This is a genomic window from Geodermatophilus sp. SYSU D00815, assembly GCF_054050035.1.
In genome coordinates this window covers 1-54,194 of record NZ_JBJGYO010000028.1, presented here as the reverse complement: position 1 = coordinate 54,194, position 54,194 = coordinate 1, and the positions used below count along the sequence as shown (strand labels likewise).

General features: G+C 76.0%; 55 protein-coding genes, 3 pseudogenes and 1 riboswitch. Of the genes and pseudogenes, 32 read left to right on the top strand and 26 right to left on the bottom strand.

The window, feature by feature from the left end; genetic code table 11:
- A pseudogene (locus ACI78S_RS21820) lies at positions 1 to 124 on the top strand (IS481 family transposase); the annotation flags it as partial.
- Here the strand turns inward: ACI78S_RS21820 and ACI78S_RS21815 are convergent.
- Positions 121 to 1,281 (bottom strand): diguanylate cyclase, encoded by a 1,161-nt coding sequence (locus ACI78S_RS21815; RefSeq protein ID WP_456977071.1) that lies wholly within the window; start codon positions 1,279 to 1,281, stop codon positions 121 to 123. The pseudogene ACI78S_RS21820 and the gene ACI78S_RS21815 overlap by 4 nt on opposite strands.
- A 94-nt stretch (positions 1,282 to 1,375) precedes the next feature.
- On the opposite strand from ACI78S_RS21815, the gene ACI78S_RS21810 reads away from it, so the two are divergent.
- The 4 genes from ACI78S_RS21810 to ACI78S_RS21795 all read left to right on the top strand — a co-directional run bounded on the left by ACI78S_RS21810 (position 1,376) and on the right by ACI78S_RS21795 (position 3,370).
- Complete coding sequence (locus ACI78S_RS21810) at positions 1,376 to 1,849, top strand: cupin domain-containing protein (RefSeq protein ID WP_456977070.1); 474 nt, start codon at positions 1,376 to 1,378, stop codon at positions 1,847 to 1,849.
- A 69-nt stretch (positions 1,850 to 1,918) separates the two neighbouring features.
- Positions 1,919 to 2,101: a hypothetical protein gene (locus ACI78S_RS21805; RefSeq protein WP_456977069.1), complete on the top strand. Its 183-nt coding sequence runs from the start codon at positions 1,919 to 1,921 to the stop codon at positions 2,099 to 2,101.
- Positions 2,102 to 2,122: 21 nt separating this feature from the next.
- The gene (gene npdG, locus ACI78S_RS21800) at positions 2,123 to 2,821 is read left to right on the top strand and encodes an NADPH-dependent F420 reductase (RefSeq protein ID WP_456977068.1); all 699 of its coding nucleotides are present in this window, start codon (positions 2,123 to 2,125) and stop codon (positions 2,819 to 2,821) included.
- Between the two features lie 9 nt (positions 2,822 to 2,830).
- Positions 2,831 to 3,370 (top strand): gluconokinase, encoded by a 540-nt coding sequence (locus ACI78S_RS21795; protein ID WP_456977067.1) that lies wholly within the window; start codon positions 2,831 to 2,833, stop codon positions 3,368 to 3,370.
- Here ACI78S_RS21795 and ACI78S_RS21790 read toward each other — a convergent pair.
- The 5 genes from ACI78S_RS21790 to ACI78S_RS21770 all read right to left on the bottom strand — a co-directional run bounded on the left by ACI78S_RS21790 (position 3,367) and on the right by ACI78S_RS21770 (position 9,070).
- Positions 3,367 to 5,970 carry an ATP-binding protein gene (locus tag ACI78S_RS21790; RefSeq protein WP_456977066.1) on the bottom strand — a complete coding sequence of 868 codons (2,604 nt, stop codon included), beginning with the start codon at positions 5,968 to 5,970 and terminating at the stop codon, positions 3,367 to 3,369. The genes ACI78S_RS21795 and ACI78S_RS21790 overlap by 4 nt on opposite strands.
- A gap of 91 nt (positions 5,971 to 6,061) precedes the next feature.
- On the bottom strand, positions 6,062 to 6,493 hold the full coding sequence (locus tag ACI78S_RS21785) for a hypothetical protein (protein WP_456977065.1): 432 nt from the start codon (positions 6,491 to 6,493) through the stop codon (positions 6,062 to 6,064).
- A gap of 38 nt (positions 6,494 to 6,531) precedes the next feature.
- Entirely contained in the window at positions 6,532 to 6,846 is a 315-nt protein-coding gene (locus ACI78S_RS21780; RefSeq protein ID WP_456977064.1) for a DMT family transporter, read from the bottom strand.
- Between the two features lie 12 nt (positions 6,847 to 6,858).
- A riboswitch (guanidine-III (ykkC-III) riboswitch) is annotated at positions 6,859 to 6,923 on the bottom strand.
- A 147-nt stretch (positions 6,924 to 7,070) separates the two neighbouring features.
- Positions 7,071 to 8,243 (bottom strand): 4-hydroxybenzoate 3-monooxygenase, encoded by a 1,173-nt coding sequence (locus tag ACI78S_RS21775; RefSeq protein WP_456977063.1) that lies wholly within the window; start codon positions 8,241 to 8,243, stop codon positions 7,071 to 7,073.
- Positions 8,244 to 8,293: 50 nt separating this feature from the next.
- On the bottom strand, positions 8,294 to 9,070 hold the full coding sequence (locus ACI78S_RS21770; protein WP_456977062.1) for an IclR family transcriptional regulator: 777 nt from the start codon (positions 9,068 to 9,070) through the stop codon (positions 8,294 to 8,296).
- A 72-nt stretch (positions 9,071 to 9,142) separates the two neighbouring features.
- Here ACI78S_RS21770 and pcaH point away from each other — a divergent pair, with 72 nt between their 5' ends.
- The 11 genes and pseudogenes from pcaH (at position 9,143) to ACI78S_RS21715 (ending at position 18,792) form a co-directional block, all read left to right on the top strand.
- On the top strand, positions 9,143 to 9,889 hold the full coding sequence (gene pcaH, locus ACI78S_RS21765) for a protocatechuate 3,4-dioxygenase subunit beta (protein WP_456977061.1): 747 nt from the start codon (positions 9,143 to 9,145) through the stop codon (positions 9,887 to 9,889).
- A complete protein-coding gene (gene pcaG, locus ACI78S_RS21760; protein WP_456977060.1) occupies positions 9,889 to 10,539 on the top strand; it encodes a protocatechuate 3,4-dioxygenase subunit alpha in 651 nt (216 codons plus the stop codon). The genes pcaH and pcaG overlap by 1 nt, the downstream gene beginning before the upstream one ends.
- A 22-nt stretch (positions 10,540 to 10,561) precedes the next feature.
- Complete coding sequence (gene pcaB / locus ACI78S_RS21755) at positions 10,562 to 11,890, top strand: 3-carboxy-cis,cis-muconate cycloisomerase (RefSeq protein ID WP_456977059.1); 1,329 nt, start codon at positions 10,562 to 10,564, stop codon at positions 11,888 to 11,890.
- The gene (gene pcaD / locus ACI78S_RS21750; RefSeq protein WP_456977058.1) at positions 11,887 to 12,660 is read left to right on the top strand and encodes a 3-oxoadipate enol-lactonase; all 774 of its coding nucleotides are present in this window, start codon (positions 11,887 to 11,889) and stop codon (positions 12,658 to 12,660) included. The genes pcaB and pcaD overlap by 4 nt, the downstream gene beginning before the upstream one ends.
- Positions 12,657 to 13,043 (top strand): 4-carboxymuconolactone decarboxylase, encoded by a 387-nt coding sequence (gene pcaC, locus ACI78S_RS21745; protein ID WP_456977057.1) that lies wholly within the window; start codon positions 12,657 to 12,659, stop codon positions 13,041 to 13,043. The genes pcaD and pcaC overlap by 4 nt, the downstream gene beginning before the upstream one ends.
- On the top strand, positions 13,040 to 14,245 hold the full coding sequence (locus ACI78S_RS21740) for an MFS transporter (protein WP_456977056.1): 1,206 nt from the start codon (positions 13,040 to 13,042) through the stop codon (positions 14,243 to 14,245). The genes pcaC and ACI78S_RS21740 overlap by 4 nt, the downstream gene beginning before the upstream one ends.
- A gap of 49 nt (positions 14,246 to 14,294) precedes the next feature.
- Positions 14,295 to 15,350 carry a Rieske 2Fe-2S domain-containing protein gene (locus tag ACI78S_RS21735; RefSeq protein ID WP_456977055.1) on the top strand — a complete coding sequence of 352 codons (1,056 nt, stop codon included), beginning with the start codon at positions 14,295 to 14,297 and terminating at the stop codon, positions 15,348 to 15,350.
- Entirely contained in the window at positions 15,347 to 15,583 is a 237-nt protein-coding gene (locus tag ACI78S_RS21730) for a hypothetical protein (RefSeq protein WP_456977054.1), read from the top strand. The genes ACI78S_RS21735 and ACI78S_RS21730 overlap by 4 nt, the downstream gene beginning before the upstream one ends.
- Before the next feature lie 67 nt (positions 15,584 to 15,650).
- Positions 15,651 to 16,553 (top strand): annotated as a pseudogene (locus ACI78S_RS21725) (PDR/VanB family oxidoreductase); the annotation flags it as partial.
- A complete protein-coding gene (locus ACI78S_RS21720) occupies positions 16,508 to 17,317 on the top strand; it encodes an IclR family transcriptional regulator (protein ID WP_456977053.1) in 810 nt (269 codons plus the stop codon). The pseudogene ACI78S_RS21725 and the gene ACI78S_RS21720, both read left to right, overlap by 46 nt.
- A gap of 14 nt (positions 17,318 to 17,331) precedes the next feature.
- Positions 17,332 to 18,792 carry a benzaldehyde dehydrogenase gene (locus ACI78S_RS21715; RefSeq protein ID WP_456977052.1) on the top strand — a complete coding sequence of 487 codons (1,461 nt, stop codon included), beginning with the start codon at positions 17,332 to 17,334 and terminating at the stop codon, positions 18,790 to 18,792.
- A gap of 19 nt (positions 18,793 to 18,811) precedes the next feature.
- On the opposite strand, the gene ACI78S_RS21710 is transcribed toward ACI78S_RS21715, so the two are convergent.
- Complete coding sequence (locus ACI78S_RS21710; protein WP_456977051.1) at positions 18,812 to 19,684, bottom strand: alpha/beta fold hydrolase; 873 nt, start codon at positions 19,682 to 19,684, stop codon at positions 18,812 to 18,814.
- 73 nt (positions 19,685 to 19,757) lie between these two features.
- On the opposite strand from ACI78S_RS21710, the gene ACI78S_RS21705 reads away from it, so the two are divergent.
- Entirely contained in the window at positions 19,758 to 20,258 is a 501-nt protein-coding gene (locus tag ACI78S_RS21705) for a DUF4334 domain-containing protein (protein WP_456977050.1), read from the top strand.
- Positions 20,259 to 20,277: 19 nt separating this feature from the next.
- Here the strand turns inward: ACI78S_RS21705 and ACI78S_RS21700 are convergent, their stop codons facing one another.
- The 3 genes from ACI78S_RS21700 to ACI78S_RS21690 form a co-directional block, all read right to left on the bottom strand.
- Positions 20,278 to 20,646: an ATP-binding protein gene (locus ACI78S_RS21700; protein WP_456977049.1), complete on the bottom strand. Its 369-nt coding sequence runs from the start codon at positions 20,644 to 20,646 to the stop codon at positions 20,278 to 20,280.
- Positions 20,647 to 20,818: 172 nt separating this feature from the next.
- Complete coding sequence (locus ACI78S_RS21695) at positions 20,819 to 21,682, bottom strand: MEDS domain-containing protein (RefSeq protein ID WP_456977048.1); 864 nt, start codon at positions 21,680 to 21,682, stop codon at positions 20,819 to 20,821.
- A 51-nt stretch (positions 21,683 to 21,733) separates the two neighbouring features.
- Complete coding sequence (locus tag ACI78S_RS21690) at positions 21,734 to 22,312, bottom strand: TetR/AcrR family transcriptional regulator (RefSeq protein ID WP_456977047.1); 579 nt, start codon at positions 22,310 to 22,312, stop codon at positions 21,734 to 21,736.
- 135 nt (positions 22,313 to 22,447) lie between these two features.
- Here ACI78S_RS21690 and ACI78S_RS21685 point away from each other — a divergent pair, with 135 nt between their 5' ends.
- Entirely contained in the window at positions 22,448 to 23,392 is a 945-nt protein-coding gene (locus ACI78S_RS21685; RefSeq protein ID WP_456977046.1) for an SDR family NAD(P)-dependent oxidoreductase, read from the top strand.
- A gap of 1 nt (position 23,393) precedes the next feature.
- Here the strand turns inward: ACI78S_RS21685 and ACI78S_RS21680 are convergent, their stop codons facing one another.
- The 4 genes and pseudogenes from ACI78S_RS21680 to folE form a co-directional block, all read right to left on the bottom strand.
- Positions 23,394 to 23,981, bottom strand: coding sequence for a GNAT family N-acetyltransferase (locus ACI78S_RS21680; protein ID WP_456977045.1), 588 nt, complete (start codon positions 23,979 to 23,981; stop codon positions 23,394 to 23,396).
- Complete coding sequence (locus ACI78S_RS21675; RefSeq protein WP_456977044.1) at positions 23,978 to 24,643, bottom strand: NAD(P)/FAD-dependent oxidoreductase; 666 nt, start codon at positions 24,641 to 24,643, stop codon at positions 23,978 to 23,980. Before ACI78S_RS21675 ends, ACI78S_RS21680 begins: the two co-directional genes overlap by 4 nt.
- Positions 24,644 to 24,660: 17 nt before the next feature.
- Positions 24,661 to 25,179 (bottom strand): annotated as a pseudogene (locus ACI78S_RS21670) (FAD-dependent oxidoreductase); the annotation flags it as partial.
- On the bottom strand, positions 25,176 to 25,763 hold the full coding sequence (folE, locus tag ACI78S_RS21665) for a GTP cyclohydrolase I FolE (RefSeq protein WP_456977043.1): 588 nt from the start codon (positions 25,761 to 25,763) through the stop codon (positions 25,176 to 25,178). The gene folE and the pseudogene ACI78S_RS21670, both read right to left, overlap by 4 nt.
- A gap of 92 nt (positions 25,764 to 25,855) precedes the next feature.
- Between folE and ACI78S_RS21660 the strand changes: the two genes are divergently transcribed.
- Entirely contained in the window at positions 25,856 to 26,503 is a 648-nt protein-coding gene (locus ACI78S_RS21660) for a helix-turn-helix transcriptional regulator (RefSeq protein WP_456977042.1), read from the top strand.
- Positions 26,504 to 26,583: 80 nt separating this feature from the next.
- Here ACI78S_RS21660 and pntB read toward each other — a convergent pair whose 3' ends face one another.
- Both pntB and ACI78S_RS21650 read right to left on the bottom strand, forming a co-directional pair.
- Positions 26,584 to 27,981, bottom strand: coding sequence for a Re/Si-specific NAD(P)(+) transhydrogenase subunit beta (gene pntB, locus ACI78S_RS21655; protein WP_456977041.1), 1,398 nt, complete (start codon positions 27,979 to 27,981; stop codon positions 26,584 to 26,586).
- Between the two features lie 2 nt (positions 27,982 to 27,983).
- Positions 27,984 to 29,519 carry a Re/Si-specific NAD(P)(+) transhydrogenase subunit alpha gene (locus ACI78S_RS21650; RefSeq protein WP_456977040.1) on the bottom strand — a complete coding sequence of 512 codons (1,536 nt, stop codon included), beginning with the start codon at positions 29,517 to 29,519 and terminating at the stop codon, positions 27,984 to 27,986.
- Between the two features lie 157 nt (positions 29,520 to 29,676).
- Here ACI78S_RS21650 and ACI78S_RS21645 point away from each other — a divergent pair, with 157 nt between their 5' ends.
- The 3 genes from ACI78S_RS21645 to ACI78S_RS21635 are packed head-to-tail and all read left to right on the top strand — an operon-like array spanning position 29,677 to position 33,835.
- On the top strand, positions 29,677 to 31,752 hold the full coding sequence (locus ACI78S_RS21645) for a putative bifunctional diguanylate cyclase/phosphodiesterase (RefSeq protein WP_456977039.1): 2,076 nt from the start codon (positions 29,677 to 29,679) through the stop codon (positions 31,750 to 31,752).
- Positions 31,749 to 32,567 carry an HDOD domain-containing protein gene (locus tag ACI78S_RS21640; protein ID WP_456977038.1) on the top strand — a complete coding sequence of 273 codons (819 nt, stop codon included), beginning with the start codon at positions 31,749 to 31,751 and terminating at the stop codon, positions 32,565 to 32,567. Before ACI78S_RS21645 ends, ACI78S_RS21640 begins: the two co-directional genes overlap by 4 nt.
- Before the next feature lie 38 nt (positions 32,568 to 32,605).
- On the top strand, positions 32,606 to 33,835 hold the full coding sequence (locus ACI78S_RS21635; RefSeq protein ID WP_456977037.1) for an acyltransferase family protein: 1,230 nt from the start codon (positions 32,606 to 32,608) through the stop codon (positions 33,833 to 33,835).
- Positions 33,836 to 33,893: 58 nt separating this feature from the next.
- Here ACI78S_RS21635 and ACI78S_RS21630 read toward each other — a convergent pair whose 3' ends face one another.
- From ACI78S_RS21630 to ACI78S_RS21615, 4 genes are all read right to left on the bottom strand, one after another.
- Positions 33,894 to 34,289 carry a hypothetical protein gene (locus ACI78S_RS21630; protein WP_456977036.1) on the bottom strand — a complete coding sequence of 132 codons (396 nt, stop codon included), beginning with the start codon at positions 34,287 to 34,289 and terminating at the stop codon, positions 33,894 to 33,896.
- On the bottom strand, positions 34,286 to 35,437 hold the full coding sequence (locus ACI78S_RS21625; RefSeq protein ID WP_456977035.1) for an acyl-CoA dehydrogenase family protein: 1,152 nt from the start codon (positions 35,435 to 35,437) through the stop codon (positions 34,286 to 34,288). The genes ACI78S_RS21630 and ACI78S_RS21625 overlap by 4 nt, the downstream gene beginning before the upstream one ends.
- A gap of 7 nt (positions 35,438 to 35,444) precedes the next feature.
- A complete protein-coding gene (locus ACI78S_RS21620) occupies positions 35,445 to 36,620 on the bottom strand; it encodes an acyl-CoA dehydrogenase family protein (RefSeq protein ID WP_456977034.1) in 1,176 nt (391 codons plus the stop codon).
- 69 nt (positions 36,621 to 36,689) lie between these two features.
- Positions 36,690 to 38,105, bottom strand: coding sequence for an MFS transporter (locus ACI78S_RS21615; RefSeq protein WP_456977033.1), 1,416 nt, complete (start codon positions 38,103 to 38,105; stop codon positions 36,690 to 36,692).
- 20 nt (positions 38,106 to 38,125) lie between these two features.
- Between ACI78S_RS21615 and ACI78S_RS21610 the strand changes: the two genes are divergently transcribed.
- The 4 genes from ACI78S_RS21610 (at position 38,126) to ACI78S_RS21595 (ending at position 41,999) form a co-directional block, all read left to right on the top strand.
- Positions 38,126 to 38,803 carry an SDR family NAD(P)-dependent oxidoreductase gene (locus tag ACI78S_RS21610; RefSeq protein ID WP_456977032.1) on the top strand — a complete coding sequence of 226 codons (678 nt, stop codon included), beginning with the start codon at positions 38,126 to 38,128 and terminating at the stop codon, positions 38,801 to 38,803.
- A 32-nt stretch (positions 38,804 to 38,835) separates the two neighbouring features.
- Positions 38,836 to 40,008 (top strand): CaiB/BaiF CoA transferase family protein, encoded by a 1,173-nt coding sequence (locus ACI78S_RS21605; protein WP_456977031.1) that lies wholly within the window; start codon positions 38,836 to 38,838, stop codon positions 40,006 to 40,008.
- Positions 40,005 to 40,769, top strand: coding sequence for a crotonase/enoyl-CoA hydratase family protein (locus tag ACI78S_RS21600; protein ID WP_456977030.1), 765 nt, complete (start codon positions 40,005 to 40,007; stop codon positions 40,767 to 40,769). Before ACI78S_RS21605 ends, ACI78S_RS21600 begins: the two co-directional genes overlap by 4 nt.
- Before the next feature lie 87 nt (positions 40,770 to 40,856).
- Positions 40,857 to 41,999, top strand: coding sequence for a thiolase family protein (locus tag ACI78S_RS21595; protein ID WP_456977029.1), 1,143 nt, complete (start codon positions 40,857 to 40,859; stop codon positions 41,997 to 41,999).
- A gap of 60 nt (positions 42,000 to 42,059) precedes the next feature.
- Here the strand turns inward: ACI78S_RS21595 and ACI78S_RS21590 are convergent, their stop codons facing one another.
- The 3 genes from ACI78S_RS21590 to ACI78S_RS21580 form a co-directional block, all read right to left on the bottom strand.
- A complete protein-coding gene (locus ACI78S_RS21590) occupies positions 42,060 to 42,677 on the bottom strand; it encodes a dihydrofolate reductase family protein (RefSeq protein ID WP_456977028.1) in 618 nt (205 codons plus the stop codon).
- Between the two features lie 45 nt (positions 42,678 to 42,722).
- On the bottom strand, positions 42,723 to 43,187 hold the full coding sequence (locus ACI78S_RS21585) for a VOC family protein (RefSeq protein ID WP_456977027.1): 465 nt from the start codon (positions 43,185 to 43,187) through the stop codon (positions 42,723 to 42,725).
- Positions 43,188 to 43,307: 120 nt separating this feature from the next.
- Complete coding sequence (locus ACI78S_RS21580) at positions 43,308 to 43,445, bottom strand: hypothetical protein (protein ID WP_456977026.1); 138 nt, start codon at positions 43,443 to 43,445, stop codon at positions 43,308 to 43,310.
- A 194-nt stretch (positions 43,446 to 43,639) separates the two neighbouring features.
- On the opposite strand from ACI78S_RS21580, the gene ACI78S_RS21575 reads away from it, so the two are divergent.
- From ACI78S_RS21575 to ACI78S_RS21550, 6 genes are read left to right on the top strand one after another with little or no spacing between them, the layout of a single operon-like run.
- Positions 43,640 to 45,331 (top strand): SpoIIE family protein phosphatase, encoded by a 1,692-nt coding sequence (locus tag ACI78S_RS21575; protein WP_456977025.1) that lies wholly within the window; start codon positions 43,640 to 43,642, stop codon positions 45,329 to 45,331.
- 36 nt (positions 45,332 to 45,367) lie between these two features.
- Positions 45,368 to 45,841, top strand: a complete 474-nt coding sequence (locus ACI78S_RS21570) for a DUF1707 SHOCT-like domain-containing protein (protein ID WP_456977024.1) — start codon at positions 45,368 to 45,370, stop codon at positions 45,839 to 45,841.
- 32 nt (positions 45,842 to 45,873) lie between these two features.
- Positions 45,874 to 47,505: an acyl-CoA carboxylase subunit beta gene (locus tag ACI78S_RS21565; RefSeq protein WP_456977023.1), complete on the top strand. Its 1,632-nt coding sequence runs from the start codon at positions 45,874 to 45,876 to the stop codon at positions 47,503 to 47,505.
- 58 nt (positions 47,506 to 47,563) lie between these two features.
- Entirely contained in the window at positions 47,564 to 49,546 is a 1,983-nt protein-coding gene (locus tag ACI78S_RS21560) for an ATP-binding protein (protein ID WP_456977022.1), read from the top strand.
- Positions 49,543 to 50,319, top strand: a complete 777-nt coding sequence (locus ACI78S_RS21555) for a TIGR03084 family metal-binding protein (protein ID WP_456977021.1) — start codon at positions 49,543 to 49,545, stop codon at positions 50,317 to 50,319. Before ACI78S_RS21560 ends, ACI78S_RS21555 begins: the two co-directional genes overlap by 4 nt.
- Positions 50,316 to 52,073 carry an acyclic terpene utilization AtuA family protein gene (locus ACI78S_RS21550; RefSeq protein WP_456977020.1) on the top strand — a complete coding sequence of 586 codons (1,758 nt, stop codon included), beginning with the start codon at positions 50,316 to 50,318 and terminating at the stop codon, positions 52,071 to 52,073. The genes ACI78S_RS21555 and ACI78S_RS21550 overlap by 4 nt, the downstream gene beginning before the upstream one ends.
- Positions 52,074 to 52,138: 65 nt before the next feature.
- On the opposite strand, the gene trxA is transcribed toward ACI78S_RS21550, so the two are convergent.
- From trxA to ACI78S_RS21535, 3 genes are read right to left on the bottom strand one after another with little or no spacing between them, the layout of a single operon-like run.
- On the bottom strand, positions 52,139 to 52,513 hold the full coding sequence (trxA, locus tag ACI78S_RS21545; protein WP_456977019.1) for a thioredoxin: 375 nt from the start codon (positions 52,511 to 52,513) through the stop codon (positions 52,139 to 52,141).
- Between the two features lie 54 nt (positions 52,514 to 52,567).
- Complete coding sequence (locus tag ACI78S_RS21540; RefSeq protein WP_456977018.1) at positions 52,568 to 53,167, bottom strand: Rho termination factor N-terminal domain-containing protein; 600 nt, start codon at positions 53,165 to 53,167, stop codon at positions 52,568 to 52,570.
- Positions 53,168 to 53,176: 9 nt separating this feature from the next.
- Positions 53,177 to 54,076, bottom strand: coding sequence for a DUF4872 domain-containing protein (locus ACI78S_RS21535; RefSeq protein ID WP_456977017.1), 900 nt, complete (start codon positions 54,074 to 54,076; stop codon positions 53,177 to 53,179).
- Positions 54,077 to 54,194: the final 118 nt, after the last annotated feature.

The window sequence follows — 54,194 nt, the reverse complement described above, 5'->3', positions numbered from 1 at the left end:
ACGCGCCGCAGCCTTGCCCGGCTGGCTGCACGCCTACAACCATCACCGCAGCCACACCGCGATCGGCGGCCGGACCCCGATCAGCCGCATCACTGTCAACGACCTCGTGGGACAGAACAGCTAGGCGACGTCGCTCGCGGCGCGCTCCGCCGGCTCCGCCGGCTTCGTCGTCGGCAGCGGCGCCGGGACCCGCGCCGGCCGCGGGTGGGGCAGCTGCAGCGCGGCCACGCGGTCGCGCCCCTGCTGCTTGGCCTCGTACATCGCCGCGTCGGCGCGGTCGACCAGCCGCCACAGGGCGTCGGTCGGGTCCTCGCCGTCCACCGGCCGGGTCAGCGCGACCCCGACGGAGGCGGTCACGGCGTGCCCCTGGTCGGTGCGGGCGGCGGCGACGGCCGCCCGCAGGCGCTCGGCCAGGTGCCCGGCCTCGGCGGCGTCGGCGACCAGACCGAGCACGACGAGCTCCTCGCCGCCGGTGCGGGCCAGGACGTCGGCCGGCCGCACGCTCGCGGCCAGGGCGGCGGAGACGACGCGCAGCACGGCGTCGCCGGCCGCGTGCCCGTGGGCGTCGTTGAGCCGCTTGAAGTGGTCGAGGTCGAGCACCATCGCGGCGACCCGCGTGCCGTCGCGGCGGGCCTGCCGCCACACCCGGGGCGCCTGGTCGACCAGGTAGCGGCGGTTGTGCAACCCGGTGAGGGGATCGCGCACCGACAGCGCGCGCAGGGCGTCGAGCAGCCGCTCCACCCGCCGGCGCAGCACGAAGACGCCCAGCGAGACGATCGTCAGGATGCCCGCGTTGACGACCACCTGGACGGTCAGCCCGGCGGTCTCGTGGTGGGTGTGGATCAGCGCCAGGACCACCGCGATCGGCGTGACCACCAGGTTGACGGCGAACTGCCACCGGTCGAGGAACCAGGCCGCGACGAAGCACGGGAAGAGCAGGGCGAGCGGCGTCGCGTAGTGGATGGGGTCGGCCAGGCAGCGGGCCACGACGACGTAGAGCAGGTCGCCGAGCAGGACCAGCGCGAAGGTCTGCGGCCGGGTGGCGCTGCGGCGCACCGCCAGCAGCCCACCCAGGACCATGCACAGGCCCATCGTGCCGCCGTAGAGCCACCGCTCGCTGTCGCGGACCATCTCGTCCACGAGGAGGTTCGCCGAGCCGATGAGCCCGGCCAGGCAGAGCACCACCGCCAGCGTGCGGGCGGCGACCCGGTGCTCGGGTCCGCGCGCCAGCCCGGCCACGGCGGAACCGGGGTCCGTCTCGGCCGTGCGGCTCCCGATCACCGCTGCAGGATGCCTCATCCGGGCCCTCCCGAGGAGGTTTCGCGACGCCGTCACGCACTGTCGTCGGCCCGGCCGCGGTGCCAGGGTGGGGGGCATGTCCCACCCCGACCCGTCGCTGTACGACGTCCGCACCGTCGCCGAGCACCCGCTGGTCGACACCGGCGGCACCAGCTCGCTGCGCATGATCGCCACCGGCGGGTCCACCGACGGCCGCTTCGGCCTCCTCGAGTACCGGGTCGCCCCCCGCTCGGCCGGCGCGGCGCCGCACTACCACCAGAAGTTCAAGGAGTCGTTCTACGTCCTCACCGGCGAGCTGACGATCTACGCCGACGGGGCGTGGCGGCCCTACCAGCCGGGTGACTACGCGCTGGTGCACGAGACCGGGGTGCACGGCTTCCGCAACGACGGCGACGAGGAGACCTCGTTCCTCATCCTGTTCGCGCCAGGGTTCGCGCGGGAGAACTTCTTCGCCGAGGTCGCCGAGCTGCGCCGCAGCGGGCGGGAGCTCACCGCCGAGGAGCGGACGGCGTTCTACGCGCGGCACGACCAGGTCATGGTCGACGTCTGAGCAGGTCGGGAGCCGGGGTAGGGGCCCGGTGTCGTCGCAGGTGGGTCGTCCGATCGGGAGGAAACCGGCATGGCCGAGGGCCCGTGGTTCTTCTGCCTCAAGCACCACACCGTCGAGCCGCGGGACGGGTGCGCCGAGCGGCACCGGCTCGGGCCCTACGCCACCCGGGAGGAGGCCGAGCACGCCCTGCGGTCGGTGGCGGAGCGGGAGGAGAAGCTGACCGCCGAGGACCGTGCCTGGGAGGGCGACTGACCCACCCGGCATGATCGCGGTGTGACGGACGGACGCGCGGTCGAGGAACTGGTCGTCGGGGTGCTCGGGGGCACCGGGCCGCAGGGCAGGGGCCTGGCGGTGCGGCTGGCCGCCGCCGGGCAGCGGGTGCTGCTGGGCTCCCGGGACGCCGACAGGTGCGCCCGGATCGCCGACGAGGTCGCCGAGCGGGCCCGCGCCGCGGCCGCGCCCGGGGTCGAGGTCTCGGTGACCGGCGGCGCCAACGCCGACGTCGCCGGCGCCGCGGACCTCGTGATCGTCGCCGTCCCCTACGACGGGCACGCGGCCCTGCTGGCGGAGCTGGCGGCGCCGCTGGCGGGCAAGGTCGTCGTCGACTGCGTCGTCCCGATGGGCTGGGACGAGCTCGGCGCCTACGTGCTCGACGTGCCCGAGGGCAGCGCCGCCCAGCAGGCGGCCGCGCTGCTGCCGGACTCCACCGTGGTGGGCGCGTTCCACCACCTGTCGGCGCGGCTGCTGGAGGACCTCTCCAAGCCCACCCTGGACGGCGACGTGATGGTGGTCGGCGACGACCGCCCGGCGATGGACCTGGTGCAGGCGCTGGCCGGGCGGCTGCCCGGCATGCGCGGCATCTACGCCGGCCGGTTGCGCAACGCCCGCCAGGTCGAGGCGCTCACGATCAACCTCGTCTCGGTCAACCGCCGCTACAAGGCCCACGCGGGCATCCGCATCACCGACGTCTGAGGAGCAGCAGTGGCGGAGTCCCCCCGGACGACGACGATCGTGGTGATGGGCGTCTCCGGCGCCGGCAAGTCCACGGTGGCGGCCGAGCTGGTCGCCCGCCTGGGCTGGGAGTTCGCCGAGGGCGACGAGTTCCACCCACCCGAGAACGTCGAGAAGATGCGCTCGGGCACCCCGCTGGACGACGACGACCGCCGGCCGTGGCTGCGCCGCCTCGCCGGCTGGATCGGCGAGCACGAGCGGGACGGGCGCGACCTCGTCGTCACCTGCTCGGCGCTCAAGCGGGCCTACCGCGACGTGCTCCGCGACGGCCACCCGTCGGTCTGGTTCGCCCACGTCAGCGCCGACCCGGACCTCATCCGCGGCCGGGTCGAGGCGCGCAGCGGCCACTACATGCCGCCGTCCCTGCTGAGCAGCCAGCTGGCCACGCTCGAGCCGCTCCAGCCCGACGAGCCGGGCGCCGTCGTGTCGGGCGTCGCGCCCCCGGCGCAGGTCGCCGACGAGCTGCTGGCGCAGCTGGCCGCGGAGCGGCGGGACCGCGCGGAGCGCTAGCGGGTCCGGATGACGACCGTCGTCCCCGCCGGGCTCGGGGTGGCGGTGATCTCGGCGACCGCGCTCATCAGCGCCGAGCCGCGGCCGCGGTCCATGCTCGGCACGCGCTCGCGCCACTGGCCGTAGTCGCGCACGGTGATCTCCACCCGGCCGTCGCGCACCTGCGCCGAGACGTCGACGAACGGCTCGGTGGGCTGCTGGGCGTGCTCGATCGCGTTGGTCGCCGCCTCGCAGGCGGCGAGCACGAGGTCGTACACGTCGTCCTCGCCCAGCCCCGCCTCGGTGAGCAGGCCGCGCAGCCGCGCCCGGACGGCGGGGATCGAGCGCGGGCTGGACGGGAAGCGCCACGCGGCCCGCGCGGTGCCGGTCGCCGTCGCGGGGGCCGGCCGCGGCTCGGGCACCGCGGGCGGCGGCGGGCCCACCACCGGCCGGGGCGGCGCGACCCGCGACGACGCGGCGGTGTCGAGCGGCTCGCGGCCGGCCGCCCGCTCGAGCAGCACCCGGACGCGGGCGACGAGCTCCGGCGCCTCGAACGGCTTGGCCAGGTAGTCGTCGACGCCGGCCGCGAAGCCCTCGACGGCGGCCTCCTGGCCGGCGCGAGCGGTGAGCATGAGGACCGGGACGTGCCGGGTGGCGGCGGAGCGGCGCAGCTCGCGCAGCAGCTCGAAGCCGTCCAGGCCGGGCATCATCACGTCGGTGACCACGAGGTCGGGCGGGTGCCCGGCCACCGCGTCGAGCGCCGCCCGCCCGTCGGGGGCGGTGCGCACCGTCCAGTGCGGGGACAGCAGGCGGGTGAGGTAGGCCCGCATGTCGGCGTTGTCGTCGACGACGAGCACGCTCGCCGCCGACGGCGGGGCCGACGGCGCCGGCACGGGCGCGACGTCGTCCCACGGGACCGACGCCGCCCCGGCCGCGTCCTCGGAGGGCTCCGCGGCGGCGTGCCCCGGCGCGTCGGCCGCACCGGCGGGCATCCGCACCGTGAAGGTGCTGCCCTGCCCCGGGCGGCTCGCGACGGTGACCGTGCCGCCGTGCAGCTCGACGAACTCCCGCACCAGCGCCAGGCCCAGGCCGCTGCCCTCGCGGCTGCGCGCGGCGCTGCCCGGCACCCGGTGGAAGCGGTCGAACAGCCGCGGCAGCTCCTCGGCGGGGATGCCGACGCCGGTGTCGGCGACGGTGAGCACGAACCCGTCCTCCGCCGGCCGCAGCACGACGGTGATGCCGCCGACGAAGGTGTACTTCACCGCGTTGGCGACGAGGTTGACGACGACCTTCTCCCACATGCGGGGGTCGACGTACACGGGGCGCGGCAGAGGCGGGCAGTCGACATCGAGCCGCAGGCCGGCGCGCTCGGCGGCTGCCCGCAGCAGGCCGGCCAGCTCGGCGGTCAACCCGGGCACGTCGGTCTCGACCCGCACCGGGGTGGCCCGCCCGCCCTCGATGCGCACGAACTCGAGCAGGTCGTCGACCAGCCGCCGCAATCGGCGGCCGTTGCGCAGGGCCAGCTCCAGCTGCTCCCGGGCGGCGGGGCCGACGCCGCCCTCGCGCAGCAGGTCGGCGATGGGGGCGAGCAGCAGGGTGAGGGGGGTGCGCAGCTCGTGGCTGACGTCGGCGAAGAACGCCGTCTTGGCGCGGTCGAGCTCGGCGAGGGTCTCGGCGCGCTCCCGCTCGGCCGCGAACGCGCGCGCGTTGACCACCGCGCCGGCGAACTGCCCGGCCAGCAGCTCGTGGAACGACCGGTACTCCGCGTCGAGCGCCCGGTTCGGGCTGACGCCGGCCACCAGCAGCCCCACCGGCTCGCCGTCCCGGGAGCCGGCCAGCGGCAGCGCGACCGCCTCGCAGACCGGGTCGCCCCACGGGCCGCCCGGGACCCCCAGGTCCTCGACGCGCCCCGGCAGCACCTCGTCGGCGCCGCCGACGGCCGCGGGCAGCAGGGCCGCGTCGCAGCCCACGACGGCGGTGCGGCGCAGGCCGCCGTCCGGGGCGGACAGGTAGACCGCGGCGAACGGCACGTCGAGGGCGCCGTCGGCCAGCGGGGCGCACATCTGCTCGACGGTGGACCGCTCGTCGTCGAGGCGGCCGGCGGCCGTGGCCACCTCGTGCAGCAGCCGCTGGCGGCGCTCGGCGAGCACCTGCCGGGTGACCTCGGTGCAGACGGCGTGCATGCCGGCGACCTCGCCGTCGTCGCCGTAGGCGGGGGCGTGGGAGACGGTGAAGTAGGTCTCCTCGCGGTACCCCGCGCGCTCCAGCAGGAGCAGCAGCTGGGGGATCCACGACGGCTCGCGCGCCGCCATCGCGTGCTCGACCGGCTGCTGCAGCGCCGCCCACCCCTCGGCCAGGGTGATCCGCAGGTCGTCGCCGATGGCGCCGGGGTGCTTCGCGCCGATGAGCGTGGCGTAGGCGTCGTTGTAGAACTGCGTGTAGCCGGGTCCCCAGGCCAGGATCATCGGGAAGCGCGAGGCGAGCACCGTGCGGACGGCGAAGCGGAGGCTGGCCGGCCAGGTCTCCGCCGGTCCCACCGGCGTGGTCGACCAGTCGAAGGCCGCCATCAGCCGGCCGTTCTCGCCGCCGTCGCGGAAGACGTCGGCAGCTCCGGGTCCCACGGGTGGGACGGGGACCACAGCACCTCCAGCAGGCTCCGTACGGGCGGCGACCAGCACCGTACCCGGGCTCGCTGGGGGCGGCCCGGCGGCATCAGCCGTCCGGGTGGTCCTCCTCCGGCCGGCCCCGGCGCAGCAGCAGGCCGGCCACCGACCCCACCCGCGTCTGCGCCTGGCGCAGGCCCGCGACCAGCGGCATCAGGTCGTCGTGGATGCGGCGCAGCGTGTCGGGGACGGTGTCGACGGCGGGGTCGTCGAGCACCCGGCCGACCCGCTCCAGCCCGGGCCGCAGCGCGCGGACCGGCTCCTCGAGCTCCTCGACCAGGGCCTCCAGCCGCTCCGCGGTGCGCTGGGCGGAGGCGATGGTGTCCTTCGCCGCCGTCGTGGCGTCGGTGAGCTGGCGGACCGTGCCCTGCAGGTCGGCCAGGGTGCGCGGCAGCTGGGCCAGCGCCTCGGTCTGCCGCTGGAGGAGCTCCATCAGCTCCGAGAGCCCGGGGATGCGCCCGAAGCCGCGGAAGGGGTCCACGCCTGCACCGTCGGGGACGGCGCCGGGTGCCGCAACCGCTACGCGGTCACCTTCAGCCCGATGACGCAGCCGACGATGCCCAGGAGGAGGAACACCCGCAGCACCGAGACCGGCTCGAGGCCGGCCCACATCGCGTAGGCCGCGGTGAGGCCGGCGCCGATGCCGACCCACACCGCGTAGGCGGTGCCCAGAGGCAGGCCGCGCATCGCCCAGGCCAGGCCCACCATGCTGGCGACCACGGCCACGGCGAAGACGACGGTGGGCCCCAGGCGGCTGAACCCCTCCGAGCGGTGCAGGGCGGTGGCCCAGACGGCCTCGAGGACGCCGGAGAGGACGAGTACGACCCAGTGCACGACGCACGCTCCCGCCGCCGTCTTGTCGCGAGCCGGGTACGGCGGTGCTCGTCCGGGGGCGCCTCGTCGCGCCCTGCCCCCACTGTCCCACAGCCGGGCCTTCGGTACGGGAAGCCCCCGGCGTCCGGGCCTCCGGGCTTTCGGTACGGAAAGCCCGGAGGCCAGGCGGGCTTTCGGTACAGGAAGCCCGGGTGCCAGACGGGCGTTCGGTACGGAAAGCCCGTTCAGTCCTCGATGGGCAGCCCGGTGTAGTTCTCCGCGAGCTCCCGGGCGGCCGCCTCGGAGGAGCACACCCGCCGCAGCTGGGACAGCTGCAGCTCGGCGTCGAAGTCGTCGCCGGAGCGGTGCAGCATCGAGGTCATGAACCAGGAGAAGTGCTGGCAGCGCCACACCCGCTCCAGCGCCTTGTCCGAGTAGGCGTCGACCAGGTCGGTCTGCTTCTCCTGCAGCAGCCGCACCAGCGCCGTCGCCAGCCGGGTGACGTCGGCGACGGCCAGGTTCAGGCCCTTGGCGCCGGTCGGCGGCACGATGTGCGCGGCGTCCCCGGCGAGGAACAGCCGGCCGCGGCGCATCGGGGCCGAGACGAACGAGCGCATCGGCAGGATCGACTTGTCGGTCACCCGGCCTCGGTTGACCGACCAGCCCTCGTGGGCGAACCGGGTGTCCAGGGCGTCCCAGATCCGCTCGTCGGACCAGTCCTCGATCTTCTCGCCGGGGTCGACCTGCAGGTACAGCCGCGAGACCTTGGGCGAGCGCATGGAGTACAGCGCGAAGCCGTCGGGGTGCCACGCGTAGATCAGCTCGTCGGTGGCCGGGGCGGCCTCGGCCAGGATGCCCAGCCACGCGTAGGGGTAGGTCCGCTCCCACACCCGCTGCGCGGTGCCCTGACCGACCACCTGCCGCGAGATGCCGTGGAAGCCGTCGGTGCCGGCGATCACGTCGCACTCGAGCACCTGGGCGTTGCCCTCGGCGTCGGTGAACCGGATGCGGGGGCTGTCGCCGTCGACGTCCTCCGGCTGCACGTCGGAGACCTCGAACAGCAGCGGCGGGCCGCCGTCCAGCTGGGCCTTGACCAGGTCCTTGACCACCTCGGTCTGGCCGTAGACCCACACCGTCCGGCCGCACAGCTCCTTGAAGTCGAGCTGGTGCCGCACGCCCGGGTACTGCAGGTGGATGCCGCGGTGCTCGAGGCCCTCGCGCTGCAGCCGGTCGCCGACGCCGGCGGCGATCAGCGTGTCGACGGAGTGCTGCTCGAGGATGCCGGCGCGGATGCGCGCCTCCACGTACTCGCGCGACCGGTTCTCCAGCACGACGGAGTCGATGCCCTGGAGGGCCAGCAGTCGCGACAGCAGCAGGCCGGCCGGGCCGGCGCCGATGATCCCCACCTGAGTGCGCACGGAGGGAGTGTGACGCCCGCTACGCGCGGGCGGCGAGCCCGCCCTTCCGTTCAGCGGAAGGCGCCCGCTCGGGCCAGCTCCCGGCCGATGCCCCGGGCGGCCACCTCCAGCACCGGCACCAGCCGGGCGACGTCGCGCCGGTGCGAGGGGACGACGATGCCGAGGGCGCCGGCCACCACGACCCCGGTGGAGCGTTCGACCGGGACGGGGACGGCGACCGAGGCGGTGCCGAGCGACATCTCCTCGGCGGTCCGGGAGAACCCGCGGCGGCGGATCTCGGTGAGCTCCCGGCGCAGGCGGCCGGGGTCGACGACGGTGTGCCGGGTCTCGCGGGTCAGCGCGCGCAGCACTTCCTCGACGACGTCGTCGGGCGCCGCGGCCAGCAGCACCTTGCCCACGCCGGTGGCGTGCAGCGGCAGCCGGCTGCCCACCTGGCTGACCACCGGCACCGACTCCCGCCCGGAGATCCGCTCGACGTAGAGCGCGCGGGTGCCCTCGCGGACGGCGAGGTGGACGGTGTCGCGGGTGGCGGTGTGCACGTCGAGCAGGAAGGGCGCGGCCACCTGGCGCAGCTCCAGCTGCACCGGGGCGAGCAGGCCGAGGTCCCACAGCTTGCGGCCGATCTCGTAGCGGCCGTCGGCCCGGCGGGTGAGCGCGCCCCACGACGTCAGCTCGGCCAGCAGCCGGTGCGCCGTGGTGAGCGGCATGGCCGAGCGCTGCGCGATCTCCGACAGCGACAGCCGCGGCGCGCTGCTGTCGAAGGCGTCGAGGACGGCGAGGGCGCGGCTGGTCACCGACCGCCCGGGGGCGCCGCTGCGTCCCGCCATCCCCACCCCGCCCTTCCACTCGCCGGAAGCGTCCGCTTGGGCAGCCTAGGGCGCGGACGTACCTTTCCCGCTATGACCGGCACCACATCGCCGAGCGGTCTCGTCCTGCCGCGCTACCTGCGGGAACCCGCCGAGACGCGCACACCCGTCGGCTTCCCCGACTACCGGAGCACGGCGCTGCGCGCGCCGCTGCGGACGCCGGTCGACCTGCCGCACCGGCTGACCGAGGTCACCGGCCCGGTGCTGGGCGAGGACCGGGTGCTCCCGCACGACGCCGACCTGACGCTGCGCAACGGCGGGGAGGCGCTGGGCCAGCGCATCCTGGTGCACGGGCGGGTGCTCGACAGCGGCGGCCGGCCCGTGCCCGACGCCCTGGTCGAGGTGTGGCAGGCCAACGCCGCCGGCCGCTACCGGCACGTCGTGGACAACTGGCCGGCGCCGCTGGACCCGCACTTCGACGGCCTGGGCCGGGTGGTCACCGACAGCCTGGGCCGCTACGAGTTCATGACGATCAAGCCCGGCGCCTACCCGTGGGGCAACCACCACAACGCCTGGCGGCCGGCGCACATCCACTTCAGCCTGTTCGGCCGCGCGTTCACCCAGCGCCTGGTCACCCAGATGTACTTCCCGGACGACCCGCTGTTCGGGCAGGACCCGATCTTCAACTCCATCCCGGCCGCGGCGCGGCACCGCGCGATCAGCCGGTTCTCCCTCGAGCGCACCCAGGACAACTGGGCGCTGGCCTTCGAGTGGGACATCGTGCTGCGCGGCACCGAGCAGACGCCGTTCGAGACCGACGACGACGGGGACGTGGCCTGATGACGGTGGACCCGCTCGACGTCCCGCCGGACCCGGCCGAGCCCTTCCAGCCCCGCTCGGGGCGGCGCGGCAGCGGCTTCCTCAGCGGGCCGCTGACCCTGGGCACCACCCCCAGCGCCACGGTGGGGCCGTACCTGGCCATCGGCCTCACCTGGCCCGACGGCGTCTGGGCCGCGGCCGAGGGCACCCCGGGCGGCTTCTGGATCCGCGGCCGCGTCGTCGACGGCGCCGGCGAGGTCGTCCCCGACGCCATGGTCGAGACCTGGCAGGCCGACCCCGACGGCCGGTTCCCGTCGCCGGAGGACCCGCGCGGCGCGGCGGCCTACCCGGGCTTCCGCGGCTACGCCCGCGCCCAGACGCTCAGCGGCGAGTTCGAGGTCTTCACCCTCAAGCCGGGCCGCGTGCCCGACGGCGAGGGCGGCCTGCAGGCCCCGCACATCGACGTCTCGGTCTTCGCCCGCGGCCTGCTCGACCGCGTGGTCACCCGCATCTACTTCGCCGACGAGGCCGAGGCCAACGCCGAGGACGTCGTCCTGCGGGGCCTGCCGGAGGACCGGCGCGGCACGCTGATCGCCGAGCGGACCGGCGACGGCTACCGCTTCGACGTCCACCTGCAGGGCGACCGGGAGACGGTGTTCTTCGCCGTATGAGCCGCTCCGGTAGGAAGGTGCCGTGAGCGACCTCTTCGCCGGCACCTTCGCGCGCGGGGGAGCGGCGGGGGCCGTCTCCCCGTCGGCCTGGGTCGACGCGCTGCTCGACGTCGAGGCGGCGCTGGCCCGCGCCGCCGCGCGGGTGGGGCTGGTGCCCGCCGACGCCGCGGAGGCGGTGACCCGCGCCTGCGCGGAGCCGGCGGCGCTCGACCTCGCCACGGTCGTGGCCCGTGCCGCGGACGCCGGCAACCCGGTGCCGCCGCTGGTGAAGGTGCTGCGCGCCGCGGTGGGGGAGCGGGCGGCCGTCGCCGTGCACGTCGGCGCCACCAGCCAGGACGTCCTCGACACCGCGCTGGTGCTGCTCGCCCGCCGGGGGCTGGCCGCGGTCGACGCCGACCTGGCCGACGCCGCCGCCCGCGCCGCCGCCCTGGCCGAGCGGCACCGCGACGACGTGGTCATGGGGCGCACGCTCATGCAGCAGGCGCTGCCCACCACGTTCGGGCTGAAGGCGGCCGTCTGGCTGAGCGGGCTCGACGGCGCCCGCGCCCGGCTGCGGGCGGTCGACGCGTCGCTGCCCGTGCAGTACGGCGGCGCGGTGGGCACGCTGGCCGGCGACCACGGCTCGGGCGTCGACCTGCGGACGGCGCTCGCCGCCGAGCTCGGCCTGGCCGCCACCGCCGTCCCCTGGCACACCGTCCGGCTGCCGGTGGCCGACCTCGCCGGCGCCCTCGGGGCCGCGGCGGGCGCGGTGGCCACCGTCGCCGTGGACGTCGTCCTCATGGCGCAGACCGAGGTGGGCGAGCTCGCCGAGGTGGCCGAGGGGCGCGGGGGCTCGTCGGCGATGCCGCACAAGAACAACCCGGTGGCCGCGATCTCGGCGCGCGCGTGCGCCCGCCGCGCCCCCGGGCTGGTGGCCACGCTGCTGGCCGCCATGGAGCAGGAGCACGAGCGCGCCGCCGGCGCCTGGCACAGCGAGTGGCCGACGCTCACCGAGCTGCTCACCTCCGTCGGCTCGGCCGCGGCCTGGCTGGCCGAGAGCCTCGCCGTGCTGCGCCCCGACGTCGCCCGCATGGCCGCGACCGTCGCCGAGGCGCGCGACCCCCAGCTGGCCGCCGCGCTCACCGACGCGCTCACGCCGTCGCTGGGCCGCGCGGCCGCGCACGAGGAGGCGGCGGCCGCGGTGCGGCACGCCCGCGACAGCGGCCGCCCGCTGGCCGACGTGCTGCGGCACCGGGCGGACGTCGACCTCGCACCCGTCCTCGCCGACCCGGCGCCCGACGTCGGCGAGGCCGGCCGCCAGGTGGACCGGGCCCTGGCCGAGCACGACCTGTTCGTGGAGGAGAACCCGTGAGCGCGGTGGACGTCGAGTACACGGTCGACGGGCCGGCGGGCGCGCCCGTCGTCGTCCTGTCCAACTCCCTGGGCGCGACCCGGGCGATGTGGGACCCGCAGGTGCCGCCGCTGGCCGAGCGGTACCGGGTGGTCACCTACGACACCCGCGGCCACGGCGCCTCGCCCGCGCCCGCGGGCCCGTACGGCCTCGACGACCTGGTCGACGACCTCGTCGGCCTGCTCGACCGGCTCGGGGTCGAGCGCGCGCACGTGGCCGGGCTGTCGCTGGGCGGGATGACGGCGATGCGGCTCGCCGCGCGGGAGCCGCAGCGGGTGGACCGGCTCGCCGTCCTCTGCTCGTCGGCGAAGACCGATCCGCAGGGCTTCCTCGACCGGGCCGCCGCCGCGCGGGCGGGCGGCACCGCCCCGCTGGCCCCGACCGTGGTCTCCCGCTGGCTCACCCCCGGGTACGCCGCGGAGCACCCCGACCTGGTGACCCGGCTGCAGGCGCAGATCGCCCAGGCCGACGACGAGGGCTACGCCGCCTGCTGCGAGGTGGTCGCGCGCATGGACCTGCGCGCGGACCTCGGCCGGATCACCGCGCCGACGCTGGTGGTCTCCGGGGCCGAGGACCCGGCGCTGCCGCCGGAGCACCAGCGGGCGATCGCCGAGGGGATCCCGGGAGCCCGGCTGCTCACGGTCAGCCCCGGCGCCCACCTGGCCAACCTGGAGCGGACGTCGGAGGTCACCGGCGCGCTGCTCGCCCACTTCGACGGGGGTGCCCGGTGACCACCGACGACGACCGGCGGGACGCCGGCATGCGCACCCGCCGGGAGGTGCTCGGCGACGCGTGGGTCGACCGCGCGGTGGCCGGCACCACCCCGTTCACGGCGGACTTCCAGGACTTCATCACCCGCACCGCGTGGGGTGACCTCTGGCAGCGGCCCGGCCTGGCCCGGCGCGACCGCAGCCTGCTGACGCTGGCGATCACGATCGCCCTGCGGCACTGGGACGAGTTCGCGCTGCACGTGCGGGCGGCCAAGAACAACGGCCTGAGCGACGAGGAGATCGCCGAGGTGATCCAGCACGCGGCGGTCTACGCCGGCGTGCCCGCCGCCAACCACGCCTTCAAGGTGGCCAAGCCGATCCTCGAGGAGCTGCGGGGGGCATGAGCCGGGTGGCCGGCTCCGGGGTGCTCCTGGCGGCCGTGCTGCTGGCCGGGCTCAACCTGCGCGGCGCGATCGCCGCGGTCTCGCCGGTGCTGCCCGAGGTCCGCGCCGAGCTCCGGCTCTCGCCGACCGCGGCCGGGCTGCTCACCACCCTGCCGGTGCTGTGCTTCGCCGCGCTCGCGCCCGCCGCCGCGTGGCTGGGCCGCCGGCTCGGCGCGGAGCGCGCGGTCCTGGCCGGGCTGCTCCTGCTGGCGGCGGCGACGGCGCTGCGCGCCCTGGACGGCGGGCCCGTGCTGCTGGCCGGCACCTTCCTGGTCGGCGCCGCGATGACGGTGGGCAACGTCCTGCTCCCACCGGTGGTCAAGCGCGAGTTCGGCCCGCGCGCGGGCACGGTCACCGGCCTGTACACCACCATGCTGGCCGCCGGCGCCGCCGCGACCGCGGCGGCCACCGCCCCGCTGGCGACCCTGTGGGGCTGGCGCGGGGGCCTGGCCTGCTGGGCGGTGCTCGCGCTCCTCGCCGCCGCCGTCTGGGCGCGGGCCACCCGGTCGGCCGGGCCGGCGGAGGCGGCGCCGGCTGCGGCTCCCGGCGGGGTGCGGGTGTGGCGGCTGCCGCTGGCGTGGGCGGTCGGCGCCGTGCTGGCCGTGCAGTCGGCCCTCTACTACGCGGTCACCGCGTGGCTGCCCACCCTGCTGCTCGACGAGCTCGGCAGCATCGACGCCGGCGCCGCCGCCGCGACGACGTTCCAGCTGGTCGGCATCCCCGGCACGCTCGTCGTGCCGCTGGTGGTCCGGCGGTGGGCGGGCCAGCGCGCGCTCGGGGTGGCCGTCGCCGCGGCGTGGGCGCTGCTCGTCGTCGGGCTGCTGCTGGCGCCGGCGGCCTGGCCGGTGTGGGCGGTGGTCGGCGGCCTGGCGCAGGGCGCCGGCATCGCGTTCGCGTTCACGCTCGTCGTGCTGCGCAGCGCCGACGAGGACGAGGCCCGCCGGCTCTCGGGCATGACCCAGCTCGTCGCGTACAGCACCGGCGCGCTGGGCCCGCTCGCGGTCGGCGCCCTCTACGCGGCCAGCGGCGGCTGGGTGCTGCCCCTCCTGCTGCTCGCCGTCCTCGCCGCGGGGTACGCGCTCGCCGCGGTCGTCGCCGGCCGGCCGGGGACGCTCTCAGATCGCCTTCCACCACGTGGAAGTGGCCTACGCGCGCCCCGGTGACGGCGGTCACCCTCGTCGGGACACCGCCGTCCCGGGAGGAGACCCGCGCATGACCTCGATCGTCCGCGACCAGTGGTACGTGGCCGCCTACGGCCGGGAGGTCGGGCGGGAGCTGTTCAGCCGCACCGTCTGCGGCGAGTCGATCCTGTTCTGGCGCACCGAGGCCGGCGAGGTCACCGCGATGAGCGACCGGTGCGTGCACCGCCGGTTCCCGCTGTCCCAGGCGCCGAGCCACCTCGTCGGCGACACCGTCGTCTGCGGCTACCACGGCTTCACCTACGGCGCCGACGGCGTCTGCGTCGCGGTGCCGGGGCAGACCCGCGTCCCCCGGACGGCGCGGCTGAAGCGGTACCCGGTGGTGGAGCAGGACTCCTTCGTCTGGGTGTTCATCGGCGACCCCGACAAGGCGGCGTCGACCCGCATCCCGCGCGCGCCGTGGCTGGACCTGCCCGGCTGGACCGTCGTCTCGGGCATGGAGCCGCTCGCCGCGCGCGCCAGCCTCCTGGTCGACAACCTGATGGACCTCTCGCACGAGACCTACCTGCACGGCGGCTACATCGGGACGCCGGAGGTGGCCGAGACGCCGATCACCACGGAGGTCGACGAGGAGGCCGGCGTCGTCCGGGTCTCCCGGCACATGGCCGACGCCGCCTGCCCGCCGTTCTACGCGAAGAGCACGGGCATCGAGGGCCGCATCACCCGCTGGCAGGACATCGAGTTCACGCCGCCCTGCCTGTACACGCTGCACTCGCGCATCGCGCCGGTCGGCGTCCTGCCGAACGACGACGGCACCGACCCCGACGCCTTCCACGTCGAGGTCGTCTACGCGATCACCCCCGAGACCGAGCACTCCACCCACGACTTCTGGGCGGTGGCCCGCGACTTCGCCCTCGACGACCAGGGCGTCTCGGACTTCCTGGCCGAGAACAACCGCACCGTCGTCCTCCAGGACGTCGAGGCGCTCGACGTGCTGGAGCGGGTCATCGCCGGCGAGCCCGACGGCTACCAGGAGCTGTCGATCAACATCGACACCGGCGGCCTCGCCGCCCGGCGGATGATCGCGCAGCTCGCCGCCGGGCAGGCCCCCGTCGGGGTCGCCCGGTGACCGTCCTCCGGGTGGAGTGGCTGCCCGGCTCCGACCGGCTGTCCGGCACGTGCTCCTGCGGGGCGCGGGCCGAGGGCGACGACCCGGTCGCGATGTGGGAGTGGCTGCAGGCTCATCCCAACCATCCCGAGGGGGGCGCCGAGGCGCCGGCGCCGTCACCATTGCCGGCGCCCCCCGCCCACGTCGTCACCGACCCGGCGCGCGTGCTCGACCGCGCGCCCGTCCTGGTCTGAGGAGCCGATGAGCAGCACAGCGGACGAGGTCGACCTGCGGCTGCGGGTCGACCGCCGGACGACCGGCGCCGAGGGGGTCGTCGTCCTGGACCTGCGCGACCCGGCCGGCGCCGACCTGCCCGAGTGGTCGCCGGGCGCGCACGTCGACCTGCGGCTGCCGGGCGGCCTGGTGCGGCAGTACTCGCTGTGCGGCGACCCCGCCGACCGCTCGGTCTGGCGGATCGCGGTGCTGCGCGAGCAGGACGGCCGCGGCGGCTCGGCGCACGTGCACGACGAGGTGCTCGAGGGTGACCCGGTGCAGGTGCGCGGACCGCGCAACCACTTCGAGCTCGTGCCGGCCGAGCGCTACCTGTTCGTGGCCGGCGGCATCGGGATCACACCGATCCTGCCGATGATCACGGCCGCGGAGCGGGCCGGGGCGGGGTGGGAGCTGCACTACGGCGGCCGCAGCCGCCGGTCGATGGCCTTCCTGGAGGCGCTGGAGGAGGCGACCGGCAACACGGTCGTGCTGCACCCGCAGGACGAGGTGGGGCTGATCGACCTCGACCGCGTCCTCGGCGAGCCGCGCCCCGGCACGCTCGTCTACTGCTGCGGGCCCGAGCCGCTGCTGACCGCCGTCGAGCAGCGCTGCGCCGGGTGGCCGGCCGGGTCGCTGCACGTCGAGCGGTTCGCGCCCAAGGACGTGGGCGAGCCGGTGCTCACCGGAGCGTTCGAGGTGGAGCTGGCGCGGTCGGGGAAGACGCTCACCGTGCCGCCCGACCGGTCGGTGCTCGAGGTGGTGGAGGACGCCGGGGTGTTCGTCCTCTCCTCCTGCCAGGAGGGCACCTGCGGCACCTGCGAGACGCCGGTGCTCGACGGGGAGGTCGACCACCGCGACTCCCTGCTGACGCCCGACGAGCAGGCGGCGAACGACACCATGTTCGTATGCGTCTCCCGCGCGGCGTGCCCGAAGCTGGTCCTGGACCTCTGAGCGGACGCCGCACCGCCACCACGAAGCTGCTCGACGTCCTGGGCGCGTTCGGGCGCGAGCGGCCGGCGCTGTCGCTGTCGGAGCTATCGCGGCTGGCGGACGTCCCGCTGTCGACGGCGCACCGGCTGGTGGCCGAGCTGTGCGGCTGGGGGGCGCTGGAGCGCGGGGACGACGGCCGGTACCGGGTGGGCCTGCGCGTCTGGGAGCTCGGCGCGCTGGCTCCCCGCGGCCTGGGCCTGCGCGAGGCGGCGCTGCCGTTCATGGAGGACCTCTACGAGGTCACCCACGAGAACGTGCAGCTGGCCGTCCGTGACGACGTCGAGGTGGTCTACGTCGAGCGCCTCGCCGGCCGCGACGCCGTCGCCGTGCACACCCGGGTCGGCGGCCGGTTCGCCCTGCCGCCGACCGGCGTCGGGCTGGTGCTGCTGGCGCACGCCCCGGTGGAGGTGCAGGAGCGGGTGCTGGCCGGCCCGCTGCAGCGGTACACGGGGCACACGATCACCGACCCCGGCCGGCTGCGCCGGGTGCTGGCGGAGGTGCGGCGCACCGGGGTGGCGGTGAGCGACCGGCAGGTCACCGACGACGCCGTGTCGGTGGCCGCGCCGGTCGAGCAGCGCGGCGCGGTGGTGGCCGCCCTGTCGATCGTGGTGCGCGGCAGCTCGCCGGCCGCCGTCCGCGCGTTCACGCCCGGCGTGCGGGCGGCGGCCCGGGGCATCTCCCGCGTGCTCACCGGTGCAGACTCGACCGCACCGAAGCGGTCCTGAACGAAGGAGACGACATGGCACTGCTGGACGACGGCGCCTGGCACGGCAAGGTCTGGACCGGGTCCTGGACCGACGGGTCCGGCGGCACCTACGACGCGGTGGAGCCGGCCACCGGCGACGTGATCGCCCCGGTCGGCAGGGCGACGCCGGAGGACGTGCACACCGCGGCCGAGCGCGCGGTCGCGGCGCAGCGCGCGTGGGCGGCGGCGCCCTTCGAGGAGCGCGCCCGGGTGCTGCGCAGGGCGGGCGAGGTCCTCGAGGCGCACGCCGACGAGATCAAGGGCTGGCTGGCCCGCGAGTCCGGCGCGATCCAGCCGTTCGGCGACTTCCAGGTGCACACCAGCGCCGCCGAGTGCTACGAGGCCTCGGCGCTGCCGTCGCACCCCTACGGCGAGCTGCTGCGCACCGGCGCCCCACGGCTGTCGTTCGCCCGCCGGCTGCCGGCCGGCGTGGTGGGCGTGATCGCCCCGTTCAACGTGCCGACCATCCTGGCCATCCGGGCGGTCGCCCCGGCGCTGGCGCTGGGCAACGCGGTGATCCTCAAGCCCGACCCGCGCACCGCCATCTCCGGCGGGGCGATGTTCGCCCGGGTCTTCGAGGAGGCCGGGCTGCCCGCCGGGGTGCTGCAGGTGCTGCCCGGCGGCGCCGACGTCGGCGAGGCGCTGGTGGTGGAGCCGGCGGTGCGGGTGATCGCCTTCACCGGCTCGACCCGGGCCGGGCGGGCCGTGGGCGCCCTGGCCGGGCAGCACCTCAAGCGGGCGCACCTGGAGCTGGGCGGCAACTCGGCGCTGATCGTGCTGCCCGACGTCGACGTGACCGCCGCCGCCTCGGTGGGCGCCTGGGGCACCTTCGCCCACCAGGGCCAGATCTGCATGGCCACCTCGCGGCACCTGGTGCACGCCGACATCGCCGAGGAGTACACGCAGGTCCTCACCGAGAAGGTCGAGAAGCTGCCGGTCGGCGACCCGTTCCGCGAGCAGGTGGCGATGGGCCCGCTGATCGACGCCGGCCAGCGCGACCGGGTGCACGGCCTGGTCACCGCGTCGGTCGACGGCGGCGCCACGGTGCGCACCGGCGGCACCTACGAGGGGCTGTTCTACCGGCCCACCGTGCTCGGCGACGTCCCGGTGCAGACCCCGGCCTACCGGGAGGAGATCTTCGGCCCGGTCGCCCCGGTGACCCCGTTCTCCTCGCTGGAGGAGGTCGTCGAGCTGGCCAGGGGCACCGAGTACGGCCTGTCGCTGGGCATCCTCACCCGCGACGTGCACCGGGGCCTCGAGCTCGCCGAGCAGATCCCCTCGGGCCTGGTGCACATCAACGACCAGACCGTCAACGACGAGGCCGTGGCCCCGTTCGGCGGCGTCGGCGCGTCGGGCACCGGCTCCCGGCACGGCGGCCCGCAGGCCAACATCGAGGCGTTCACCGAGACGCAGTGGGTCACCCTGCGCGGCGACCTGCCCGCCTACCCCTTCTGAGGCGCCCCGCCGGCGGCGGTCACCCGGCCGCCGCCGGCCACAGCGCGAGCAGCGTGCGCAGGCCGGTGACCAGCGCCAGCGGCTGGTCGAGCATCGGGTGGTGCCCGGCGTCGGGCAGGTCGACCACCGGCAGCGAGCCGGGCACCAGCCGGCCCATCTCGGCCGCCATCTCCGAGCTGACCAGCCCGTGCTCGCAGCGGAACAGCGCCACGGGGCAGCCCAGCTGCGGCAGCAGGTCGCGCAGCAGCAGCCGGCGGCCGAAGAACGTCGGGTCGAACTTCCACGTCCAGCCGCCCTCGACCGCGCGCAGCGAGCCCCGGGCGATGTGCTCCCGCACGTAGGGCAGCAGCACCTCCTGCGGCGGCAGGGTGCGGAACCGGGCCACCGCCTCGGCCGGGTCGGGGTGCACCCGGCGCGGACGGCGCATCTCGGCCAGCCGCGCCTCCTCCGGCGGCTGGTCGTTGAGCGGCGAGTCGATGTAGGCCACCGCGGCCACCGCCTCGGGGTGCTCGACGCCGGTCGTGACCGCCACCCAGCCGCCCATGCTGTGCCCCACCACGACGGGCCGGTGCAGCGCCTCGGCCTCGCAGACGGTGACGATCTCGCGCGCCCACTGCCGCATGTCGTAGATCTCGCGGTGCCCGCTGTCGCCGTGGCCCGACAGGTCGAGCGCCACCACGCGGTGCGACGACAGCTGCGGGGCGACGTGGTCCCACCAGCCGGAGTGCGCGGCGCCGCCGTGCACCAGCACCAGCCCGGGCGCGCCCGGCCGCCCCCAGACGCGGTAGTGCACCCGCGTGCCGTCCACCTCGACGTCGCGGTGCTCGGGCGCGGCGGCGAGCGCGCGGGCGAACCACGCGGGGGCCTCGTCGCCGGCCGGCTGCTGGGTCATGCTGGGTCCTCCTCGGGTGCGGGGTGCGGTGCCGATCCTCTCCGGCGGCCGGCGGCGGTTAACGTGCGGGTGCATGGACGCCGACGCCGCGCTCGCCTGGTTCGACCGGTCACCGGCGGTGGCGCCGGCCGAGCTCACCGGCCGGTGGCGGGGGAGCGGGCTGCCCACCGGGCACCGCCTCGACGGGCTGCTGGAGGCCTACGGCTGGTACGGCAAGGAGTTCGCCGGCGCCGAGAGCGTCCACCCGCTGCTGTTCCGCGACCGGGCCGGGGTCCCGCAGCCGGTGGACCCGGCGTACGCCCCGCTCGGCCTGCTGTTCCGGCTGCCGCAGCTCGCCCGCACGCCGGTCGCCCGCCTGGGGTTCGCCGCCGTCCGCCCGCTGCGCCGCACCCGGCGGCCGGCCGCCCGGCTGCGCACGGTCGAGCACCGCGGCGTCGCCACCGCGGCGCTGGTCTACGACCGGCTGCCGGTGATCGACGTGTTCCGCTGGACCGGCCCCGACGCCCTGCTCGGCCTCATGGACGCCCGCGGGCTCGACGAGCCGTTCTTCTTCGTGCTCGAGCGGGAGGCCTGACGCCGCGGCAGGAGCGTGCTCAGAGCCAGGTGAGCACGCGGACCGTCGTCCCGGCGTCCGCCGAGCGCAGCTGCACCAGGTCGCACAGGTGGTTGACCAGGTACAGGCCGCGGCCGCCGTCGGCGGCCGGGTCGGGGCGCAGCCGCCCGGTGAGGGGCTCGGTCAGCACGCCGGCGTCGGTGAACTGCAGGACGGCGGCGCCGTCGGCCACCCACATCGCGACCGCGCCGCCACCGCCGCCGTGCCGGATCCCGTTGCTCGTCAGCTCCGCGGCCACCAGCTCGAGGTCCTCGACCCGGTCCGGCGGCAGGCCGCACGAGCGCGCCCACGTGCGGACCGTCCGGCGCACGGCGAGGCCGTCGCCGGCCCGGTAGTCGCCGCGCAGCACCGGCCCGACCGGCGGGGGCAGCGGCGCGGCGAACGCGGCCCGGTCGCCCGCCTCGTCGCACCGGCGGCCAGGCCGGCGCGCACGAAGTCGCCGACGCCGGCCGCGAGCTCGCCGGGGTCGCGGTAGAAGAACCCCTCGTGGGCGAAGCCGGGCGGGCGCCCGGGCGCAGCCGTCACGCAGGCCGCTCCCGGAAGGTCACCGACACGACGTCGGAGAAGCCGAGGACGTCCCACATGCGCCGGAGCACCCGCGAGGCGCCGACGAGCTCCAGCCGCGCGCCGCGCTCCTCCAGCCGCCGCGCCCAGCGGGCCAGCACGCGGCACCCGCCCACGTCGACGAACTCCGTCCGAGAGAGGTCCAGGCAGACCACCGGCCGGTCGACGTGCGTGCCGGCGAGCACGCGGTCGAGGCGCTCCGCGCCGAAGGTGTCCAGGCAGCCGCCGAGCGCGAGGACGTCGCCGTCGAACCAGACCCGGAACGGCGGGCCGTCGTCGAGCGGGCGCACCAGCGGGTGCACCGAGGCCACGGCGGCCAGCGCCTCGGGGCCGAGGTCGGCCCGGTACGCGCAGAGCGCGACCATCCCGGAGCCGGAGGCCATGTACTCGTCGGCCAGGTGCTCCCAGCGCACGAGGTCGGGCCGGCGCTCCGGGTCGGCGGCCAGGTCGCTGACGTCGGCGACGACCCGCAGGCCGTGGTGCCCGTCGGCGCGGGCCTGCCGGGTGGCGGCGTCGTAGAAGGCGAACTGCTCCTCGGGGGTGAACGCGCCGGAGCTCTCGTACCCCGCGCGGACGTCGAGGACCGTGAGCTCGCCGCGCGCCATCAGGCCGTCGACGTCGGCCAGGGGGCCCGACGCGGTGCGGATCGTCCGCGCGTGGTCGGGGTCGCCGATCCACAGCAGCCGGTCGCCGCGCGCGAGCCCCTCCTCGAGGTAGGCGCGCGCCACCGCGGCGAAGTCGTCGGCGTCGGCGTAGACCCAGCAGACGTGGTCGGCCTGCGCCGCCCCCGCGGGGTCGGTCAGCAGTCCCTCGGCGCGCACGGACCCACGGTAGGAGCCGGGGGCGCAGAAAGACACCCCCCGCCCGGGAGGTCAGGACCGGCCGGTGCCGTAACGCAGCCCGTCGACCATCAGGTCGAGCAACCGCCCCGCCTGCGCGCGGCGGTCGGCGTCGCCGGCGGCCAGCGCGATGCCGGACAGCCCGGTGAGGACGTCGCCCGGGTCGGCGTCGGCGCGCAGCGTGCCCGCCTCCGCCCCGGCCCGCAGGAGGAGGGCCAGCGCCTCGGTCATCCGGTCGCGGCTGTGCGCGAACGGGTTGCCGCCGGAGGCGATCACCGCCTTGAGCGCGTCGGCCATCCCGCGCTTGGTGGTCGTGTAGTCGACGAACCGGTCCATCCACGCGCGCAGCGCGGCCTCCGGCGGCCGCGTCGTGAGCAGCTCGGCCGCGGCGTCGCAGAGGCGGGCCAGCTCGTTGCGGTAGGCGGCCTCGACGAGCGCCTCCCGGGTGGGGAAGTGCCGGTACAGGGTGCCGATGCCGACCCCGGCCCGGCGCGCGATCGCCTCGAGCGTCACGTCCTCGCCGGCCGCGAAGGCGTGCGCGGCCACCTCGAGCAGACGGTCCCGGTTGCGCTGCGCGTCGGCGCGCAGGGCCCGGCCGCCGGGTGCGGTCACCACGTCGTCCTCTCTCGCGGGTTGCGAAACGGAGCGCCCTCCGGATAGTGTCACGGACGTACCGGAGGCGCCTCCGGTCGTTCATCCTACGGGCTCGGCCCGCTCCCCACCCCACCCCGAGAGGGGATCCCCGGCATGACCGCACCCACCCGCGTCACCACGCCCTTCGACGCCACCACCACCGCCGCCGAGGTCCTCGCCGGCGTCGACCTGCGCGGCCGCCGCGCGATCGTCACCGGCGGCGCCTCGGGCATCGGCACCGAGACCGCCCGCGCCCTCGCCGGCGCCGGCGCCGAGGTCACCCTCGCCGTCCGCGACCGCGCGGCCGGCGAGCGGGCCGCCCGCGACATCACCGACTCCACCGGCAACCCGTGGCTGCGCGTGCTGCCGCTCGACCTGGCCGAACCGCGCTCGATCCGCACGTTCCTCGACAGCTGGAGCGGGCCGCTGCACGTGCTGGTGAACAACGCCGGCGTCATGGCCGCGCCGCCCCGCCGCACGCGGCAGGGCTGGGAGCTGCAGTTCGCCACCAACCACCTCGGCCACTTCGCCCTCGCCACCGGCCTGCACCCCGCGATGGCCGGCGCCGACGGCGCCCGCGTCGTCTCGGTCAGCTCGAGCGCGCACCTGCGCTCCGACGTCGTCTGGGACGACGTGCACTTCCGTGCCCGGCCGTACGACCCGTGGCTGGCCTACGGCCAGTCGAAGACGGCGAACGTGCTGTTCGCCGTCGAGGCCCAGCGCCGGTGGGCCGACCACGGCATCGCCGTCAACGCGCTGCACCCCGGCGGCATCCGCACCAACCTCCAGCGCCACGTCACCGAGGAGGAGATCACCCGGCTGCGCGCCTCGGCGGGCGGCGCGGCCCCGGCCTGGAAGACGCCGGAGCAGGGGGCCGCCACCTCGGTGCTGCTCGCCGCCTCACCGCTGGTCGACGGCGTCGGCGGGCGCTACTTCGAGGACTGCGCCGAGGCCCTGCCGCACCAGGAGGGGACCCGCACCGGCGTCGCCCCCTACGCGCTGGACCGCGAGTCGGCCGCCCGGCTGTGGGAGCTCTCCGCGCGCATGCTCGGCGGGTGAGTCACGCCAGCCGCAGCCGGACGACGGGGCGCGCCGGCTGCGGCCGGGCCACCTCGGTGAAGCCGGCGCGCTCGAACACCCGCAGCGGCCCGTGGTACAGCTCGGCCGCACTCGCCCCCGGCCGCTCGGCGAGGTCCACCGGGTAGCCCTCGACCTCGCCCGCCCCGCCGGCGCGGGCGAGGTCGACCGCGCCGGCCAGCAGCCGCCCGGCCAGGCCGCGCCGCCGGGCGGGCCGGCGGACGACGAAGCAGGTCACCGCCCACACCCCGGGGTCGTCGAGGCCGGCCGTGCCGCGCAGCAGCCGCCCGTTGGTGAGCCGGGTGTAGGACGGCCGCGGCCCGACCGCCGCCCAGCCGCTCGGCACGCCGTCGACGTACCCGAGCACCCCGGGCGGCGGGCCCTCGCGCACCTGCCCGGCGAGGGCCTCGCGGTTGGCGGCCGCCCGCTCCCGGTCGGCCGACGCGCCGCGGTAGAACCACTGGCACCAGCAGCGCCCCGGGTCGCCCGGACCCTCGAAGACGGCGGCGACGTCGTCCCACCGGTCGGCGGTGGCGGGGACGACCTCGACGCCGACGGACGCACGGCTCACGGGCGCAGGTCCGGGATCGGGACGCCGGGGTCGGCGAGCGTGCCGGGATCGACCGGCGCCCCCTCGCGGATGAGTTCCTGGATCGGCCCGACGACGTCCCACACGTTGACGTTCATCCCGGCGACCACCCGGTCGCCGGAGAGCCAGAAGGCGACGAACTCCCGCGCCGCGAGGTCGCCGCGGACGACGACGCGGTCGTACCCGCCCGGCTCGGCCAGGCCGGTGTACTCCATGCCGAGGTCGTACTGGTCGCTGAAGAAGTACGGCAGGCGCTCGTAGACGGTGGGCTTGCCGAGGATCGAGCGCGCCGCCGTGAGCGGCTGGTTGAGCGCGTTCGCCCAGTGCTCCACCCGCAGGTGCCGGCCGTAGCGGGGGTGGAAGGCGCGGGCCACGTCGCCGGCGGCGAACACCGCCGGGTCGCTGGTGCGCAGCGACGCGTCGACGACCACGCCGTCGTCCACCTCCAGACCGGCGGCCTCGGCGAGCGCGACGTCGGGCCGCACCCCCACCCCGGCCAGGACGACGTCGCCGGCCACCTCGGTGCCGTCGTCGAGCACGAGCGCGCCGGCGCGGGCGGAGGCGATCCGGACCCCGCAGCGCAGGTCGACGCCGTGGTCGCGGTGCAGGTCGGCGAAGACCTGCGCCATCTCCGGGCCGAGCACGCGCAGCAGCGGGCGGCGTACTCGAGCACCACGACGTCGGCGCCGGCCGCGCGCGCGGCGGCCGCCGCCTCGAGGCCGATCCAGCCGGCGCCGACCACCACCACCCGCGCCCCGGCGGTGAAGGCGGCCTTGAGCGCCCGGCTGTCGTCGATGGTGCGCAGGTAGCGCGGGGCCAGCTCGTCGGCGCCGGGCACGCTCAGCGGGCGGGGGACCGCGCCGGTGGCGAGCAGCAGCCGGTCGTAGGGGAGCTGCTCGCCGTCGTCCAGGGCCACCCGGTGCGCGTCGCGGTCCAGCGCGGTGACCCGGGTGCCCAGCTGCAGCTGCACGTCGTTGTCGGCGTACCAGCTCTCCGGGTGCACGAAGACCGAGTCCAGCTCCGCCGAGCCGGTGAGGTAACCCTTCGACAGCGGCGGGCGCTCGTAGGGCAGGTGCGGTTCGGCCGCGACCAGGGTGAGCGGCCCGTCGTGGCCCTCCTCCCGCAACGCCGACACCGCCCGCGCTCCCGCGAGCCCGCCTCCCACGACCACGACGTTCATCTCCGGCCTCCGTCGGTCAGCGCCAGGAACTCCGCCCGTGACCGGGCATCCTCCCGCAGGAGCCCGAGCAGCGCGGACGTCGTCGTCCTGGTGCCCGGCGCCTGCACCCCGCGCAGCGTCATGCACAGGTGCTCGGCCTCGATCACGACCCCGACCCCGCGCGGGTGCAGCCGGTCGGCGAGCCAGCCGGCCACCTGGACGGTGAGGCGCTCCTGCACCTGCGGCCGGCGGGCGAACAGCTCGACCACCCGCGCCAGCTTCGACAGCCCGACGATCCGCTCCCCGGGCAGGTAGCCCACGTGCGCCACGCCGGTGAACGGCAGCATGTGGTGCTCGCAGACCGACCGGACGGGGATGCCGCGGGCGAGCACGAGCTCGTCGTAGCGCTCCTCGTTGGGGAAGGTGGTCAGCCGGAACGCCCGGGGGGTGAGCATCTCGGCGTAGGCCGCGGCCATCCGGCGGGGCGTGTCCGCGAGGCCGGGCGCCGTGGTGTCCACGCCCAGGGCGGCGAGGAACGTGGCGGCGGCGGCCTCCGCGGCGTCGGCGTCCGGCGCGGGGCTCCGGGAGTGCAGGGACAGCGTCATCGCGGCCTCCGCGTGCGAGGGGTGATGCAGGGCACGGTAGGACCGCTACGCTCTTACGGCAAGAGATGTGTCCGATAGAAGTGGAGGGCGCCGTGCGCGAGGACGAGCTCGCCGCCGTCGGGGCGCTGGCCGACCCGGCCCGGCGCGCCCTGTACCGCTTCGTCGTCGCGGCCGACGGTCCGGTCGGCCGCGACCAGGCCGCGGCCGGCGTCGGCCTGCCGCGGCACACCGTCCGGTTCCACCTCGACCGGCTGGTGGCCGACGGCCTGCTGGAGACCGAGTACCGCCGGCTGTCGGGCCGGCGCGGCCCGGGGGCCGGGCGGCCGGCCAAGCTCTACCGCCGGGCCGCCCGCGAGTTCGCCGTCACGCTGCCCGAGCGGCACTACGACCTGGCGGGGCGGATCCTGGCCGGGGCGGTGGCGGCGGCCGGCGACGGGCCGGTCGGTCCGGCGGTCGCGGCGGCCGCGGCGGCCGAGGGCCGGCGGCTCGCGGAGCCGGCCGCCCCGCTGGCCGACGTCCTCACCGGCCTCGGGTACGAGCCGCGACCCGACGGCGACGGCGTGGTGCTGGCCAACTGCCCGTTCCACACCCTCGCCGCCGCCCACCCGCAGCTGGTCTGCGGGCTCAACCTCGACCTGCTCGCGGCGCTGCTCGACGAGCGCGGCGAGGCCGGGGTCGCGGCCCGCCTGGACCCGGGCCCCGGCCGCTGCTGCGTCGTCCTCGCCCGCGAGCCGGGATGATCACCGGTTGTCGCCGCTGACACGCGCGGGCACGCCGCCGGGATCGGCGACGAGCCGATGATCGACTCCACGAGTGGGCGCTACAGCGCCTTGAGGATGTCCTCGACCCGCTCCCGGGCGTCGCCGAAGAGCATCCGGGTGTTCTCGCGGAAGAACAGCGGGTTCTGCACGCCCGCGTAGCCGGTGCTCATCGACCGCTTGAAGACGACCACGTCGTCGGCCTCCCACACCCGCAGGACCGGCATGCCGGCGATGGGGCTGCCCGGGTCCTCCATGGCGGCCGGGTTGACCGTGTCGTTGGCGCCGATGACGAGGACGACGGAGGTGCCGGCGAGGTCGTCGTTGATCTCGTCCATCTCCAGCACCACGTCGTAGGGGACCTTGGCCTCGGCCAGCAGCACGTTCATGTGCCCGGGCAGCCGGCCGGCGACCGGGTGGATGCCGAAGCGCACCTGCACGCCGAGCTCGTCGAGCCGGCGGGTCAGCTCGGCCACCGGGTACTGGGCGTGCGCCACCGCCATGCCGTAGCCGGGGGTGATCACCACCGACTTGGCGGTGCGCAGCAGCTCGGCGGTCTCCTCGGCGCTGATCTCGGTGTGCGTCCCCTCGGCGGTGCCGGCGGCGGTGCTCCCCTCGTTGCCGAAGCCGCCGGCGATGACCGAGACGAACGAGCGGTTCATCGCCCTGCACATGATGTAGCTCAGGTACGCACCGGAGGAGCCGACGAGGGCGCCGGTGATGATGAGCAGGTCGTTGCCGAGCAGGAAGCCCGACGCCGCCGCGGCCCACCCCGAGTAGCTGTTGAGCATCGAGACGACGACCGGCATGTCGCCGCCGCCGATCGAGGCGACCAGGTGCCAGCCCAGCGCCAGCGCGAGCGCGGTGATCGCGGCCAGCACCGCGACGCCCGGCGCGAGCACGAAGACCACGGTCAGGACGGCGAAGGCGACCAGCGCGCCGAGGTTGAGCGCGTTGCGCCCCGGGAGCATGAGCGGGTTGCTCCTGATCCGGGCCGACAGCTTGAGGAACGCCACGATCGAGCCGGTCAGCGTGACCGCGCCGATGAAGACGCCGATCGCCACCTCGGCCGAGTGGATGCCCACCAGGTCGTCGGCGACGGACTCGGTGCCGCCCTCGACCGACAGGAACCCGTTCCAGCCGACGAGCACGGCGGCCAGGCCGACGAAGCTGTGCAGCAGCGCGATCAGCTCGGGCATGCCGGTCATGGCCACCCGGCGGGCCCGCCACAGGCCGATCGCGGCGCCGGCGGCCATGGCCAGCACGATCAGCCCGACGGTGGCGGCCTCGACGTCGCGGGCGGCCAGCGCGACGGTGGCGACCAGCGCCACGGCCATGCCGGCGATGCCGAAGCCGTTGCCGGCCTTGGCGGTCTCGTGCCGGCTCAGCCCGGCCAGGGCGAGGACGAACAGCAGCGCCGCGACGATGTAGGCGCCGGCGGCGGCGGTCTCGAGGGTCACGGTCAGCTCCTCGTGAACATGCCGAGCATGCGGCGGGTCACGGCGAAGCCGCCGAAGACGTTGATGCTGGCCACGAGGATCGCCACGAAGGCGAGCACCCCGACCACCGGGTCGCCGTGGCCCAGCTGCAGCAGCGCGCCGACGACGATGATCCCGGAGATCGCGTTGGTGACGCTCATCAGCGGCGTGTGCAGCGCGTGGTGCACCGACCCGATGACGTAGAACCCCACGACGACGGCGAGCGCGAAGACCGTGAGGTGGCCGATCAGCGCGTCCGGGGAGAACCCGGCGACCAGGAACAGCCCCGCCGCGGCGAGCCCCACCAGCGCGAACCGCCGGCCCGGCGGGGCCGGCCGCTTCTCCGGCAGCGCGGGCCGCGCCACCGCCGGGGCGGCCGGTGGCGGCGCCGCCGACACCGGCACCGGCGGCGGGGGCCAGAGCACCTCGCCGTCGCGGACGACGGTCATCGAGCGCACGACGACGTCGTCGAGGTCGAGCACCAGCCGCCCGTCGCCCTCCGGGGTGAGCAGCTTGAGCAGGTTGACCAGGTTGGTGCCGAACAGCTGGGAGGCCTGCGCCGGCAGCCGGGCGGGCAGGTCGGTGTAGCCGATGATCGAGACGCCGTTCGGCGTGACCACCACCTCGTCGGGCACCGAGCCGGCCACGTTGCCGCCCTGGGCCGCCGCCATGTCGACGACCACCGACCCCGGCCGCATCGAGGCGACCATCTCCTCGGTGATCAGCCGCGGCGCCGGGCGCCCGGGGATCAGCGCGGTGGTGATGACGATGTCGACGTCCGCGGTCTGCTCGGCGTACATCACCGCGGCGCGCCGGTCGTAGTCCGCGCTGGTGACGCTCGCGTACCCGGTCCCGCCGCCCTGCTGGGCGTCGGCGGGGACGCCGACGTACTCGCCGCCGAGCGACCGCACCTGCTCGGCCACCTCCGGCCGGACGTCGGTGGCCCGGACGACCGCGCCCAGGCTGCTGGCCGCGCCGATCGCCGCCAGCCCGGCCACGCCGGCGCCGACGACCAGGACCTTGGCCGGCGGCACCTTGCCGGCCGCGGTGACCTGCCCGGTGAAGAACCGGCCGAAGGTGTGCGCCGCCTCCACCACCGCGCGGTAGCCGGCGATGTTGGCCATCGAGGACAGCACGTCGAGCGCCTGCGCCCGCGAGATGCGCGGGACGGCGTCGACCGCCAGCGCGGTGACCGGGCGGCGGGCGAGCTCCTCGACCAGCGCCGGGTCGAGGGCCGGCGCCAGCTGGCTGACCAGCGTCGCGCCGGGGGAGAGCCGGTCGAGCTCCTCGGGGGTGGGTGGGTTGACGTGCAGGACGACGTCGGCGGCCCAGGCCTCGGCGTCGTCGACCAGGGTGGCGCCCGCCGCGGCGTACTCCTCGTCGGGGAAGCTGCTGGCGCTCCCCGCGCCGGCCGCGACCGCGACCTCGTAGCCGAGGCGCCGCAGCGCCGCCACCGTCGTGGGGGTCGCCGCCACGCGCGTCTCGCGCGGGCGCGACTCCCGGGGAACTCCGATCCGCATGCCGCTCCGTCCCGTTCCGGCTCCGCTGCCCTGCGGATCGTCGCACCCCTCGATGGGGTGAGTCCGCTCCGCAGCGCGAAACCCGTGGTCGCAGGCGGCCGATGAGGCTGGTGCGGGAACCGTCCGGCGCGGTTCCGCAACGGGAAGAGGGAGGACCGTGGCGGCCAAGCGCAGCGCGTCCGGCGACGAGCGCGTGCCCCCCGAAGTGGTCGCCGGCGTCTTCTACGGCGCCGCGGTGACGGAGGCCATGGCCATCCTGGTGGCCGAGGTCGTCGGCACGACCTGCCGGCTCACCTGGGGCAACCAGGGCGCCGTCACGCTGCTCGGGTACGACGGCGAGGACCTGCGGCGGCTGCCGGTCGACCACCTGCTGCCCACCCTGCGCGGCGGGGAGCGCAAGCTCCTGCTGCGCCGGGAGCGCGGCGCGCAGATGCGCCTGCCGGTCCGCAGGGCCGACGGCGGCACGGTGGACGCCCTCGTCGTCTCCACCCCGATGCCCAGCGGGCGGATGTGGACGCTGCGCGTCGCGCCGATCAGCGACGAGCACGAGCGGGCGCTGCGGGCCACCGCCGACGCGCACGAGCGGCGCTTCGCCGCGCTCACGGAGCGCTCGCCCGTCCCGACGCTGCTGTCGGAGCAGGGGATGCGGCTGGCGCACGTCAACGACGCGTTCTGCAGCCTCGTCGGCCGCCGGGCCGAGCAGCTGCTGGGCACGGCCTGGATGGACACCGTCCACCCCGACGACCTCGACGGCGTCCTGGACGCGGCGGCCGCGGCCCTCGAGGGCGACGACACCGACACGCAGGCGCGGCTCGTCCGCGCCGACGGCACCGAGCGGACGACGGTGCTGCGCCTGGCCCACCTGTTCACGCCCGGGGTCGGCTCCGGCTTCGTCGCCACCCTCGAGGACATCACCGAGCGGCTGGCGTTCGAGACCCGCCTGGCCCACCAGGCCGGCCACGACCCGCTCACCGGCCTGCCCAACCGGATCCTGCTGGCGCAGTACGTGGCCGAGCGGTTCGTCCCCGGCCGCAGCGAGCTGGCCTGCCTCTTCCTCGACCTCGACAACTTCAAGGTGGTCAACGACTCGCTCGGCCACACCGCCGGCGACGAGCTCCTCGTGCAGGTGGCGCAGCGGCTGACCCGCACCGTCCGGCCCGGCGACCTGGTCGCGCGGTTCGGCGGCGACGAGTTCGTCGTCGTCTGCGAGGGGGTCGGCGAGGCCGACGCCGTGAACCTGGCCCAGCGCGTCCGCGAGGCGATCTCCGCCGTCGTGCACCTCGGTGGGCTGGACATCCGCCCGCACGCCAGCGTCGGCGTCACCGTGCAGACCGCCGAGCACCTCGAGGCCGAGGAGCTCATCCGCGACTGCGACATCGCGATGTACCAGGCCAAGGCGAGCGGCAAGGGCCGGATCACGGTGCTCGACCAGCAGGGCCGCGCGCAGGCGCGGGACAAGCTGCGGCTGGTCGCCGACCTGCGCGACGCCATCGAGCGGCGCGAGATCACGCTGCTCTACCAGCCGATCTTCATCGCCGGCGACGGCGCGGCGGTGGCCGTCGAGTCGCTCGCCCGCTGGGAGCACCCCGAGCGCGGCCCGATCAGCCCGGCCGACTTCGTGCCGCTGGCCGAGGAGGCCGGCCTGGTCGGCGGCCTGTGGCTGTTCGTGCTCGACGAGACCTGCCGGCAGCTGGCCGTCTGGGACCACGAGCTCGGCATGTCGGCGCCGATGCGGGCCAACGTGAACGTCTCGGCGCTCCAGCTCGACGAGAACCTGCCCGTCCAGGTCCGCGCCGCGCTGCGCCGGCACCGGCTCACGCCGTCCCGGCTGCAGCTGGAGATCACCGAGTCGGCGCTGATGAGCGATCCCGGGCTGGCCCGGGACGTGCTGCAGCAGCTGCGCGACCTCGGCGTGCAGGTGGCCATCGACGACTTCGGCACCGGCTACTCGTCGCTGGCGTACCTGCGGCACCTGCCCGTCGACTGCCTCAAGGTCGACCGCTCGTTCGTCGCCGAGCTGGCCGACGGCCACGCCGAGATCGCCTCGGCGGTCATCGCGCTGGCGCACAACCTCAACCTGTGCACGGTCGCCGAGGGGGTGGAGACCGTGGAGCAGGCCGAGCAGCTGGCCCGCCTCGGCGCCACCTACCTCCAGGGCTTCGGGCTCGGCCGGCCCATGACCGGACCCGAGACGACCACCTGGTTCGCCGCCCAGCGGGAAGGCCTCGCATGACCCTCGTCCCCCTGTCCGTGCCCACGTTCGACATCGAGCACGTGCTGGCGAGCATCGACACCATGGCCGTGCAGAAGCCGGTGGCGGCGCACATCGTGTCGGTGGCCGGCGCGGAGGACACCGGCGCCCGGGAGCTGGCCAACGTCCTCGCCACCGACGTCGCCCTCGCCGGGCGGGTGATGAAGCTGGCCAACTCCGCCTACTTCGGCATGCGCGGTCGGGTCACCTCCCTGCAGTTCGCGGTGACCGTCATCGGCTTCACCACCGTGCGCACGATGGCGACGGTGTCGCTGACCGACCTGGACGACGAGTCGCGGCTGCCCGAGGACTTCTGGGACCACTCCACCAGCTGCGCGCTCGCCGCCTCCACGCTGGCCGGCCGCTTCGGCGAGCGGCCGCAGGACGCCCTGTGCCTGGGCCTGCTCTCCGGGCTCGGCGCGGCGCTGCTGCACCACAACGACGCCGCGGGCTACACCGAGCTGATCGCCGAGGAGCCGACCTTCCTGGGCCGGCGCGCCGCCGAGGCGCGGCGCTACGGCATCCACGCCCTGCGGCTGACGGCCGTGGCGCTGGAGCAGTGGGGCTTCCCGGCGGGGATGGTCACGGCGCTCAAGACCGTCGACGACCTCACCCACCACGGCGGCAGCCTGCTGCGCGCGGCGTCGGAGGTCGCCGCGCGGCTGACCACCGCCGGCTACGAGCCGGTGCCGATCGGCCGGCTCACCTGCGGCGTCCTCGGCGAGGAGGCGGTGACCCCCGTGCTCGAGCAGGTCGCCACCGACGCGGGGGAGCTGCGCCGCGCCATGCTGGGTTGAGCCCCGCCCGCAGCGCCCGCGCGGCAGGATCGGACGGCGTGACGACGCACCTGCGGCCCGCGTCCGCACGGCCGGCCCGGGCCGACCGGTGGCCGCAGCTCGACCTCGCCCGCGCGGTCGTGGTGGCCGGGCTCATCCCGTTCCACGCCGCGCTCGTCTTCGCCGCCGACGACGACTTCTACGTCAAGGACGACCGCACCACCGACGTCCTCGTGCCGCTCGCCGCGCCGGTGGTGGTCTGGGCCATGCCGCTGCTGTTCCTGATCGCCGGGGTCGGCGCCTGGAGCTCGTGGCGACGGCGGGACGGCGCCGGCTTCGTCCGCCGGCGGTGGACGCGCATCGGCGTCCCCCTGCTGCTGGGCACGGTCCTGCTCGTGCCGCTGCCGGTCTGGCTGCGCCTGCGGACCGACCCGGGCTACACCGAGTCCTACGCCGAGTTCTGGCCGCGCTTCTTCCGCGTGCGGGTCGACTGGTCGGAGTTCCCCTTCCTCCTGCAGCCGGCCGCGGACGGCCGCGGCTTCGAGACCGGGCACCTGTGGTTCCTCGTGCTGCTCCTGCTGTACTCGCTGGCGGCGGTGCCGGTGCTCCGGTTCCTCTCCGGCGACCGGGGCGCGCGGCTCCTCGGCCGGCTGGGGGCCGCGGCGGAGCGCCGGCCCGGGGGAGTCCTGCTGCCGGCCGTCCTCACCGGTGCCGCGTGCGCGCTGATCGGCCTGGACGAGGGGATCGCGGCCTCGAACGAGGTCGTCTACGGGCTGTTCTTCGCCGGGGGAGTGCTGCTCGCCGCCGCTCCCGGGTTGCGGGCCGCGGCCCGGCGCAGCGTGCGCCCCGCGGTGCTCGTGGGGGTCCTCGCCCTGCTCGCCGCGGGCACCCTGTTCCTGCTGCGGCGGGAGGTGCCCGGGGCCGACCCGCTGCTGGACCGCGACCTGGTCTCCGCGGTCGGCCGGGCCTGCTTCGGCGTCGCCGGCTGGTGCGCCACCCTGGCGATCGTCGGCGCGCTGGCCGCGCCGCGGCCCGAACCCGCGGCGCCGGGGTCGCGGGCGGCCGCCTACGCCCGGTCCGCCGTCCTGCCCTGGTACGTGCTGCACCAGCCGGTGGTGGTCGCCGTCGCCTTCGTCGTCGTCGGGACGTCGTGGCCGCCGGTCGTCACGTACCTCGTCATCGTGGCCGTCTCCGCCGCCGGCACGCTGCTCGCCCACGAGCTGCTGCGCCGGGCCGGGCGCGGCCTGGCACGGCTCAGCAGGCGCGAGAAGGCGATCCGTGCACGCTGACGCGGCGTGTGCCGCCGTGTCGCGTGCACGGATCGCCTTCTCGGCGCCGCGGTCGGCCTCAGCCGGGGAGGACCTGCTTCCACTTCGCGCCCGCCGAGCGGCCGGTGCCGATGTCGGCCAGCCCCTGCAGCGCGGAGATGTCGTGCCAGGTGCCGGTGAGCACGCCGAAGACGCCCGCCGCGGTCTGCAGCATCGACGGGTCGGGCTGCGGCATGCCGTTGGGCCGCACGAACGTGATCTTGTACTTCTGGCCGGCGGCGGTGAGCTTCACCCCGCCGCCGAACCAGTGCCACGGCCAGCTCACCTCGCCCACCTCCGCCAGCGGCACGTCGAAGACCGGCGTGTCGCTGACGAAGGTGAGGCGGCCCGCGCCCGCGCCGAGGTAGCCGGGGACGTTGCGCATGCCCCCGATCAGCCAGGCGGGGCTGACCAGGGCCGGCGCCGGTCCGCTCACGGGGTGTACGGGGCGCCGAGCGGGTCGACCGTGGGGTAGGCGTCCACCCCCGCGGCCAGGCGGGCCAGCGCCCAGTCGCCGTCGCCGAGCACGTGGTCGATCGCGGTCAGCCGGCTGGTGTGGTGGCCCACCGAGTACTCGGCGGTCACGCCGATCCCGCCGTGCAGCTGGATCGCCTCCTTGCCGATGTGCCGCGAGGCCCGGCTGGTCTGCAGCCGCGCCCGCTCGGCCGCGGTGACGACGTCGCCGCCGGCGTCGAGCACCAGCGTCGCCCACAGCGCGGTGCTGCGGGCCAGCTCCAGCGACACGTACATGTCCGCGGCCCGGAAGGTCAGCGCCTGGAACTTGTTCAGGGTGACGCCGAACTGCTTGCGCGTCTTCAGGTACTCGGTCGTGGTGGTCAGCGCCGTCGCCATCGCCCCGACGGCCTCGTGCGCGTAGGCGATGCGGGCCTCGGCCAGCGCCCGCTCGACCACCGCCGTCCGGTCGCCGCCGCCGTCGCCGAGCGGCTCGGCCGGGGTGGCCGAGAACTCGACCCTGGCCGCGCGGCCGCCGTCGTGGGTGCGGTAGCCGGTGCGGGTGAGGCCGTCGGCGTCCCCCCGGACGACGAACAGCCGGGTGCCGCCGCCGACGACCGCGCTGACGACCAGGACGTCGGCGCGCGCGCCGTTGAGCACCGGCTCCTTGACGCCGGTCAGCGTCCACGCGCCGCCGTCCTCGGTGGCACCGACCCCGTTGGCCGTGGGCGTCCAGCGGGTGCCGGGCTCGGCGTGCGCGAAGCCGAGGACGAGCGAGCCCTCGGCGAGCCCGCCGATCAGCTCCTCCCGCTGCGCCGCCGTGCCGGCCGCCTGCACCAGGCCGCCGGCGAGCACGACGGCTTCGACGAACGGTTCGGGTGCGAGCACCCGGCCGATCTCCTCGGCCACCACCGCGACCTCGACCGGCCCGGCCCCCATGCCGCCGGACTCCTCGGGGAAGGGCAGGCCCAGCACGCCCATCTCGGCCAGCCGCGACCAGGTCTTCTCGTCGAAGCCGGGGTCCGTCGCGGTGACCCGGCGGCGGTTCTCGCTGTCGCCGTACGCGCGGGCGAGCAGGCCGCTCACCGCCTCGCGGAGGGCGTCCTGCTCGTCGTCGAAGGTGAAGTCCACGGTGAGATCACAACCCCAGGATCGTGCCGGCGATGATGGTGCGCTGAACCTCGTTCGAGCCGCCGTAGATGGAGACCTTGCGGTAGTTCAGGTACTCCGGGGTGGCCACCCGCGCCCACTCGGGGACGTCGGAGCCGCCGTCGGCGTACGACGCGAGCGACAGCGGGCCGGCCAGGTCGACCAGCAGCTCGGTGGCGGCCTGCTGCAGCTCCGAACCGCGCAGCTTGAGCACCGACGACGCCGGGTGCGGCCGGCCGTCGGCCGAGTTCGCCACCACCCGCAGCGCCGTCAGCTCCAGCGCCAGCAGCTCGTTCTCGAGCTCGGCGATGCGCGCGGTGGTGTACGGGTCCTCCGACAGCGGGGTGCCGTTGACCACGATCGACCGCGCGTGCTCCTTGGCGTCGGCCAGCAGTCGCTTGGTGTGGCCCACGCGCGCGATGCCGACCCGCTCGTTGCCGAGCAGGAACTTCGCGATCGTCCAGCCGGCGTTCTCCTCGCCGACGAGGTTCTCGGCCGGCACCCGGACGTCCTCGAAGAAGACCTCGTTGACCTCGTGGGTGCCGTCGAGCAGCTCGATCGGGCGCAGGGTCACCCCGGGGGTGTCCATCGGGAAGACCAGCAGCGAGATGCCGCGCTGCCGCTTCTCGGCCGTCGGGTCGGTGCGCACCAGGCAGAAGATCCAGTCGGCGTGCTGGCCCAGCGTGGTCCAGGTCTTCTGCCCGTTGACGATCCACTCGTCGCCCTCGCGGACGGCGGTGGTGCGCAGCGACGCCAGGTCGGAGCCGGCGTCGGGCTCGGAGAAGCCCTGGCACCACCAGATGTCGAGGTTCGCCGTGGCCGGCAGGAACCGCTCCTTCTGCTCCTGCGTGCCGAAGGCGGCCAGCACCGGGCCGATCATGCTGGTGTTGAAGGCCAGCGGCTCGGGGACGGCGGCCAGCTGCATCTCCTCGCGCCAGATGTGGCGCTGCAGCGGCGTCCAGTCCTTGCCGCCCCACTCCACCGGCCAGTGCGGCACCGCCAGGCCCGCCGCGTTGAGGATCCGCTGGCTCTCGACGTACTGGTCCTTGGTCAGGTGCCGGTGGTGCGCGACGGTGTCGCGGATCGACTGCGGCACCTGGGTGGTGAAGAAGGTGCGCATCTCCTCCCGGAAGGCCTCGTCCTCCGGGGACAGCTGCAACCGCATGGGACCTCTACTCCCTGACGGCGTCCTCGCCGTCGTCGGACGTCAACGTCCCCGACCATCCCACACGAGCTACCGCCCGGTAACCCTGGCGTCCGCGGCGGCGGGGGAGGTGCCGGCCGGACGGCGCAGCAGCGCCGTCGTCAGCACCGCGGTGACCAGCGCGACCGCGCACCCGAGCAGCCCGACGGCGGTGTAGCCGCTGCTCGCGGGGATGTCGCCGCCCTCCGGCGTGGCGACCTCGAGCAGGGTGGCGGTGAGCGCGCTGCCGGTGGCGAAGCCGACGTAGCGCAGCACCTGGTTGAGGCTCATCGCGCTCCCGGTCTCCCCGGCGGGGACGGCGCGGGTGATGAGGCCGGGGAAGGCGGAGAAGGCGCCGCCCACCCCGGTACCGCACACGCCCATGAGGGCGAACAGCTCCCACAGCTGCCCGCGCACGGTGGCGAAGAGCGCGGCCGCGACCGCGATGACGACGGCGCTGCAGGGCAGCACGAGCGCCCCCCGGCCGCGCTCGGCCAGACCCCGGGCGACCCGGCCGCCGAGCATGCTGCCGGCGGAGAACGGCAGCAGGACCAGCCCGGAGAGCACCACCGACGCGCCGAAGCCGTAGCCGGAGCTCACCGGGGTCTGCGCGAGGAACGTGACGCCGGTGATCATGAGGTAGTTGGCGACGCCGACCAGCAGCGCGGCGACGTGCGCGACCGCGGCCGTGCGGCCGCGGGCCAGCCGCAGGTCGACCAGCGGGGCGGGCCGGCGCAGCTCCCAGACCACCCACGCCGCGAGCGCCACCACGGCGACGGCGGCGAGGACGAGCAGCCACGGGGAGCCCCAGCCCTGCGCCTCGCCCTCGCTCAGCACGAGCAGCGCGCCGGCCAGCCCGGCGCCGAGCAGCAGGGCGCCGACGACGTCCAGCGGCGGGGCGTCCCGCGGCGGCGAGGGCGGGAACACGACGGTAGCGACGGCGAGGGCGACGGCGGTGAAGGCGGCGCCGAACCAGAACGCGGCGTGCACCCCGCCGAGCTCGGCGATCAGCCCGGTGAGGGGGTAGCCCAGCCCCAGCCCCGCCGCGGTGGTGAGCGACAGCGCGGCCGCGGCCGACCGCGCCCGCTCGCCGGCGAGCACGTCGCGGGCCGTCGCGATGACCAGCGGGGTCAGGCCCAGGCCGAAGCCCTGCAGACCCCGGCCGGCGACCAGCCAGCCCAGCCCGAGCGGCAGCGCGGCGAGCACCCCGCCGGCGACGACGAGGGCGAGCACGGTGAGGACCACCGGCCGGCGGTGCGGCCCGTCACCGAGCCGGCCGACGACGGGCGTGGCCACGGCGCCGACCAGCAGGGTGACGGTCAGCGTCCACTGCGCGTCGGCGGGGGAGGCGCCGGTGTCGGCGGCGATCGCGGGCACCAGCGGGGCGCCGAGGCTGCTGATCACGGCGACGCAGGTGCCGAGGAAGACCAGCGAGGGGACGAGCGCACGCGGCGCGGGGACGGCCACGCCCTGCCACGCTAACCCGCGTGGACGAGGGACTGGTGGTGGTGACCGGCGCCGCGGGGGCGCTGGGCCGGGCGGTGCTGGCGGAGTTCCGGTCGGCGGGGCGGGAGGTCGTCGCGCTCGACCGGGCCGGGGACGCCCTCGACGAGGTGGGCCGGGCCGACGGCGTGCACCCGGTCGCCGCCGAGCTCGCCGACGCCGGGGCGACGGCGGCGGCGTGGGCCGAGATCGACCGGATCGGCGTGCCCGCCGTGCTCGTGGCGCTCGCCGGCGGCTTCCGCCCGGGCTCCCTGGCCGAGCTCACCGCCGAGACCTGGGCGCAGATGTGGGAGTCGAACGTCTCCTCGCTGCTGTGGTGCGCCCAGCAGGCCGCGGCCCGGATGCCGCGCGGCGGGGCGATCGTGGCCGTCGGCTCGAAGACGGCGGTCACCGGCCGGGCGCCGGTCGCCCACGCCACCAGCAAGGCCGCGGTCGTCCGGATGACCGAGCTGCTGGCCGAGGAGCTGCGGCCGCGGGGCATCCGGGTCAACTGCGTGCTGCCGTCGGTGATCGACACCCCGGCCAACCGCTCGTGGATGTCGCCGGAGCTGGCCGCGCGGGCGGTCGCGCCGGCCGCGGTCGCCCGGGTGATCGCCTTCCTCGCGGGCCCCGACGCCGCCCCGGTGAGCGGGGCGCGCGTGCCCGTCTACGGCGACGCCTAGGTGCGCCCGGCCTGCTTGCTAGCGTGCGGGCCGTGACGCCGCCGTCCGGTCCGCTGGCCGGGATCCGGGTCGTGGAGCTCAGCGGGCTCGGCCCCGGCCCCTACGCCTGCATGCTGCTCGCCGAGCTCGGCGCCGACGTCGTCCGCGTGGACCGGCCGGGCGGGGGGGCGAAGCTGTTCCCGCCGGAGCGCGAGGCGCTGCACCGCAGCCGGCCGTGCGCGGCGGTGGACCTGAAGACCCCCGAGGGCCGCGAGGTCGTGCTGCGCCTGGTGGAGCGGGCCGACGTCCTGGTCGAGGGGCTGCGGCCGGGGGTGACCGAGCGGCTGGGCATCGGGCCCGAGGACTGCGCCGCCCGCAACCCGCGGCTGGTCTACGCCCGCATGACCGGGTGGGGGCAGGAAGGCCCGCTGGCCGCCCGCGCCGGCCACGATATCAACTACCTCGGCCTCACGGGGGCGCTGCACGCGATCGGCCCGCGCGAGAAGCCGGTGCCGCCGCTGAACATCGGGGCCGACTTCGGCGGCGGCTCGATGTTCCTCGTCGTCGGCGTCCTCGCGGCGCTGCTCGAGCGGGCCACCAGCGGGCGGGGGCAGGTGGTCGACGCCGCCATGGTCGACGGCGCGAGCTCGCTGGTGACGATGGTCCACGGGATGCTCGGCGCCGGCCTGTGGCGCGACCGCCGGGAGAGCAACCTGCTCGACGGCGGCGCGCCGTTCTACGACACCTACCGCTGCGCCGACGGCGGGCACATGGCGGTCGGCGCCCTGGAGCCGCAGTTCTACGCGCAGTTCGTCGAGGGCCTGGGCCTCACCGGGAAGCTGCCCGGGACCGGGCAGCACGACGTCGCCGCCTGGCCGGAGCACCGGCGGCTGTTCGCCGAGGCGTTCGCCGCCCGCACCCGCGCGGAGTGGACGGCGGTGTTCGAGGGGACCGACGCCTGCGTCACGCCGGTGCTGGGGCTGACCGAGGCGCCGGCGCACCCGCACCTGGTCGCGCGGGGGACGTTCGTCGACGAGGGGCTGGGGCCGCAGCCGGCGCCGGCGCCCCGGTTCTCGCGCACCCCGGCCGCGGTGCGCGGCGCCCCGCGCTCGCCCGGCCAGGACACCGTGGCGGTGCTCCGCGCCTGGGGCTTCGGGGACGACGAGGTGACGGCGCTGCTGGCCGGCGGCGCGGTGGTGCAGGCCGACAGGGAGGAGCAGCGGTGAGCGACGAGGTGCTGGTCGAGGCGCGCGACGGCGTGCAGGTCATCACGATCAACCGGCCCGCGGCGAGGAACGCGCTCACCGCCGGGGTCGCCGCCGCGGTGGCCGCCGCCGTCGACGAGCTCGACGCCTCCGACTCGCTGCGGGTCGGCGTGCTCACCGGCGCGGGCGGGACCTTCTCGGCCGGCATGGACCTCAAGGCGTTCCTGCGCGGCGAGACCCCGGCGATCGAGGGCCGGGGGCTGTGCGGCATCACCCAGACCCCGCCGCGCAAGCCGCTCATCGGCGCCGTCGAGGGCTGGGCGCTGGCCGGCGGCTTCGAGCTGCTGCTGGCCTGCGACCTCGTCGTCGCCGCCGAGACCGCCCGCTTCGGCGTGCCGGAGGTGAAGCGGTCGCTGGTCGCTGCCGGCGGCGCCGCGCTGCTGCTGACCCGGCGGGTGCCGTACGCGCTGGCGCTGGAGCTGCTGCTCACCGGCGACCCGCTGCCCGCGCCGCGCGCGGCCGCGATCGGTCTGGTCAACCGGCTCACCCCGGAGGGCGGGGCGCTCGACGGCGCGCTGGAGCTGGCCGCCGCGATCGCCGCCAACGGTCCCCTGGCGGTCGCCGCCACCAAGCAGATCGCCCGCGCTTCCGCCGACTGGACGTGGGCCGAGGGCTGGGCGCGGCAGGCCGAGATCGTGGCGCCGGTGTTCGCCAGCGAGGACGCCCGGGAGGGGTCGACCGCGTTCGCCGAGAAGCGCGCGCCCGTGTGGACGGGCCGCTGACCGCGCCGTCGGGCGACGCGCTGTCCTGAGTTCGGGAACTGCACCTACAGTGCGGTGCAGACCACACGCCGTCGAAGGGGACTGGACATGCGGGACGCAGTGATCGTGGAGGCCGTGCGGACGCCGGTCGGCAAGCGCAACGGCGGGCTGTCCGGGGTGCACCCGGCCGACCTCTCCGCGCACGTGCTGGGCGCCCTGGTCGAGCGGGCCGGGGTGGAGCCCGGCGTGGTCGAGGACGTGATCTGGGGCTGCGTGTCGCAGGTGGGCGAGCAGACCTTCGACATCGCCCGCACCGCGGTGCTCACCGCCGGTTGGCCGGAGTCGGTGACCGGGGTGACGGTGGACCGGCAGTGCGGCTCCTCGCAGCAGTCGGTGCACTTCGCCGCGGCCGGGCTGGTCGCCGGGCACTACGAGGTGGTCGTCGCCGGCGGGGTGGAATCGATGAGCCGGGTGCCGATGGGCACGGCGACGTCGGTGGGCGGGTCGCCGCTGCCGGGGGCGTTCCTGGACCGCTACGGCGTGTTCCCCAACCAGGGTGTGGGCGCGGAGATGATCGCCGAGCGCTGGGGCTTCTCCCGCACCCAGCTCGACGAGTACTCGGTGGCCTCGCACGAGAAGGCCGCCGCGGCGCGGGACGAGGGCCGCTTCGACGCCCAGCTCGCCCCGGTGCCCACCGACGCCGGCGTGGTCGGCGCCGACGAGGGCATCCGCGAGTCCAGCGTGGAGAAGCTGGGCACGCTCAAGACGGTGTTCAGGCCCGAGGGTGGGGTGATCACCGCCGGCAACTCCTCGCAGATCTCCGACGGCGCCGCGGCGCTGCTGATGACCACCTCGGAGAAGGCCCGGGAGCTGGGGCTGACCCCGATCGCGCGGGTGCACACCGCGGTGCTGGCCGGCGCCGACCCGGTGATCATGCTGACCGCGCCGATCCCGGCCACCCGGAAGGCGCTGGCCCGCTCGGGGCTGTCGATCGACGAGATCGGGGTGTTCGAGGTCAACGAGGCGTTCGCGCCGGTGCCGCTGGCCTGGCTGGCCGACCTCGGCGCCGATGCCAAGGCGGTCAACCCCAACGGCGGGGCGATCGCGCTGGGCCACCCGCTGGGCGGTTCCGGGGCGCGGCTGATGACCACGCTGGTGCACCACATGCGCGACAACGGCATCCGCTACGGCCTGCAGACCATGTGCGAGGGCGGCGGCCAGGCCAACGCCACCATCCTCGAACTGCTCTGACCGGAGACCGGCCGGCGTGCGCCGCGCACGCCGGCCGATCGCCCCGGCGGCCGCTCGGGCTCACCTCGTCGGCCTGCCGCCCGGCCAGCGCACCACGCGGTGGCGGAGGTAGACGACCCCGGAGCTGAAGGTGCGGGTCTCGACCAGCTCGAGATCCACCCGGCACCCGCGCCGGGGGTGGAAGGGGATGCCACCGCCGACCAGCACCGGGTACACCTTCGCCCGGTACTCGTCGATCAGATCCGACGCGGCCGCCTCGGCGGCGAGGGTCGCGCCGCCGATCGCGATGTCGCCCTCGCCGGGCGCGGCGCGCAACCGCTCGATCTCCTCCGCCAGGCCGCCGGAGGCCAGGCGGGCCGTGCCCTGCACCGTCGACAGCGTCCTGGAGAACACCACCTTGGGCAGCGGCTTCCACAGCCCGGCGAACTCGCGCCGGGTGTCGGCCCCGATCCCGGCCTGCTCGAACAGCTCGTCGAGCGACGGATCCTGGTCGGCGGTCTCCCAGTACAGCATCGACTCGTACAGCCGGCGTCCCAGGACGTGGACCCCGACCTCTCGCAGCTGGTCGGTGGCGAAGGTGAAGAGCTCCTCGTCGGGAGCCGTCCAGTCGAACTCGCCGTCCGGCCCGACGACGTAGCCGTCGAGCGAGACGCCCATCGCGCACGTCACCCTGCGCATCGAGCCGCTCCTCGGTGCTCGGGTCGCCCGTACGACCGCCGGTGGTCAGGCCGGGACACCGGCGTCCGGCACGGGGGACGCCTGGGGGCCCCGCGCCGCCGCCACGGGGTCCATCCACATGACCTGCCAGCCGTGCCCGTCGAGGTCGAAGAAGCTGCGCGAGTACATGAAGCCGTAGTCCTCGGCGTCGTCCGCCTCGGTGCCACCCGCCGCGAGCGCAGCGGCGCTGACCGCGTCGACCTCGTCGCGGGACGACACGCTGAAGCAGTACAGCGCCGAGGTGTGCGTCCTGGGATCGGCGATCGGCAGCTTCGCGAACTCCGCGAACTTCTCCCGGCTGAGCAGCATGACGAAGGCGTGCTCGCCGACGAGCATGCACGCGGCGGTCTCGTCGGTGAACGTCGGGTCGCAGCCGAACCCGAGCTCCGCGAAGAACGCCCTGCTGCGCTCGAGGTCCGCGACGGGCACGTTCACGAACAGCATCCGGCCGGGGTGTGCGGGACTGGTCATGCTGGCTCCACTCGGTGGGTCGACGGCGTACGTCCTGCTGGACCGGCCCACCCGGCGGAACTCATCGGTGGAGCTCGCCCCCGGACCCCGGTCGGCGGCCGCCGGGCCCGCGGCCGGGGCTCAGCGGCGGCGTCGCAGCCTCCGGCCCATCCGGTGCAGCCCGTAGCGGGCGAGCAGCACCAGGGCCGCGGCTCCGGCGACGGCCAGGCCGGCGAGGACGAGCAGTCGGGCGCTGAGCGTGGGCTGTGACGCCGGCATGGTTCCCCTCCCGAGTCACCCTCCAGAGTGCACCTCCCCGGCCGCGCGGGCGGCTCCGGGGCGGGCTGCGCGGGGTGGCGCACCGGTGCCCGCTCGGCACCGGGTCGGCTGCGGCGTCGCCGCAGCCGGCGTGGCGTACGGTTTCCCGCGACATGCCGCGGGAGGGTCCCGCCGGCCGAGCCGGGGAGACGTCGTTGACCGATACCGCCGCCTCCGCGCCGGCCGGTGCGGAGCTGCTGGGCGAGGCGCTGGACGCCGTCCCCGACGGCGTGGCCGTCTTCGACGGCGACTGGGCGATCGTCTACGTCAACGAGGCGGCGGCACGGCTGCTGGGCCGCGGCCGCTCGGACCTCCTCGGGCGCAACATCTGGATCGCGCTGCCCGAGCTCGGCGGCACGATCTTCCACAGCTTCCTGCTGCACGCCCGCACGGTGGGGGAGCGGGTCACCTGGCACGGCTACTACGCGCCCGGGCGCCGCTGGCTGAGCGCGACCGCCGTCCGCAGCGGCGACCGCCTGCACGTGAGCTTCCGCGAGCCGGTCGAGCGCCACCCCGAGGCGGCCGTCCCCGTCGAGAGCCCGGTGGACGCCGACGCCGACGCCGACCGGCTGCGCTTCCTGGCCGAGGTCAGCGAGGCGGTGATCAGCACGCTCGACACCGACGAGACGCTCGACCGGCTGCTCGACCTCGTGGTGCCCCGGCTGTGCGACTGGGCCGTCGCCGCCCTCATCGGCGAGGACCGCCGGCCCACCGAGAGCGCGCGGCGGCACCGCGACCCCGCGCTCGTCGGTGCGCTGGACGCCTACCTGGACCGACCCGAGCAGGGCGGCAACGAGGACACCCCGCTGACCAACGCCTTCCTCGGCGGCGAGCCGATCTCCGTCCACCCCATCCCCGCCGAGCTGATCGAGCCCCAGCTCACCACCGAGCACGTGCGCGAGGCCTGGCGCCGGCTGGACACCGACTCGTTCACGATCGTGCCGCTGCGGGCCCGCGGCGAGACCTTCGGCGGCATCGCGCTCATGAACGGCCGCGCCCGCGGCCCGCACAGCGAGATGGAGATCGCCACCGCCGTCGAGGTCGCCCGCCGGGCCGGGCTGGCGCTGGACAACGCGCGGCTCTACGGCCGCCAGCTCCAGGTGGCCGAGACCCTGCAGCGCAGCCTGCTCACCCCGCCGCCGCAGCCCGACGACCTGGAGATCGCCGTCCGGTACCAGCCGGCGGCGAGCAACATGCACGTCGGCGGCGACTGGTACGACGCCTTCCAGCAGCCCGACGGCGCCACCCTGCTCGTCATCGGCGACGTCGTCGGGCACAACGTGGACGCCGCCGCGGCGATGGGGCAGATCCGCAGCATCGTCCGGGGCATCGCCTACGACCGGCAGGAGCCGCCGGCGCGGGTGCTCGCCCGGGTCGACGAGGCGCTCGACGGCCTGCGGATCGGCACCCTCGCGACCGCGCTCATCGCGCGCATCGAGCAGCCGCCCGGCGACCGGGCCGACGGCGTGCGGACGCTGCGCTGGTCGTCGGCCGGGCACCTGCCGCCGCTGGTGCGTTCCGCCGGCGGGACGGTGCGCACGCTGACCACCACCCCGGAGGCCCTCCTCGGCACCGACACCCCGCAGGAGCGCACCGACCACGTCGTCGACCTGCTGCCCGGGGACACGCTGGTCTTCTACACCGACGGGCTGGTCGAGCAGGGGCGGACGACGATCGACGACGGCCTCGAGCGCCTCGTCCGGGTGCTCGAGGACGCCGGCGAACTGGGCGTGGACGAGCTGTGCGACGCGCTGCTGGACCGGATCGTCGCCCGCCGGTCGGAGGACGACGTGGCGATCGTCGTCGTGCGGTGCCACGCGCAGCGCGGCGTGCCCCCCAGGGACTAGATTCCGGTCCCACACGTTCCGCGCGGGAGGTCGGCGATGGACGAGCAGCGCCCCGACATCCGGATCTCCGACCGCGACCGGCAGGCGGCCGCCGAACGGCTCCGGCTGGCCCTCGGCGAGGGGCGGCTCGACCTCCTCGAGTACGACGACCGGCTGGCCCGTGCCTACGCCGCGGTCACACGGGCCGACCTGGAGCCGCTGTTCGTCGACCTGCCGCCGGCCGGCGAGATGCGCGCGCTGGAGCCCCGGTCGTCGCGGCGGTCCGCGGCCGGCCCGGCCGAGCGCGCCACGCCGTCGATCGCCCGGCTGCCCACCGCGCTCAAGGTGCTGTGGACGATCTGGTTCGCCGTCGTGTCGATCAACCTCACCGTGTGGGTGCTGGTCAGCATCGGCAACGGCGGGCCGGACTACTTCTGGCCGATGTGGCTGCTCGTGCCGGGTGCGGCCCTGTTCGGGGTGTCGGCCGCCGTCGTGGGCATGCGGCGCCCGCCGTCCGGCGGAGCCGCGTGAGCTGCGCCACCCCGGCGGTGTAGACATCGGGGGTGGTCGCATCCCTCCACCCCCGCGTCACCGAGGGCACGGTGCTCCGCTCGGGCCTCGACCCCGGCGCCGAGCAGTACCGCGCCAACCGGGCCGCCTCGCTGGCGCTGCTCGAGCAGCTGGAGGAGCAGCTCGACCTGGCCCGCGCCGGCGGCGGCGAGCGCTACGCCGCCCGGCACCGGGCGCGGGGGAAGCTGCTGGCCCGCGAGCGGGTGGAGCTGCTGCTCGACCGCGACTCGGCGTTCCTCGAGCTCTCGCCGCTGGCCGCCTGGGGCACCGACTTCACCGTCGGCGCCAGCCTGGTCACCGGCATCGGCGTCGTCTCGGGCGTCGAGTGCGTGGTGATCGCGCACGACCCGACCGTCCGCGGCGGCGCGATGAACCCCTGGTCGCTGAAGAAGTCGCTGCGCGCGCTGGAGATCGCCCGGCGCAACCGGCTGCCGGTGGTCAACCTGGTCGAGTCCGGCGGCGCCGACCTGCCCACGCAGTCGGAGATCTTCGTGCCCGGCGGCAAGGTGTTCCACGACCTCACCGAGCTCTCGGCGATGGGGATCCCGACGATCGCGCTGGTGTTCGGCAACTCGACCGCCGGCGGGGCGTACCTGCCGGGCATGTGCGACCACGCCGTCCTGGTCGACGGCGGGGCCAAGGTGTTCCTCGGCGGCCCGCCGCTGGTCAGGATGGCGACCGGCGAGGACGCCGACGAGGAGGAGCTCGGTGGCGCCCGCATGCACGCCCGGGTCTCGGGTCTGGCCGACCACTTCGCCGTCGACGAGCGCGACGCCATCCGCATCGGCCGCCGGATCGTCAGCGAGCTGAACTGGCGCAAGCTCGGCCCCGGCCCGTCCCTGCCGGCCGACGAGCCGGTGCACGACCCCGACGAGCTGCTCGGCATCGCGCCGGCCGACCTGCGGGTGCCGTTCGACCCCCGCGAGGTGCTCGCCCGCGTCGTCGACGGCTCGCGCTTCGGCGAGTACAAGGCCGAGTACGGCACCAGCCTGGTCACCGGCTGGGCGTCGGTGCACGGCTTCCCGGTCGGCGTCCTCGCCAACGCCCGCGGCGTGCTCTTCGGCCCCGAGGCGCAGAAGGCCACCGAGTTCATCCAGCTGGCCAACGCCGCCGACACCCCGCTGCTGTTCCTGCAGAACACCACCGGCTACATGGTCGGCAAGGAGTACGAGCAGCGCGGGATCATCAAGGACGGCGCCAAGATGATCAACGCCGTCACCAACAGCACCGTCCCGCACCTCACGGTGAACCTCGCCGCGAGCTTCGGCGCGGGCAACTACGGCATGAGCGGGCGGGCGTTCGACCCCCGCTTCGTCTTCGCCTGGCCGGGGGCGAAGCTGGCCGTGATGGGCGCCGCGCAGCTGGCCGGGGTGCTCTCCATCGTCGGCCGGGCGGCGGCCGCGGCGGCGGGCAGGGAGTTCGACGAGGCCGCCGACGACGCCCGGCGCCGGGCGGTCGAGGCCCAGATCGAGGCGGAGTCGCACGCCTTCTTCGTCACCGGCCGGCTCTACGACGACGGCCTGCTCGATCCGCGCGACACCCGGACGGCGCTGGGCATCGCCCTGTCGGCCGCCCACTCGGGACCGGTCGAGGGACGCCGCGGCTACGGCGTCTTCCGGATGTGACCGCCGTGCAGACCCACCGACATGGCCATCGTGGTGGACTCGCGGGAGGTGAGCGGCGGTGATCCGGAAGCTGCTCGTCGCCAACCGCGGCGAGATCGCGCTGCGGATCATCCGCACCGCGCGCGAGATGGACATCGCCACGGTGGCCGTCTACTCCGACCCCGACGCCGGCGCGCCGTTCGCCGCCGCCGCCGACGAGGCGGTGCGGCTGCCCGGCGCGACGCCGGCCGAGACCTACCTGCGCGGCGACCTGCTCGTCGCCGCGGCCCGGGCCACCGGGGCCGACGCCGTCCACCCCGGGTACGGGTTCCTGTCGGAGAACGCCGGCTTCGCGCGGGCCTGCGCCGACGCCGGGCTGGTCTTCGTCGGGCCGTCGCCGGAGGCGATCGAGGCGATGGGCTCGAAGACCGCGGCCAAGGAGCGGATGGCCGCCGCCGGCGTCCCCACGTTGCCCGGCGCGGTGATCGGCGCCCGCGGCGAGCTCGACGAGGCCGCCCTCGCCCGCGCCGGCGAGGGGATCGGCTACCCGCTGCTGGTCAAGGCGGCGTTCGGCGGCGGCGGCCGCGGCATGCGGATCGTGCGCGCCGCCGGCGAGCTGGCCCCGGCGGTGGCCGCGGCCCGGCGGGAGGCCGCGTCGGCGTTCGGCGACGGCACGGTGTTCCTCGAACGGTTCGTCGAGCGGCCGCGGCACGTCGAGGTGCAGGTGGTCGGCGACACCCACGGCACCGTCGTCCACCTCTTCGAGCGCGAGTGCTCGATCCAGCGGCGCTACCAGAAGATCGTCGAGGAGGCGCCGTCCCCGGCGGTCACCCCGGAGCTGCGGGCGGAGCTGGGCGCCGCCGCCGTCGCCGCGGCCAAGGCCATCGACTACGTCGGCGCCGGCACCGTCGAGTTCGTGCTCGACCGGGCGGGGCGGTTCTTCTTCCTGGAGGTCAACACCCGGCTGCAGGTCGAGCACCCGGTCACCGAGTGCGTCACCGGGCTGGACCTGGTGCGCGTGCAGCTGCAGGTGGCCGACGGCGAGCCGCTGCCGCCGGAGGTCACCGGCGCGACGCTCACCGGGCACGCGGTCGAGGCGCGCCTCTACGCCGAGGACGTCGCGGCGGGGTTCCTGCCCGCCACGGGCACGGTGCACCGGTTCCGGGTGCCGGCGCTGCCCGGGCTGCGGGTGGACGCCGGCGTGGCCGACGGGTCGGTGGTCGGCGTCCACTACGACCCGATGCTGGCCAAGGTGATCGCGCACGGGCCCACCCGCGAGGCCGCCTGCCGCACCCTGGCCCGCGCGCTGGCCGAGGCGCGGGTGCACGGGGTGACCACCAACCGCGACCTGCTGGTCGGGCTGCTGCGCGAGGGGGAGTTCCGGCGCGGCGAGATCGACACCGGCTACCTCGAGCGGCACGACCCGGCCGGGCTGTCGGCACGGCCCGACGCAGACCGGGCCCTGCGGGTGCACGCCCTCGCGGCCGCGCTGGCGGGCGCCGCCGAGCGCCGGGCCGCCGCGGCGGTGCAGGCCACGCTGCCCGCCGGCTGGCGCAACGTGCCCTCGGCCGACCAGGCCGTGTCCTTCGAGGTCGCCGGCCGGGTGGTCGAGGTCCGCTACCGCGCCGGCCGCGACGGGCTGCGGGCGAGCGTCGACGGCGAGCGGCTGGACGTCGTCGTCGACGCGGCGGCGCCGGAGGCGGTGACCCTGGCGGTCGACGGGGTGCGGCGCACGGTGGAGGTGCACCGGGTCGGCCGCACCTGCTTCGTCGACAGCCCGCTCGGGGCCACGGTGCTCGTGGAGGTCGAGCGCTTTCCCGAGCCGCGGTCCGAGGAGGCCGCCGGCTCCCTGCTCGCCCCGATGCCCGGCACCGTCGTCCGCGTGGAGGTGGCCGAGGGCGAGCCGGTGCGGGCGGGGGCGGTGGTCGTCGTCCTGGAGGCGATGAAGATGGAGCACCCGGTGCGCGCGCCGCACGACGGCGTCGTGACCGCGTTGCCGGCGACGGTGGGCGCCGCCGTCGACACCGGCGCGGTCCTCGCCGTGGTGGGGGAGCAGCCGTGAGCGCGGACATGGCGGTGCTGACCGCCGACCTGGCCGCGGAGTCGGCCGAGCTGTACGAGGTGCTCTCGGTGCTCGCCGAGGCCGACTGGGCGCGGGACACCCCGGCGGCGGGCTGGACCGTCCGCGACCAGGTCACCCACCTCGCGTTCTTCGACGACGCCGCGGTGGAGGCGGCCACCGACCCGGGGCGGTTCGCGGCACGGGAGCTCGTCGACGACGACCCCGACCGGGTGGCCGAGCGCCACCGCGGGCTCACCGGCGCCGAGGCGTTCGCCTGGCTGCAGCGCGCCCGCCGCGCCTACCTCGAGGTCTTCGCCGCCCTGGACCCGGGCACGAAGCTGCCCTGGTACGGCCCGCCGATGAGCGCCGCGTCGTCGGTGACCGCCCGGCTCATGGAGACCTGGGCGCACGGGCAGGACGTGTTCGACGCCCTCGGCCTGACCCGCCGGCCGACCGCGCGGCTGCGGCACGTGGCCCACCTCGGGGTGCGCACGCTGGGCTGGAGCTTCGCCGTCCGCGGGCTGCCGGTGCCCGACGCGCCGGTGCGGGTGGAGCTGACCGGCCCGGACGGCGGGGTGTGGACCTGGGGTCCGGCCGACGCGGCCGACCGCGTCACCGGCCCGGCGGAGGACTTCTGCCTGCTGGTCGTGCAGCGCCGGCACCGCGCGGGGACCGCGCTGGTCGCCACGGGGCCGGTCGCCGACCGGTGGCTGGACGTCGCGCAGGCCTTCGCCGGGCCGCCGGGACCGGGCCGCGCGCAGGTGCCGGCATGAGGCCCCCGGTGCGCATCGCGAACTGCTCGGGCTTCTACGGCGACCGCTTCTCCGCCGCGCGCGAGATGGTCGAGGGCGGCCCGATCGACGTGCTCACCGGCGACTACCTGGCCGAGCTGACCATGCTCATCCTCTGGAAGGCCCGCCGGAAGGACCCCGGCGCGGGGTACGCCCGCACCTTCCTCGCCCAGCTGGAGGAGGTGCTGGGCACCTGCGCCGACCGGGGCGTCAAGGTCGTGACGAACGCGGGCGGGCTGAACCCGCTCGGGCTCGCCGAGCGCGTGCGCGAGCTCGCCGCCCGGCTGGGCGTGCCGGTGCGGGTGGCCGCGGTCACCGGCGACGACCTGCTCGACCGGCTGCCCGACCTGCAGGCCGGCGGCGTCGACCTCGCCCACCTCGACACCGGCGCCGAGCCGGCCGACTCGGGGCTGCGCCCCCTCACCGCCAACGCCTACCTGGGCGGGTGGGGGATCGCCGAGGCGCTGGCCGCCGACGCCGACGTCGTCGTCTGCCCGCGGGTCACCGACGCCTCGCTCGTGGTGGGCCCGGCCGCCTGGTGGCACGGGTGGGGGCGCAGCGACTGGGACGCGCTGGCCGGCGCGGTGGCCGCCGGGCACGTCGTCGAGTGCGGGCCGCAGGCCACCGGCGGCAACTACGCCTTCCTCGACGAGGTCCGCGACCGGCGCGCACCCGGGTTCCCGATCGCCGAGGTCGCCGCCGACGGCTCCAGCGTGATCACCAAGCACCCGGGCACCGGCGGCGTGGTGTCGGTGGGCACGGTCACCGCGCAGCTGCTCTACGAGATCGCCGAGCCGGCCTACGCCAACCCCGACGTCGTCGCGCACTTCGACACGATCGCGCTCACGCAGGAGGGGCCCGACCGGGTGCGGCTGTCCGGCACCCGGGGGAGCCCGCCGCCGGACACGCTCAAGGTGGCGCTCAACGCCCTGGGCGGCTACCGGAACACGATGACGCTGGTGCTCACCGGCCTCGACGTCGAGGAGAAGGCGGCCTGGGCCGAGCAGCTGCTGTTCGACCAGCTCGGCGGGCGCGAGGCGTTCGCCGAGACCGACGTGCGGCTGCTGCGCTACGACGTCCCGGACGCGCCCACCAACGAGCAGGCCACCGCGCACCTGCGCATCACGGTCAAGGACGCCGACGCGGAGAAGGTGGGGCGCCGGTTCTCCGACGCCGCCGTCGGGCTGGCGCTGGGCGGCTACGCCGGCTTCCACGCCACCAGCCCGCCGACGCCGGAGAGCGCCTACGGCGTGTACTGGCCGTCGCTGGTGCCCGCCGACGTCGTCGAGCACGTCGTCCACCTGCCGGACGGGACGACGCGGACGGTGCCGCACCCGCCCCCGGGCGCGCTGCCGCCGCCGGTCGAGGCGCCCCCGCCGCTCCCGCCGGCGGGGGAGACCGTGCGGGTGCCGCTCGGCCGGGTCGCCGGGGCGCGGTCGGGGGACAAGGGCGGAAACGCCAACGTCGGGTTCTGGGCGCGCGACGACGACGGCTACGCCTGGCTGGCCGCCGAGATCACCCCGGGGCGGATCAGGGAGCTGCTGACCGAGGCGGCCGAGCTGGAGGTGCGGGTCTTCCGGCTGCCGAACCTGCGCGCGGTCAACGTCGTGGTGGTGGGCCTGCTCGGCGAGGGCGTCGCGTCGAGCACCCGCCCCGACGCGCAGGCGAAGGGCCTGGGGGAGTACCTGCGCTCGCGGCTGGTCGACGTGCCGGTGTCGCTGCTCGGCCCCGCCTGAGCGGGCTTCCGGTACAGAAAGCCCCACCGCGACCGGGCTTCCGGTACCGAAGGCCCCACGGCGGGTCAGGCGGGGCGGGCGGCCTCCTGCTCGGCGAGCTGTGCGCGCACCGCGTCCATGTCGAGGCTGCGCACGCCGGCGATCAGCTGCTCGAGCGCGGGGGCGGGGAGTGCGCCGGCCTGGTTGAAGACCAGGATGCCGTCGCGGAAGGCCATGAGCGTGGGGATCGACCGGATGCCGGCGGCCGCGGAGAGCGCCTGCTCGGCCTCGGTGTCGACCTTGGCGAAGACGACGTCGGGGTGCTGCTCGGAGGCGGCCTCGAAGACGGGGGAGAACGCACGGCACGGCCCGCACCACGCGGCCCAGAAGTCGACGAGGACGATGCCGTTGCCGGTGACCGTCGACTCGAAGTCGGCGGCGGTGAGTGCGCTGGTGCTCATGCGGGGTGCAACCGCGGGCGGCCTCGGGAAAGTCCCGGGCCGCCCGCGGTCGGCTCACCCGTCCTCGCGGTCCGGGCTCTCCAGGCGGAAGAACGTGCTCCGGTTCCCGTCCTTGCGCTCCTCCTGGTAGATGAAGTTGAGCGAGCGGGCGTCGAAGGTGGCGAACCACTCGTCCCAGCTGACCTGCCGCAGCTCCTCGGAGTCGCCGCCGAAGTCGATCCGCAGCACCCCGAGGTGGTCGCCGTGCTCGGTGCCGGGCACCGTGGCCGGCACCCCGTCGCGCTCCTCGGCCCACTGCCGGATCACCTCGTGGCTCGTGGTGACCAGGCTGCGGCCGGCTCGCTCGGGGTCCTCGTCGGGCGAGGTGATGTTCTGCGAGTACTGGATCGACTTCGACGTCTGGTCGCCGGTGCGCACGCGACCGCCGTCCGGACCGGCGTCACCCGGCGACCCGGCGCCTCCACCTCCGCCGCCGCCGCTGCTGCCGGCGCCCTCACGGGCGGCGGACGACAGCGCGCCGACGAGCTCCTCCTTCTTCATGCCGGAGGTGCCCTCGACGCCCTCCTGCCGGGCGCGCTCGCGCAGCTCGTCGACCTTCATGTCCCGCAGCTCGGTCTCGCTCAGACCGGGGGTGTTCGGCGTCTCGTTGACCATGGCCGCTCCCTACCCGGCGTCCCGGCCGCCGTACCGCGCGGCCACGGCGCCCAGGCGCCGCACGGCCGCCGTCTCGGCCTCGTGGATCACGGCCAGGTGCTCGCTCATCGCCGCCAGGACGGCGGCCACCCGCTCCGGCGCCAGCGGCGGCTGGTCGGCGTGCTCGGCCCGCAACCGCCACAGCTCCTCGGCGGCCGCGGCCCGCTCGCCGGCCCCCGCGTCGCCCTCGGCCACCGCGCCGGTGACGGCGGCGGTCAGCTCCCGCAGCCGGGCGATGGCCGGCACGTCGGCGGGCAGCGCGGCCTCGGCGAGGGCGTGCCAGCGCTCGGCGATCTCCCGCCACCGCCGCGCCTCGGCGGCGAGGGCCGGCTCGTCGAGCAGCGCCGCGGCCTCGTCGAGCCCGTCGGCGAACAGGCCGCGCAGGTGGCCGCCGTCCATCCCGGCCGGCTCGACCGCCTCCCACACGCTGGCCAGGGCCCGCAGCAGGCCGCGGCGGTCGGCGAACACCGTCGGCCAGCCCTTCGCCGCCCGGGCGTCGACGAGCAGCCGCGACCACTTGCGCCAGGCCGGCAGCGCGAACGACGTCGACGTCCCGCCGAGCTGGTCGACGGTGGCGGCCAGCCCCTCCCGCACCGCGGACCGGAGCCGGTCGGCCGGGACGACGGTGTCGTGGGACCGGACGACGAGCATCGCGTTCCGGTAGCTGCCCACGCGGGCGCGGGCCCGGTCGAAGGCGGCCACCGGCACGGTCAGCGGGGCCAGCGTGCGGTCGTCGACGTGCACCCGCCCGTCGGAGAGGGCGTAGGCGACGACCGGGTGGCCGCCGTGCCCGTCGAGGAACGGCGGCAGGTTCCAGTAGCCGACGTGGAAGCGGTCGGGCCAGACGATCGCCGGGTCGCCGGCGGCCACGGTCCCGGCCAGCGCCCGCGCCGGGGGGGGGGGGGGGGGGGGGGGGGGGGGGGGCGGGGCCCGGCCCGCGCGGGGCCCCCCCCGGGCGCCGACCCGGGGCCCGCTCAGGCCCCATAAG

Bases quoted from the DNA above. Each gene is read 5' to 3' on its own strand.
- ACI78S_RS21620 (WP_456977034.1), bottom strand. From the start codon at position 36,620: ATGCGGTTGCAGCTGTCCCCGGAGGACGAGGCCTTCCGGGAGGAGATG.
- ACI78S_RS21770 (WP_456977062.1), bottom strand. From the start codon at position 9,070: ATGGCGGGACGCAGCGGCGCCCCCGGGCGGTCGGTGACCAGCCGCGCC.
- ACI78S_RS21585 (WP_456977027.1), bottom strand. From the start codon at position 43,187: ATGACCAGTCCCGCACACCCCGGCCGGATGCTGTTCGTGAACGTGCCC.
- ACI78S_RS21705 (WP_456977050.1), top strand. From the start codon at position 19,758: ATGGACGCCGACGCCGCGCTCGCCTGGTTCGACCGGTCACCGGCGGTG.
- ACI78S_RS21740 (WP_456977056.1), top strand. From the start codon at position 13,040: ATGAGCCGGGTGGCCGGCTCCGGGGTGCTCCTGGCGGCCGTGCTGCTG.
- ACI78S_RS21805 (WP_456977069.1), top strand. From the start codon at position 1,919: ATGGCCGAGGGCCCGTGGTTCTTCTGCCTCAAGCACCACACCGTCGAG.
- ACI78S_RS21715 (WP_456977052.1), top strand. From the start codon at position 17,332: ATGGCACTGCTGGACGACGGCGCCTGGCACGGCAAGGTCTGGACCGGG.
- trxA (WP_456977019.1), bottom strand. From the start codon at position 52,513: ATGAGCACCAGCGCACTCACCGCCGCCGACTTCGAGTCGACGGTCACC.
- ACI78S_RS21540 (WP_456977018.1), bottom strand. From the start codon at position 53,167: ATGGTCAACGAGACGCCGAACACCCCCGGTCTGAGCGAGACCGAGCTG.
- pcaG (WP_456977060.1), top strand. From the start codon at position 9,889: ATGACGGTGGACCCGCTCGACGTCCCGCCGGACCCGGCCGAGCCCTTC.
- ACI78S_RS21685 (WP_456977046.1), top strand. From the start codon at position 22,448: ATGACCGCACCCACCCGCGTCACCACGCCCTTCGACGCCACCACCACC.
- ACI78S_RS21640 (WP_456977038.1), top strand. From the start codon at position 31,749: ATGACCCTCGTCCCCCTGTCCGTGCCCACGTTCGACATCGAGCACGTG.
- ACI78S_RS21580 (WP_456977026.1), bottom strand. From the start codon at position 43,445: ATGCCGGCGTCACAGCCCACGCTCAGCGCCCGACTGCTCGTCCTCGCC.
- ACI78S_RS21735 (WP_456977055.1), top strand. From the start codon at position 14,295: ATGACCTCGATCGTCCGCGACCAGTGGTACGTGGCCGCCTACGGCCGG.
- pcaH (WP_456977061.1), top strand. From the start codon at position 9,143: ATGACCGGCACCACATCGCCGAGCGGTCTCGTCCTGCCGCGCTACCTG.
- ACI78S_RS21550 (WP_456977020.1), top strand. From the start codon at position 50,316: ATGAGGCCCCCGGTGCGCATCGCGAACTGCTCGGGCTTCTACGGCGAC.
- folE (WP_456977043.1), bottom strand. From the start codon at position 25,763: ATGACGCTGTCCCTGCACTCCCGGAGCCCCGCGCCGGACGCCGACGCC.
- ACI78S_RS21810 (WP_456977070.1), top strand. From the start codon at position 1,376: ATGTCCCACCCCGACCCGTCGCTGTACGACGTCCGCACCGTCGCCGAG.
- ACI78S_RS21570 (WP_456977024.1), top strand. From the start codon at position 45,368: ATGGACGAGCAGCGCCCCGACATCCGGATCTCCGACCGCGACCGGCAG.
- ACI78S_RS21590 (WP_456977028.1), bottom strand. From the start codon at position 42,677: ATGCGCAGGGTGACGTGCGCGATGGGCGTCTCGCTCGACGGCTACGTC.
- ACI78S_RS21650 (WP_456977040.1), bottom strand. From the start codon at position 29,519: ATGCGGATCGGAGTTCCCCGGGAGTCGCGCCCGCGCGAGACGCGCGTG.
- ACI78S_RS21710 (WP_456977051.1), bottom strand. From the start codon at position 19,684: ATGACCCAGCAGCCGGCCGGCGACGAGGCCCCCGCGTGGTTCGCCCGC.
- ACI78S_RS21720 (WP_456977053.1), top strand. From the start codon at position 16,508: ATGCGTCTCCCGCGCGGCGTGCCCGAAGCTGGTCCTGGACCTCTGAGC.
- ACI78S_RS21595 (WP_456977029.1), top strand. From the start codon at position 40,857: ATGCGGGACGCAGTGATCGTGGAGGCCGTGCGGACGCCGGTCGGCAAG.